The sequence below is a fragment of the Streptomyces sp. NPDC015127 genome (assembly GCF_043080095.1).
Classification (GTDB): domain Bacteria; phylum Actinomycetota; class Actinomycetes; order Streptomycetales; family Streptomycetaceae; genus Streptomyces.
Window position 1 is genome coordinate 113,532 of sequence record NZ_JBIBVE010000007.1, and the last position, 57,671, is coordinate 171,202.

At 72.5% G+C, this 57,671-nt stretch carries 41 protein-coding genes (2 of these 41 cut by a window edge); 22 read left to right on the top strand and 19 right to left on the bottom strand.

What is annotated here, in order from left to right; genetic code table 11:
* Positions 1-2,793: the 3' portion of a tetratricopeptide repeat protein gene (locus ACF08N_RS15675; RefSeq protein ID WP_392325151.1), read on the top strand. It extends 216 nt beyond the left edge of the window; the window shows 2,793 of its 3,009 coding nt (coding positions 217-3,009); the start codon falls outside the window, past its left edge; it ends in the stop codon at positions 2,791-2,793.
* A gap of 64 nt (positions 2,794-2,857) precedes the next feature.
* Here ACF08N_RS15675 and ACF08N_RS15680 read toward each other — a convergent pair whose 3' ends face one another.
* Positions 2,858-4,936 carry a neutral/alkaline ceramidase gene (locus ACF08N_RS15680; RefSeq protein ID WP_392325152.1) on the bottom strand — a complete coding sequence of 693 codons (2,079 nt, stop codon included), beginning with the start codon at positions 4,934-4,936 and terminating at the stop codon, positions 2,858-2,860.
* A gap of 45 nt (positions 4,937-4,981) precedes the next feature.
* Between ACF08N_RS15680 and ACF08N_RS15685 the strand changes: the two genes are divergently transcribed.
* The 6 genes from ACF08N_RS15685 to ACF08N_RS15710 all read left to right on the top strand — a co-directional run bounded on the left by ACF08N_RS15685 (position 4,982) and on the right by ACF08N_RS15710 (position 9,709).
* Positions 4,982-6,091, top strand: a complete 1,110-nt coding sequence (locus ACF08N_RS15685) for an AraC family transcriptional regulator (RefSeq protein ID WP_392325153.1) — start codon at positions 4,982-4,984, stop codon at positions 6,089-6,091.
* Positions 6,092-6,318: 227 nt separating this feature from the next.
* Positions 6,319-6,774, top strand: a complete 456-nt coding sequence (locus ACF08N_RS15690; protein ID WP_392325154.1) for a hypothetical protein — start codon at positions 6,319-6,321, stop codon at positions 6,772-6,774.
* A gap of 112 nt (positions 6,775-6,886) precedes the next feature.
* Positions 6,887-7,294 (top strand): phage holin family protein, encoded by a 408-nt coding sequence (locus ACF08N_RS15695; protein ID WP_392325155.1) that lies wholly within the window; start codon positions 6,887-6,889, stop codon positions 7,292-7,294.
* Positions 7,291-7,599, top strand: coding sequence for a DUF3618 domain-containing protein (locus tag ACF08N_RS15700; RefSeq protein WP_392325156.1), 309 nt, complete (start codon positions 7,291-7,293; stop codon positions 7,597-7,599). Before ACF08N_RS15695 ends, ACF08N_RS15700 begins: the two co-directional genes overlap by 4 nt.
* Positions 7,599-8,843, top strand: coding sequence for a YhjD/YihY/BrkB family envelope integrity protein (locus ACF08N_RS15705; protein WP_392325157.1), 1,245 nt, complete (start codon positions 7,599-7,601; stop codon positions 8,841-8,843). Before ACF08N_RS15700 ends, ACF08N_RS15705 begins: the two co-directional genes overlap by 1 nt.
* 56 nt (positions 8,844-8,899) lie before the next feature.
* Positions 8,900-9,709, top strand: a complete 810-nt coding sequence (locus ACF08N_RS15710; protein ID WP_392325158.1) for an SDR family oxidoreductase — start codon at positions 8,900-8,902, stop codon at positions 9,707-9,709.
* A 136-nt stretch (positions 9,710-9,845) separates the two neighbouring features.
* On the opposite strand, the gene ACF08N_RS15715 is transcribed toward ACF08N_RS15710, so the two are convergent.
* Positions 9,846-11,681 carry a SpoIIE family protein phosphatase gene (locus tag ACF08N_RS15715; protein ID WP_392325159.1) on the bottom strand — a complete coding sequence of 612 codons (1,836 nt, stop codon included), beginning with the start codon at positions 11,679-11,681 and terminating at the stop codon, positions 9,846-9,848.
* A 151-nt stretch (positions 11,682-11,832) separates the two neighbouring features.
* The gene (locus ACF08N_RS15720) at positions 11,833-13,785 is read right to left on the bottom strand and encodes an FUSC family protein (RefSeq protein WP_392325160.1); all 1,953 of its coding nucleotides are present in this window, start codon (positions 13,783-13,785) and stop codon (positions 11,833-11,835) included.
* 193 nt (positions 13,786-13,978) lie between these two features.
* Here ACF08N_RS15720 and ACF08N_RS15725 point away from each other — a divergent pair, with 193 nt between their 5' ends.
* A complete protein-coding gene (locus ACF08N_RS15725) occupies positions 13,979-14,806 on the top strand; it encodes a PP2C family protein-serine/threonine phosphatase (protein WP_392325161.1) in 828 nt (275 codons plus the stop codon).
* 22 nt (positions 14,807-14,828) lie between these two features.
* Here the strand turns inward: ACF08N_RS15725 and ACF08N_RS15730 are convergent, their stop codons facing one another.
* Complete coding sequence (locus ACF08N_RS15730; protein ID WP_392325162.1) at positions 14,829-15,830, bottom strand: DUF1206 domain-containing protein; 1,002 nt, start codon at positions 15,828-15,830, stop codon at positions 14,829-14,831.
* Positions 15,831-16,021: 191 nt separating this feature from the next.
* Here ACF08N_RS15730 and ACF08N_RS15735 point away from each other — a divergent pair, with 191 nt between their 5' ends.
* Positions 16,022-18,385, top strand: coding sequence for a SpoIIE family protein phosphatase (locus tag ACF08N_RS15735; RefSeq protein WP_392325163.1), 2,364 nt, complete (start codon positions 16,022-16,024; stop codon positions 18,383-18,385).
* A gap of 94 nt (positions 18,386-18,479) precedes the next feature.
* On the top strand, positions 18,480-20,543 hold the full coding sequence (locus ACF08N_RS15740; RefSeq protein ID WP_392325164.1) for a SpoIIE family protein phosphatase: 2,064 nt from the start codon (positions 18,480-18,482) through the stop codon (positions 20,541-20,543).
* Positions 20,544-20,583: 40 nt separating this feature from the next.
* Here ACF08N_RS15740 and ACF08N_RS15745 read toward each other — a convergent pair whose 3' ends face one another.
* The 5 genes from ACF08N_RS15745 to ACF08N_RS15765 form a co-directional block, all read right to left on the bottom strand.
* Positions 20,584-21,240 (bottom strand): pyridoxamine 5'-phosphate oxidase family protein, encoded by a 657-nt coding sequence (locus tag ACF08N_RS15745; protein WP_392325165.1) that lies wholly within the window; start codon positions 21,238-21,240, stop codon positions 20,584-20,586.
* Positions 21,241-21,443: 203 nt separating this feature from the next.
* On the bottom strand, positions 21,444-22,295 hold the full coding sequence (locus tag ACF08N_RS15750) for a GNAT family N-acetyltransferase (protein WP_392325166.1): 852 nt from the start codon (positions 22,293-22,295) through the stop codon (positions 21,444-21,446).
* Positions 22,296-22,446: 151 nt separating this feature from the next.
* Complete coding sequence (locus tag ACF08N_RS15755) at positions 22,447-23,790, bottom strand: amidohydrolase family protein (protein WP_392325167.1); 1,344 nt, start codon at positions 23,788-23,790, stop codon at positions 22,447-22,449.
* Between the two features lie 294 nt (positions 23,791-24,084).
* Entirely contained in the window at positions 24,085-25,368 is a 1,284-nt protein-coding gene (locus tag ACF08N_RS15760) for an amidohydrolase family protein (protein ID WP_392325168.1), read from the bottom strand.
* Between the two features lie 149 nt (positions 25,369-25,517).
* Positions 25,518-26,225, bottom strand: coding sequence for a GntR family transcriptional regulator (locus ACF08N_RS15765; RefSeq protein WP_392325169.1), 708 nt, complete (start codon positions 26,223-26,225; stop codon positions 25,518-25,520).
* Between the two features lie 711 nt (positions 26,226-26,936).
* Here ACF08N_RS15765 and ctaD point away from each other — a divergent pair.
* The 3 genes from ctaD (at position 26,937) to ACF08N_RS15780 (ending at position 33,049) form a co-directional block, all read left to right on the top strand.
* Positions 26,937-28,667: a cytochrome c oxidase subunit I gene (gene ctaD / locus ACF08N_RS15770; protein ID WP_392325170.1), complete on the top strand. Its 1,731-nt coding sequence runs from the start codon at positions 26,937-26,939 to the stop codon at positions 28,665-28,667.
* A gap of 129 nt (positions 28,668-28,796) precedes the next feature.
* Positions 28,797-30,626: a glycoside hydrolase family 15 protein gene (locus ACF08N_RS15775; RefSeq protein ID WP_392325171.1), complete on the top strand. Its 1,830-nt coding sequence runs from the start codon at positions 28,797-28,799 to the stop codon at positions 30,624-30,626.
* On the top strand, positions 30,626-33,049 hold the full coding sequence (locus ACF08N_RS15780; protein ID WP_392325172.1) for a SpoIIE family protein phosphatase: 2,424 nt from the start codon (positions 30,626-30,628) through the stop codon (positions 33,047-33,049). Before ACF08N_RS15775 ends, ACF08N_RS15780 begins: the two co-directional genes overlap by 1 nt.
* 20 nt (positions 33,050-33,069) lie before the next feature.
* Here the strand turns inward: ACF08N_RS15780 and lpdA are convergent, their stop codons facing one another.
* Entirely contained in the window at positions 33,070-34,470 is a 1,401-nt protein-coding gene (gene lpdA, locus ACF08N_RS15785) for a dihydrolipoyl dehydrogenase (RefSeq protein ID WP_392325173.1), read from the bottom strand.
* Between the two features lie 159 nt (positions 34,471-34,629).
* A complete protein-coding gene (locus ACF08N_RS15790) occupies positions 34,630-35,151 on the bottom strand; it encodes a hypothetical protein (protein WP_392325174.1) in 522 nt (173 codons plus the stop codon).
* A gap of 239 nt (positions 35,152-35,390) precedes the next feature.
* Here ACF08N_RS15790 and ACF08N_RS15795 point away from each other — a divergent pair, with 239 nt between their 5' ends.
* Together ACF08N_RS15795 and ACF08N_RS15800 are read left to right on the top strand one after the other, a co-directional pair.
* Positions 35,391-36,629: a S8 family serine peptidase gene (locus tag ACF08N_RS15795; RefSeq protein WP_392325175.1), complete on the top strand. Its 1,239-nt coding sequence runs from the start codon at positions 35,391-35,393 to the stop codon at positions 36,627-36,629.
* Positions 36,630-36,842: 213 nt separating this feature from the next.
* Positions 36,843-38,324, top strand: a complete 1,482-nt coding sequence (locus ACF08N_RS15800; protein WP_392325176.1) for a short-chain fatty acid transporter — start codon at positions 36,843-36,845, stop codon at positions 38,322-38,324.
* Between the two features lie 101 nt (positions 38,325-38,425).
* Here the strand turns inward: ACF08N_RS15800 and ACF08N_RS15805 are convergent, their stop codons facing one another.
* Positions 38,426-39,922 (bottom strand): SulP family inorganic anion transporter, encoded by a 1,497-nt coding sequence (locus ACF08N_RS15805; protein WP_392325177.1) that lies wholly within the window; start codon positions 39,920-39,922, stop codon positions 38,426-38,428.
* Positions 39,923-40,132: 210 nt separating this feature from the next.
* On the bottom strand, positions 40,133-40,729 hold the full coding sequence (locus ACF08N_RS15810) for a carbonic anhydrase (protein WP_392325178.1): 597 nt from the start codon (positions 40,727-40,729) through the stop codon (positions 40,133-40,135).
* A 449-nt stretch (positions 40,730-41,178) separates the two neighbouring features.
* Here ACF08N_RS15810 and ACF08N_RS15815 point away from each other — a divergent pair, with 449 nt between their 5' ends.
* From ACF08N_RS15815 to ACF08N_RS15825, 3 genes are all read left to right on the top strand, one after another.
* Positions 41,179-42,639, top strand: a complete 1,461-nt coding sequence (locus ACF08N_RS15815; protein ID WP_392325179.1) for an amino acid permease — start codon at positions 41,179-41,181, stop codon at positions 42,637-42,639.
* 197 nt (positions 42,640-42,836) lie between these two features.
* The gene (locus ACF08N_RS15820) at positions 42,837-43,637 is read left to right on the top strand and encodes a hypothetical protein (RefSeq protein WP_392325180.1); all 801 of its coding nucleotides are present in this window, start codon (positions 42,837-42,839) and stop codon (positions 43,635-43,637) included.
* 103 nt (positions 43,638-43,740) lie between these two features.
* A complete protein-coding gene (locus ACF08N_RS15825; RefSeq protein WP_392325181.1) occupies positions 43,741-46,230 on the top strand; it encodes a SpoIIE family protein phosphatase in 2,490 nt (829 codons plus the stop codon).
* Positions 46,231-46,242: 12 nt separating this feature from the next.
* Here ACF08N_RS15825 and ACF08N_RS15830 read toward each other — a convergent pair whose 3' ends face one another.
* Positions 46,243-47,319 (bottom strand): cation diffusion facilitator family transporter, encoded by a 1,077-nt coding sequence (locus ACF08N_RS15830; RefSeq protein WP_392325182.1) that lies wholly within the window; start codon positions 47,317-47,319, stop codon positions 46,243-46,245.
* Between the two features lie 124 nt (positions 47,320-47,443).
* On the bottom strand, positions 47,444-48,367 hold the full coding sequence (locus tag ACF08N_RS15835; RefSeq protein ID WP_392325183.1) for a LysR family transcriptional regulator: 924 nt from the start codon (positions 48,365-48,367) through the stop codon (positions 47,444-47,446).
* Between the two features lie 182 nt (positions 48,368-48,549).
* Between ACF08N_RS15835 and ACF08N_RS15840 the strand changes: the two genes are divergently transcribed.
* The 4 genes from ACF08N_RS15840 (at position 48,550) to ACF08N_RS15855 (ending at position 52,930) form a co-directional block, all read left to right on the top strand.
* The gene (locus tag ACF08N_RS15840; RefSeq protein WP_392325184.1) at positions 48,550-49,347 is read left to right on the top strand and encodes an enoyl-CoA hydratase/isomerase family protein; all 798 of its coding nucleotides are present in this window, start codon (positions 48,550-48,552) and stop codon (positions 49,345-49,347) included.
* A 50-nt stretch (positions 49,348-49,397) separates the two neighbouring features.
* Positions 49,398-51,038 (top strand): acyl-CoA synthetase, encoded by a 1,641-nt coding sequence (locus ACF08N_RS15845; protein WP_392325185.1) that lies wholly within the window; start codon positions 49,398-49,400, stop codon positions 51,036-51,038.
* Positions 51,035-52,378, top strand: a complete 1,344-nt coding sequence (locus ACF08N_RS15850; RefSeq protein ID WP_392325186.1) for an MFS transporter — start codon at positions 51,035-51,037, stop codon at positions 52,376-52,378. Before ACF08N_RS15845 ends, ACF08N_RS15850 begins: the two co-directional genes overlap by 4 nt.
* 189 nt (positions 52,379-52,567) lie before the next feature.
* Positions 52,568-52,930, top strand: a complete 363-nt coding sequence (locus ACF08N_RS15855; protein WP_392325187.1) for a transglycosylase family protein — start codon at positions 52,568-52,570, stop codon at positions 52,928-52,930.
* 67 nt (positions 52,931-52,997) lie between these two features.
* On the opposite strand, the gene ACF08N_RS15860 is transcribed toward ACF08N_RS15855, so the two are convergent.
* From ACF08N_RS15860 to aspA, 4 genes are all read right to left on the bottom strand, one after another.
* Positions 52,998-53,495 carry a peptidylprolyl isomerase gene (locus ACF08N_RS15860; protein WP_392325188.1) on the bottom strand — a complete coding sequence of 166 codons (498 nt, stop codon included), beginning with the start codon at positions 53,493-53,495 and terminating at the stop codon, positions 52,998-53,000.
* Positions 53,496-53,567: 72 nt separating this feature from the next.
* Positions 53,568-56,285, bottom strand: a complete 2,718-nt coding sequence (locus ACF08N_RS15865; protein ID WP_392325189.1) for a SpoIIE family protein phosphatase — start codon at positions 56,283-56,285, stop codon at positions 53,568-53,570.
* A gap of 236 nt (positions 56,286-56,521) precedes the next feature.
* Positions 56,522-57,418: an arginase family protein gene (locus tag ACF08N_RS15870; RefSeq protein ID WP_392325190.1), complete on the bottom strand. Its 897-nt coding sequence runs from the start codon at positions 57,416-57,418 to the stop codon at positions 56,522-56,524.
* 172 nt (positions 57,419-57,590) lie between these two features.
* A protein-coding gene (gene aspA / locus ACF08N_RS15875) for an aspartate ammonia-lyase (protein WP_392325191.1) crosses the window boundary here: on the bottom strand, positions 57,591-57,671 show its final stretch. 1,371 nt of this gene lie beyond the right edge of the window; only the last 81 of its 1,452 coding nucleotides appear in the window; its start codon lies beyond the right edge, outside the window; it ends in the stop codon at positions 57,591-57,593.

Here is a 57,671-nt window from a genome sequence, read left to right on the forward strand (position 1 = left end):
CTCCTCCAGGAGTGGGACAGCGACCCCGCCGCCTTCGGCTCGCACGACACGTACACCTTCCACTGGATGTTCAAGTGGGTCAGCTCCGGCATGCTGACGCTGCCCGAGATGCCCCTCGCGACCATGGAGCAGTGGCTCGCCGAGATGGAGCGCCGCCACCGCATCGCGGGATACAGCGAACGAGCCGTCCGCCAGGCCGAGTTCGAGCTGGCTGTCGACACGGGCGACACGGACCGCGCCGCCCGCGCGTTCGCCGCCTGGACCGCGGCCGACCGCGACCGGATGGCCAACTGCCACGCCTGCGAGCTCAACGACCAGGGCCAGTACTGGCTCGACGAGGGCCGGGACGACAAGGCCCTGCACACCTGGGAGCCCGTGCTCGCCGGACACTCCACCTGCATGGAGGAGCCGCACCGCGTCCTGGCCAAGTCGCTGCTGCCCCTGGTGCGCACCGGCCGCCTCGACGAGGCCCGCGCCCACCACCTGCGCGGATACCGCATGGCCCGGGGCAACGAGAGCCTCCTGCCGACGATCGGCCAGCACATCGAGTTCTGCGCCCTCACCGGCAACGAGGGCCGCGGCCTCGAACTGCTCGCCGAGCACGCGGCCCATCTCGCCTCCGACGGCAACCCGTGGGCGCGGCTGCAGCTGTTCACCGGTGTGCTCGTCCTGCTGCGCCGGCTGCGCCACCTCGGCCTCGCGGACGAACCGGCCGTCGCGTACGCGGGAGTCCAGCGCACCGTCGGAGAGCTGCACGACCTCCTGGACGCGGAAGCCGCGGCCGTCGCGGCCCGCTTCGATGCACGCAACGGCAGCGACGTCGTCTCCGGCCGCCTCACCAGGCGGCTGGAGCGCGAGCCGCTCACCGACCGCCTGCCGCTGGGCGTACGGGCCGCGCATCCGGCACCGGCAGCGCCCGCGTCGCCCGCTCCCGCCGGAACACAGCGGTCCGCCGCCGGGCCCGAGCGGACCGTGGCCGAACTGGCCGCCGAGGCACGGAAGCTGAGGGCCCACGGCCACCCCCGGGCGGCGGCCCTCTGGGACCGCGTCGAGACGCTGCTCTCCGGCAGCGAGGAGACCCCCGATCCGCTGCTCGCCGCCGATCTGCGGGAGCAGCGGGCCCTCCGCGCGGCCCGTGCCGGCGACGGAAGCACGGCCCGCGGGTTGTTCGAGGAGGTCGTCGCGGCGTACCGCGCGGCCGGCGACCCCGGCCGCGCGGCCCTCAACGACCTGCGTGTCCTCTACGCGGCGGTGCAGGGCGAGGCACAGCCGACCGAGGTGTGGCAGCTGCTGGCGGACGCCGAGGAAGCGGCGCACGCCCTGGACCCGGCCGACCCCACGCGCCGGCGGCGCATCGCGTCGGCCGCGCTGACCAGGGTGAAGCTGGAGGCCGCCCTCACCCGGGACGAGACCGGCCCCGACCACCACGACCACCACCACGACAACGACCACCGCGCGCACGAGCGGTTCGACGCCGCTCTGGCCGCCTTCGTGGCGGAGTTCGGGGACGGCGACGACGTGGGCGACGTGGTGGCCGAGGCCGAGCAGGCCCGGGCCGAACAGGCGTGGCGCGGCGGCGAAGGGGAGAAGGCCGATGCCCTCTTCGCCTCGGCGGCACAGCGGTGCGTCGACGCGGAGCGTCCCTGGGAGGCGGCGGAGCCGCTGGCCCGCCGCGCCTCGCTCCTGCACGTCCTCGGCCGCCCGCAGGAGGCGGAGGAGGCGGCCCGCGCCGCCCTGGCGCACAGCGCCGAGCTCGTCGAGCCCGACGAGCTGGGCAGGATACGGCTCACCCTCGCCGAAGTCCTCCAGCACGTCCACGGCAAGGCGGACGAGACGGCCGCCCACGCGCTCGAGGCGTCGCACTGGTTCGACGCGGCGGGCGACACCGTCGCGGGGGCGTACGCCCGGCACGTCCTCGCCCAGGCCTACGCCGCCACCGGCCGTGACGCCGAGGCGGCCGAGGTGCTGGAGTCCGCCCTGCCGGACCTGCTGCGGCTCGGCGACGACCAGGCCGTGCAGTCCCGCCAACTGCTCGCGCGCAGTCTGCGCGCGCTCGGCGACCAGCGGGCCGCCGCCGAGCAGTATCTGCTCGCCGCCGACGTGGCGAAGGGCTGGGACGACGACCGTCCGCACGCCCAACTGGCCACGCTGGCAGCCGAGTGCCTGGCGGCGGCGGGACTGCTCGACGAGGCGGCGGCCGCCTACCACCGCGCCGTCGCCCTGTGGCGGGCGGTGGGCGAACAGGGCGCCTGCGCACGGGTGTTGCGGTCGCTGGCCTGGCTGGAGGCCCGGCAGGGCAGGACGGACGCCGCGAAGGAGCTGATGGCCCGCGCTCTGGAGGCCGTCGAAGGCGACGACCCGGGCGACGGTCTCCACGTCGAGCGTGCGCGCACGTGTGCCCAGACGGCCGCACTGCTCCTCGACGCGCTCGACGACGTCGAGTACGAGTACGAGGACGAGGAAGAGGACGCGGACGACGGCGGCGAGGAGCAGGAGCACCCACGGGCGGTCGCGGACGGCCCGTCCGACGACGACCGGGTCCGCGACGAGGCCGTAGGGCTGCTGGACAGGGCGGCCGCCATCTACGCGTCTCTCGGCCCCGCCCTCCTGGACGAGCGCGTCGGCTGCCTGGTCCGCGCGGCCTGGACCGAGCGGGAACGCCACCGCACCGACGAGGCCGCGTCCCGGATACGCGCCCTGATCGCCGAGGTGTCGTCCCTGGACACGGACGAGGCCAGGGACGCGCTGCCGGACCTGGAGCGCACCCTCGAGCAGATCACCTCGGAGGACTGACGCACGAAGGGGCACCGGCCGGTCCGGCCGGTGCCCCTTCGGCCCGCGGGTGAGCCGTCCCGCGTCAACCGACTCTGAACGGCCTCGACGCCCCGGTGAACGCCGTGACCTTGCCGAACAGGCTCTTCCAGTCGCCGTGGTGCACGATCCGGTAGGTCCCGGCCGCTGTGCCGGCGGCCGGCTTCCAGGTGATCACGGCCTTCGACGTGCCGGTCACCCCGTTCATCCGCACCCAGCGGTACGTGGTGTCCCAGTCGCCGTCGTCCCGCATGCGCACCCACTGCCCGTCCACCAGCCGCTGCACCTCCAGGAACGTCCCGCCCCGGCGCAGATTGTTCTTCGGATGCCCCGTCACGAACTCCGCCGTCACCGTCGACCCCGGCGCGTACGACTCCGCGGGCTGGCTCAGCACGTCCCCGAACGCCGTGCCCGACGGCGGGTTGTCCATCACCACACCGGTCTGCAGCGTCACCTGACGGTCCGACAGGTCGGGCGGTGTCGGCCCCTGGTCCGTACCGGTCCCGGCCCGCAGCGACGCCGCGAGTCTGCCGAACTCCTGCTGGTAGGCGGGCAGCGTGTACCGTCCGTACAGCGTCGAACCGCCCTCGTACTGCTGGAGGTCGTACTCCTCCGGCGTCGTCACGTACTGGCTGTAGGCGTTCGCGTAGCCCTGCATCAGGACGTTCTCCACCGGTACGCCGAGCTCCTCGGCGACCGACCGGCGGATGCGCAGGCCGGAGACGATCGTGTACTCCGCCGGGCCGGCCACCAGGTAGAACTGTCCGATCTTGACGATCTGGACCGGCAGCACCTTCGGAGTCGCCGGCACCACCGAGGAGATCAGCCCGGTGGGCACCAGGTTCGCCTTCGGATACTGGCAGCCCACCAGCCACTCGGGCGGGTCGATGCGGAACGGCTCCAGCAGCTTGGCGACGGGACTGTTCATTCCCTCGGTGAACCCGGGGATCGCGGGCCCGTCCTCCACGCTTCCGGCCAGCGTCGAGGCACCGACCATCGCCGGGCAGGTGCGGTGCTCCTTGCCGTCCGGGGTGTACCTGCCGGAGACGGTCACCTCCTCCATGTTCACGTACCGCATCCGCGCGTCCACGCTGCCGGTCAGCGGAGTGCGCGCCGCGTCGTATATCTGCCGTGCCCGGGTGAACTGGCGGTCGCCGATGATCCGGGTGTTCTCGAACTCGTCCTCCGTGGGCCCCGAGCCGGGCTTCAGATTCAGATTCGGCGACATGTCACCGGCGTTGGTGTTGGGGAACGCGGCGACGAACCCCTTCGCGTCCTCCAGGTAGCGCACGCCCTTCTCGTCGTGCTCCCACTCATAGGAGGCGTAGCCCTTGTTGTCCGGGCTGAGCAGGGTGTTCTTGTTCGTCAGCGACGTGTTGTGGGTGGCGAACCAGCTGATCGCGCCGATGTCGGTGCCGCCCTGCCGGAACCGCAGGACCGTCATCGCCGGGTCGATCGCGCCGGGGAACGCCGCCCTGTCGGCCGCGGGGTTCTTGTCGAAGGCGACCTTGGAGCGGTTGACGCTCGCGTTCGTCAGCTCGCCCCGGCCGAGCGTGATCGTCCCCGGCTTCAGATCCTCGTGGGCCTCGGCCACCGACTCGACGATGCCGTCCACGATCGCCTGGTAGGTGTCCTTCTGGAAGCCGAGCGACGCCAGGTTGTAGGCGACATGGTGGGAGTGCCCGCCGGAGCCGGCGTGGGTGTGGGTGGCAGACAGGAGCACATTGCGCTCGGTGTACAGGGAGCCGTACCGCTCCTTCAGCCGGGCGAGCACCCCTTGGTGCACCGACTGGAAGATCATGCCGAGATCGGCGTTGACGTAGACGATCCGGCTGCCGCTCGCCCGGTCGGCGACGACGAACGCCCGCGAGCGCTGCCGCTGATGGATCCCGCTCGCCTTCTGCTCGAAGCTGGAGTAGCCCATCATGCCGACCTCGGCGGCCTCGCCGGTCACATCGGCGATACCGCGGCCGACGAGATACGACCCGCCGTCCTCGGCCGCGCTGTCCGCCGCCGGGGCCGCACCGGCGGGCACGGCCCCCGGCACGGCCGCCAGGGTCAGGGCGCCGAGCGATCCGGCGAGCAGCAGGGAGATTGCCCTCGAGCGCGTTGTGGGGAACCGCATGCCTTCTCCCTCGCAGATGTGCAACAGGTGCCGCCGGTCACGGGTGTGACTGACGGTAAGGGGCGCGGCGGGCCGGGGGACAGGACCCGACCGGCGCGTCCGGCACCGCAGGCCCGGCTCCTGACCGACCCCCGGTACGGATCGGCGACGATCACCCCGCACCTCCTGCGCTACCTCACCCTCGTCGCCGCCGAACGCGGCCACGACCTCGGCCCGGCCCTGCGCCGCGCCGGGCTCAGCGAGGCCGCCCTCAGCGCCGTCGGCCAGCGCATCTCCTACCGACAGGGAAGCTCGGTCATACGGGAAGCCCTGCGCGACCTCGACGACCCGGCCCTCGGGCTCGCCGTCGGCCGGCGCCAGCGCGCCACCGCCTGGGGCCTCGTCGGCTTCGGACTGCTCGCCAGCCCCACCCTCCACGACGCCCTCGACCTCGGCGTCCGCTACCACGGCGTCACCGGGTCCATGCTCGACTACCGCACCCAGGCCGTTCCCGGCGGCGCCGCGATCCTGGCCACCGCCCGCTACACCGACTCCGAACTGCGGGCGTTCCTGCTGGAGGAGGCGTTCGGCAGCATCGTCGCCCTCGTCCGGGACTCCCTGCACGAGAGCTTCGCTCCGCACACCGTCGCCGTAAGCCACCCCCGCCCGCCGTACGGCGACGCGTACGAGGACTACTTCCGCTGCCCCGTCGCCTTCGGCGCCCCCGACGACCGGATCGTCTTCGGCAGCGACTGGCTGCGCACGCCGCTGCCGGGCGCCGACGCCTACACCCTCGCGCAGGTCCTGGCCCTCCTCGACGCGGCCCGCGCGCAGGGCCGGGACCGGCAGGACCTGGTGCAGGGCCTCGAGGTCTCCGTGGCCCGCGGCCTGCCCCACGTGCCGCCGCTCGCACAGCAGGCGCTCGCCCGGGGCATGAGCGAGCGGACCCTGCGCCGCCGCCTCGCCGAGCACGGCACGTCGTACGAGGCGCTGGTCGACTCCGTACGCCTCGTCCGCGCCGAGGAGCTGATCACGGCGAGCGACCTCCCGCTGCACAACATCGCGGGCCTGCTCGGCTTCAGCGACGCCCGGACACTGCGCCGTGCGGTGGCCCGCTGGTTCGGCACGAGTCCCTCCGCGCTGCGCGGCGCCCGCAGCCGGCACCGCCCCTCGTGACGGCCGCGGCCGGGTGCACGCGCAGGTACGCGACCGCCCAGTACGGTGCGTCGCTGCTCACGCGGGTCCCCTCACGGAGCCTTGACCACGAACAGAGGTCCCATGCCGGCAGGACACGCGAGGACACCGCACTCCACCCTCATGCGTCGCATACCGTAGGAAACGCCTCAGATCACTACACGGAGTACATCGCCGGAGACAGCAGCGAGCGTGGGGAGCGGGCGAACATGAGCACAGGCCGAGGCGGCGCCGACCACGACGGCCCGGACCCGCAGCACCGGCGCCCGCCCGGCGTCGGCGACACGACGGTGGACGCGCTCGGGGCCCTGTCGAAGTCGCTGGAGACCACGGAACGGGCACGGGGCCACCTCTACACGTTCCACCAGCTGACCGGCCGGGCCGACCTGGGCCTCGACGACGCCGTACGGCTGCTCCGCGAGGCCGGGCACCACCGCGAGGCCGACCTGGTCGAGCACGAGATCCTTGGCCGCAACGTGATCCCCGGCCACTGGACTTTTCAGATCGTCGAGGCCTACAACGCCACCTACTACCGCCCCTTCGCCGAGGTCGAGCTCGAGGTGCGCAACCGGCTCGCGGCAGGCCGTGACCATCTCTACGAGGCGGAGATGAAGGAACGCCGCAGGACCCCTCATCACCCTGATCACACCGCCCTGCCTGACTGACCGCGGCGGCATCCCGGCCGGTCCGGCACGTGTGCGTGGCGGCATCCGTCCTGGGTACCCGAGGTGTGCCCATGCAGCGGACGGGCCGTGACCCGGAAGGCGGTGAGGACCCGTGAGCCAGATTCATCGGACCAGGGCCGACGAGCCGATAGGTGCTCTGGTCTCCGACGCGTCCCAGCAGATCTCGCAGCTGGTGCGCGCAGAGATGCGCCTCGCACAGGCGGAGATGACCCAGAAGGGCAAACGCCTCGGGCTGGGCGGCGGGCTGTTCGGCGGCGCCGGACTCGTCGCCGTCCTGGGCCTCCAGGCGCTGGTCGCGGCAGCGATCATCGCTCTGGCACTGGTTCTGCCCTGGTGGGCGTCCGCCCTGATCGTCGCCGGTGGCCTCTTCCTCGTCGCAGCGGTCCTCGCGGTCGCGGGCAGGAAGAACGTCAAGCAGGCGACCCCACCGGCGCCGCGGCAGACGATCGCCAGCGTCCGGGCCGACATGGACGAGATCAAGGGAAGGGCACACCGATGACCGGCGCACGCGCCTCCCACGACGGGGGCAGGCCGGGGCTCCAGGAACTGCGCGCCCAGGTCGAACAGTCCCGTGAGGAACTCGGCCGGACCGTGGAGGAACTGGCCGCCAGGACGGACGTGAAGGCGCGGGCCCGCAGGTCCGCGACCGAGGCGAAGGAACACATGGCGGCCAGGACGGGGCATGCCAAGGAGCAGATGGCCGCGACGGTCGGATCGCCGCGCGGCAAGGCGGCGTCGCTCGCCCTGGGGGCGGCGGCGCTCCTGGTCCTGGTGATGCTGGCACGGCGCAGGTGGCACGGGTGATGTCGCGCCTGATCCACCGCCGCCGTGGGTCGCACGGAAGGCACGCGCCGCCCGCGGAGGCACCGCGCGGCGGTGCGTACCCGGTCGACGACCCGCGCCCGGCCCAGGACACCGCCTCCGACCGGGCGACGGGCTCGGACCGGGACATCGCTTCCGATCGCGCGACGGGCTCGGACCGGGACATCGCTTCCGACCGGGCGACGGGCTCCGACCGGTCCGCCGCGCCGCCCTCGGAGCAGTCGCGGCCCGGCCGCGGGCCGCGCCCTGGCACCGACCGGGCGCGGGAGACCGCGCCGAGCGCCCCGGACAAGCCCACCCAGCTGCCGAAGCGTTCCTGGGGACAGGTGCTGCGCCGCACGCTGAAGGAGTTCAAGGACGACGAGCTCGCGGACCGCGCGGCGGCGCTGACCTACTACGGGGTGCTCGCCCTCTTCCCCGCCCTTCTCGTCCTGGTCTCCCTGCTCGGTATCGCCGGGGCGAGCGCCGCCCAGAGGGTCCTGGACAATCTGCAGCAGCTGGCCCCCGGAGCGGCCCGGGACGTGATCAGCAACGCGGTGACCCAGCTCCAGGGCAGCGGCGGCACCGGATCGGTCCTCGCCGTCGTCGGCCTGCTGGGAGCCGTCTGGTCGGCCTCCGGTTACGTGGCCGCCTTCATCCGCTCCTCCAACGCGGTCTACGACATGCCCGAAGGCCGCCCGGCCTGGAAGATCCTGCCCGTGCGCCTAGGGACGACAATCGCGCTGATGATCCTCGCGTGCGCCAGCGCGCTGATCGTGATCCTCAGCGGAGGCATCGCACGCCAGGTGGGGACGGCGTTCGGTATCGGTGACACCCCCATGACGGTCTGGTCGTTCGCGAAGTGGCCGGTCCTCGTCGTGCTGGTCAGCCTGATGATCGCCCTGCTGTACTGGGCCGCGCCGAACGCGAGGGGCCGCGGCTTCTCCTGGGTCACCCCCGGGAGCTTTCTCGCCGTGGTGATCTGGCTGCTCGCCTCGGCGGGCTTCGCCCTCTACGTCGCGAACTTCGGCTCGTACAACAAGACCTACGGCACCCTCGCCGGCGTGATCGTCTTCCTGGTGTGGCTGTGGATCACCAACCTCGCGATTCTGCTGGGCCTGGAGTTCGACGCGGAGATGAGCAGGCAACGGGCCATCGTCGGCGGGCATCCACCGGCCGACGAGCCCTACGTCGAGCCGCGCGACACCCGCAAGTGGAGCGAGGAGGACCGGCGGCGCGGGACCTGACCGCCCGACCCGTACGCCCGCCCCACGCCGGCCGGCAATCAGCAATGAGGAGTGTCATGAGCACCGACCAGGAACACCCTGCGCCTGTCGCCATCGTGACGGGCGCCGACTCCGGCATCGGCCGTGCCACCGCCGTCCGTCTCGCCGCGGCGGGCATGGACATCGGCATCACCTTCCACACCGACCGGGAAGGCGGCAGGGAGACCGCGGACGAGGTGCGCGCGCACGGCCGCAAGGCGGCCGTGGCCCCCATGGACCTGACGCGACTGCCGGGCGCCGCAGGGGTCGTGGACGACCTGGCCGACGAACTCGGCCGCGTGGACGTGCTCGTCAACAACGCGGGAACCGGCACGGCCACCCCCTTTCTGGAGCTCGATCTGGAGACCGTGCGCCAGGTCGTGGACGTCGACCTCGTCGGACCGTTCCTGTGCAGTCAGCGGGCCGCACGCCGGATGATCGCGCAGGGCGGCGGCGGCCGGATCGTGAACGTCACCTCCGTCCACGAGCACCAACCGCGCGTCGGAGCGGCCCCGTACTGCGCGGCCAAGGGTGGCCTCGGTCTGCTCACGCAGGTCATGGCGCTCGAACTGGCCGAGCACGGCATCACGGTGAATGCCGTGGCCCCCGGCGAGATCGCCACGCCCATGACCGGCCAGGAGGACGCGGACGTCCACCGCGCCGAGCGCCCGGGCATCCCCCTCCGCCGCCCGGGCGACGCCCGCGAAGTGGCGGCGGTCATCGCGTTCCTCGCCGGCGCGGACGCGTCGTACGTCACCGGGGCGTCGTGGGCGGTCGACGGCGGGATGCTGCGGATGGGCCCCATGGCCGGCTCCCACCTGCGCGAGGACGACTGGCGACGACCCTAGAACGCCTCGCCGGGACCGGGACCGGGAGCGGGACGGGCGGGACCGGGACTGGGACGAGGTCGTGCCCGGGACCGAGGCCGGACCTCGTACCGAGGCCCCGCCCGGGACCCGAGGCCGTGACCGGCGCGCCGGAGGGTCAGGTGTCCCGCACCTCGTCCTCGGCGTTGCGCACCGGCGTGTGCTCGACCCGGGAACCCGGCGCCGCCCGGTCGTCGGCGGCGGGGCTGTGCGCGGGGTACGGGGGCGGCGGCTCCTCGTCGTCCGCCCCCTCGCCCTCGGCCGGCAGGCGCAGGGCGAGCAGGGCGACGTCGTCGCCGCTCGGCTCGATACGGTCGAGCAACGCGTCGCAGAAGTCCTCGACATCGCGGCGTGCCAGCGCGGAGGCGTGCCGCCGCAGCAGCGCGAGCCCGGAGTCGATGGGCCGCGAGCGGCTCTCGACCAGCCCGTCGGTGTAGAGCAACAGGGTGGAGCGTGCCGGGAGTTCCACGCGTGCGTCGGGCCAGGTGAGGCCGAGGTGCAGCGCGGAACTCATCCCCAGCAGCGGCCCGTGACCCTCCTCCAGGAAACGCGCCTGACCGTCGGCGGTCACCAGCAGCGGCGGCGGATGACCCGCGTTGACCCAGTGCATCTGCCACGGCCCGCCCGGCGGCCCCTCGATGCGGGCGAAGACCGCCGTGGCCATCGGGGCGTCACTCGTGTGGGTCATGGCCTCGTCCAGACGGCGCATGATGAGGCTGGGCGGCTCCTGCCGGTCCCAGGCCAGCGCGCGCAGCATGTTGCGGACCTCGGCCATGTGCGCGGCCGCCTTGAGGTCGTGTCCGGCGACGTCGCCGATGACCATCGTGGTGACGCCGTCCTCGAGGAGGAACGAGTCGTACCAGTCGCCGCCGATCTCCGCGGCGCTCTGCGCCGGCCAGTAGCGGGCCGCCATCCGCAGGCGGTTGATCTGCGGCAGCGGAGTGAGCAGCTGACGCTGCATGGTCTCGGCGACATGGCGCTGCTGGTCGAAGAGCAGGGCGTTGTCCATGACCAGCCCCGCCCGGCGGCCGATGTCGGCCAGTACCAGCAGATCTGCTTCCGTGTACGCCGGGGAGCCGGCGGTGCGGGCGACGGTGAGCGCCCCGTAGACCGTGCGGCGCGAGTACAGCGGCACGACGGCGGCCGAGTGCCCGCCGAGGCGGTGGAACAGTTCACGGTGCTCCCGTGCGAAGGGCGAGTCCGGTTCGGCGCTCAGGTCGGAGGCGTCGAGGAGAACCTGCTCCGCATGGCGCAGGACCCGGGTCAGCGCCCCGGCCGACGTCTCGGGCAGTGGCGGCAGCGGGCCTTCCAGGGAACGCGCGGTCTCCTGGTTGTCCCAGCTGTGGACGGCGAGGCGCCGCACCTCCTGGGACTCGTCGCCGGTGATCAGGTCGGCCGCGGCCCAGTCGCCGAGTTCGGGCACCAGCAGCCGTACCAGCCGGTGCAGCATCTCGTCGATGTCCAGGGTGGAGATGAGCACGGTGGAGATGCCCGCCACGGTGCTCAGCCGGCCGGTCAGCTCCTCCAGGGCGGCCAGATGCGCCGCCGTCCGTTCGGCGGCCTCCCGGTGGAGGGTGAAGTCGTGGAAGACGATCACCGCGCCGTCCACCCGGTCCTCGCGCATCATGGCCGTCGCCGCCCAGATGATGGGTGTCACCGTGCCGTCCGCGCGCAGGTAGTACTCGTTGCTCCCCTCGGCCGGGCGGCCGTCGGCGAGTACCTGGAGGATCCGGCAACTGTCCCGGGGGATCGGTCTGCCGTCGGCGTCGCGGTGGAGCAGGTCGTGCAGGTCGCGCCCGACCGTTTCGCTCTCCCTGCGTCCGACGATCCGCTGCGCCCATGGATTGGCCGCCGTGATGCGGCCGTCGGCGTCCGTGACGTAGATCCCCGCGCCCAGGGCGTCGAACACCGCCTTGAGGAACGAGGGCGCCGGAAGCCGGTCCGGGCTGCTCATTGCCCTGCCGGTGCCGTCGGCGGGTGTGATTGCACGCTTCACCGCTTTCCGGGCCGCCCGTGGCCCCGGGCGGCTTGCAGGCTGACGTCTCCATGCTTCACCGGGGCCTCTGGTTGTGCATGTCCAATGCCTGCGTACGGACCCCGGTCCCTCAGAGCGCCCGGACGGGCGTGCGGCGGCGCGGCTCGCCGGGATCCGTGCCCGTTCCGGCAGCGTCGTCGTGCGCGAGCGTCTCCAGCCCGCTGTGCCGCAGGTGCTCCCGCAGCGCGTGCGCCGCCCGCCCGACGTCCCCTTCCGGGGCCCGCCCGTGGTCCAGGGCGTCGGCGGCGGCTGACAGGGCGCGCGCCAGCCGGTGGACGGCGGCGACGGGCGGGCGGGATCCGTGGGCGAGGTGGACCGCGTACGCGGTCGTCGCGTCCGCGATGCGTTCCGTGGTCGTGAGCAGCGGCTCCCAGTCGCAGCCGGGGACGTTCCGGGGGAGGAGTTCGGCGGACGCCGTCCCCGCGGCGGAGCGGGCCTCGGCCAGCGCCGCGTAGGCGGCGCGCCGGAGCGCGAGACGCTGTTCGGCCGGCTGCCCGGCGGCGGTGGTCAGGACATGGTGCAGGTACCGCTCGGTGCGGCGCACGGCCGTCGCGGCACGGTGGCGTACGCGTCGGCGGGGATCCCCCACGCGCGGCAGATGGCCGACCAGGAGCACGAGGCCGCAGGCGATCGACGTGTCGAGCAGCCGCAGGCCCGCGACCTCCGTGTCGCCGCCGACGTGCACGAACGACAGGACCATCACGGTCACGACCGTCGTCTGGAAGGCGAAGTGCCGCGTGGCCACGGGCAGGAGAGCGCCGGCGAGCGCCGCGGTGACGACGGGCCACCACACTCCCGCGAACAGCGCCGAGGCGGCGCCGAAGGCCGCCACCCCGGCGACCGTCCCGGCGAAACGGTTAACCGTACGGGAGAACAGAGGACCGAGATCCGGCTTGACCAGGAACGCGGCGGTCGCGGGCAGCCAGTACCAGTGATCGGCACGCAGGGCCAGAGCCACGGCGGCGCTCGCGGTGACACACAGGGCGACACGCAGCCCGTAGTCCCGCCCGGCGGGGCCGAACACACGGTGCCGGTACCCGCGCTCCGCCCGTATCGGCGTGCGGGCGGTGCGCCCTCGCATGGGCCCGCTGCCGGTGACGGCGACGGCCGTGTCCAGGAGCGCCCGGTGGAAGGCGGAGCGGGCCGGAGTGACGGAGGCGGGCGCGGACAGGACTCCCGGCCGCCCGCCCGTGCGCAGGACCAGCGCGAGGCACCGAGGGCCCTCGCAGATCCGGACGGGCAGCGGCCGGCGCTCCCACAGCAGGGCCACGGCGGCCTCGCACAGCGCGGTGGCCGCCGCGAATTGTTCGAGCAGCTCCACCTCGTCGCGGCGGCGGCCCAGGCGCAGCCGCCGCCGCAGGAGCAGGGCCTCGTCGGCGCGGTCGAGCGCGGCGGTGAGCCGCCGCCGGGCCGCCTCCGCCCCGGGCCGTCCCACCTCGGCGAGCGCGTCGGCGAGCGCGTCGAGGACACCTGCCACCGCCTCCCGCTCGCCGCTCAGCGGCCCAGCGGCCGAACGCCCGCGCGACGACAGCAGGAGACGCAGGAACAGCAGCCAGCCCGCACCGCCGAGGAAGCACAGGGCCTTGGCCCACGGAGTTCCCGGCAGCGGCATCCCCAGACCGACGATCGCCGTCACGAGCATCTGCATCCCCGCCGCCGAGCTGACCGGCCCGGCCGCGCTGACCGCCCCCGAGACCAGCGAGACCGCGCACACCACGGCCACGGCCCACCAGCCGGAACCGCGCTGCGCGAGCCCCGCGCCGAGCAGCATGCCGAACGCCCCGGCGAGCGCGGGCAGACCGATGTGGACCACGCCCCTGCGCCGGGTACCGGGCCGGTCGTTGACCCCCGCGAGCATCGCGCCGAGGGCGGCGGGGACGGCCAGGTGCGCGCGTCCCGCGGCAAGCCCCGCGGCGAGCAGCGGCCCGCAGGCGATCGCGCCGCGCACGACGGCGGCCCAGGGTATGGGCAGCCGCTGGCGCTGGAAGAGATGAGCGAACCAGGGAGGAGTGTCGAGCAGCATGGGCCTCGTTCAACGGTGCGGGAGGGGGCCCGTGGGGCGGCGTCGGCCGACGGTGTTCCTGTGAGCGTAGGCCCGGCGCCGCACCGTGCGGCTACAGGGGTGTTGCCGCCGTGTGAACCCTCTGCCCGATTTGTACCCACAGGGCCGTGCCCGCGGAGCCTTCCCGCATGCGGCGTGACACGATGCCGGTCCGATGACGGACACGGCGCACTGTGTGCGATGCGGCGGAACGGTCGCTCCGGACGGCTGGTGCTGGGACTGCGGCGCGGAGCAGCCCGCTTTCCGCGCCCATGTGGAGATCACGGTCGCGGGCACCGCGGCCGGTGTCAGCGACCGGGGCAACCGCCGAGCCGTCAACGCGGACGCGATGGCGCTGGAGACGATGGGCGCCTGGACGGCGGCCACCGTGTGCGACGGCGTCTCCCTGTCGCCGCGCGCGGAACGCGCCGCCCAGGTGGCTGCCGAAGCGGGCGTGGCCGCACTGACCCGGCTGCTGCGGGCGGGCGCCCTGCCGGAAACCGCCCTCGCGGACGCCGCCCGCCGCGCCTTCCACGCCGTCAGCGCACTCGCCGAACCGCCGGACACGGCAGCCGAGCTGCCGGACACCGCGCCCGCGTGCACGTTCGTCGCCGGCGTCGCCGGTCCCGAGGGCATCTGGAGCGCCGGGGTCGGCGACAGCCGTGCCTACTGGCTGCCCGACGAGGGGCCGGGCATGGCGCTGACGCAGGACGACACGGGCGAGCACGAGGCACTCGCAGCCTGGCTGGGAGCCGGTGCCGACGAACCGTCACCGTACGTCCGCGGGTACCGGCCCCAGGGACCCGGCCGTCTGCTGCTGTGCACCGACGGCCTGTGGCGCTGCCTGCCCGGTGCGGAGGACCTGCGGGCGGCGCTCGCCCGGCGCCCGCCGGCGGCGGGCAGCGGCGACGAACTCCTCGACGAGGCACGCTCCTTGGTCGCGTACGCCCTGGACGCGGGCGGCCACGACAACATCACGGCGCTGCTCGTCCGTCACCGCTGAGCGCGCCGACCCCCGACGCCGTTCAGACCTCGCGCCAGCGCGCCATCGCGAAGCAGAACAGGCCGAACAGCACCAGGCCCGCGGCGGTGACCGCCAGCAGCCACGGTCCCGCCGGCGTGTCCGCGAGGGAGCGCAGGGCGTCGTCGACGCCTTTGGCCTCGCCGGATTCGTACTCCACGGCGGCCCGAACCACGAACACCCCGATCACCCCGAACACCACACCGCGCGCCACACCACCGACGACCCCCGCGGTATCGACGCAACGCAGCATCCGTCCCGACAGGGCACCCGGCCGGAGGGACGCGCGGTAGCTGCGCCGTACGGCCTGGACCGCCATGCACAGCCCGGCGATCGCGATGCCCAGACCGACGGCACCGGCGATCCACCGCCCGCCCGGCAGCCCTAGGGGGTGTCTCGCCGATCTTGCCGGGCTCCCGGCGTCTGGTGCCGCGCCTCGCCGCGTTGTCGTCGGTCGCCGACGCTCCGCGTCGCCTCCCTCCTCCGCCTTGCGATGCACGGCACCAGACGCCGCTCGCTGATCCGGCCTGATCGACAAGACACCCCCTAGCACCTGGGCGGTCACGTCCCGGGACTGCTCGTCGCCCGCCGCGCCACCGCTCGCCCGGTCGCCCGCGGCGAACGCGAGGACCGACCAGGCGACGACACCGTAGAAGAGGAACCGGCCCGCTGACAGCAGCCGCTTGCCCGCCTTGCCGCCGTCCGGCTCCGCCGCGCCGAACAGCGCCTCCGACAGCCGCCACAGCGCCATGCCCGCCAGCCCGATGCCGAGCACCCACAACAGCACCGAGCCCATCGGCCGCGCCGAGACCTCCGCGAGCGCGCCGCCCCGATCGGCCTGCCGCCCACCGGAACCGAAGGCGATCTGCAGGGCGAGAACCCCGACGAGCACGTAGATCGCCCCGCGGGCCACGAACCCCCAGCGTGCCGCCGCCTCGACGAAGGTGCTGTCCGCGGCTCTGCGGGCGCCCGAGCGGGCCCGGGACGTCATCGTGCGTGCGTTCATCGGGAGCAACCTCCGGTACGCAGGTGCCCGGCGGCCGTGCGGGAAAACGGGAACGCGCACGTGGCGGGCCTGACGGTGCTCCTTGGTCGATGTTGAGTGTCGGGGGGCGCGGGAGCATGCTGGGACCAGAGCCGCTTGTCGGGTCCGCGGGGTCAGCGGGACCGAGCGGCGCCAGACGAAGTGGTGGCCCCATGGGCATCCGCACAAGCAGCCGGCCGGGCGGCGCGGAGGACGGCGCGCCCCGGCCGCCGACGGTGACCGGAACCCCTCCGGAACCCGCCGCATCCGCCGCATCCGGCCTGTCGGCATCCGCACCTGCCCACGAACCGGCCGCCCCGCCCCCGGACCCCGCGCCGACGCTGCGACACGACGGCACCGCGCGCCCGCACGACGGAACCGCGCCCCCACGTGACCGCACCGCGCTCCGCGAGGACGCCGTGCCCGGTCACGACCTCGGTGCCCACGACGGCAGCGCGCCCGGGGCGGTCGGCCGGGTGCCGGCCGAGCTCGCGCGCTGGATCCTGGAGCAGCTTCCCGTCCCGGTCGCGTTCTTCGACCGCGGCATGCGCCTCGTCTCGGCCAACACCGCGGCCGCCGCCGGGCTCGCCGGCGGGGTCGACCAGCTGCGCGGGCTGCTGCCCGGCGAAGTGGCGCCGGGCGTGATCCTGGAAGGAGGGGAGGGGCTCGCAGCGGCCGCCGCCGAGGTCCTGCGCACCGGGGAGCCCCGGGCGTACGACATGTACCTGCGCCCCGGCATCGGCGGCGAGCGCGCGTGGTCCGCCGTGCTCTCCCCCGTGAAGGACCGTACGGGCACCGTGCAGGGCGTCTCCGTGGTGACCCTCGACACCAGCGAGCAGTACTGGGCGCGCCGGCGCATGGCCGTGCTCAACGAGGCGAGCATGCGGATCGGCAGCACCCTCGACCTGCGCCGCACCGCCGAGGAACTGGTCGAACTGGCCACCGAGAACTTCGCAGACTTCGTCACCGTGGACCTGCTGGCGGGGGTCATGGAGGGAGACGAGGCCAAGCCGGCCACCCACGGGGACACCATCGTCTTCCGCCGCATGGCCCAGGGGTCGGTCCTGGACGGCTGTCCCGAGTCGGTGGTGCCGCTGGGGGAGCGGCACACCTACGCCCGCGCCTCGGTGCTCGGCCGTGTCCTGGTCGAGGGCGAGGCGGCACGGTGCGTGATCGACGAGGAAGCCCTGCTGGACTGGTCGGCCGTCGACCCGGCACGCGCCCGCAGCATGCGCACTCACGGGATCCACTCGATGGTCGTGGCCCCGCTCAAGGCGCGCGGCACCACCCTGGGCATCGCCATCTTCTGCCGGCACCGGACGGCCGAAACCTTCGACGACAGCGACCTCCTGCTGGCCGGGGAACTGGTGGCCCGGGCCGCCGTGTGCGTGGACAACGCCCGCCGCTACACGCGTGAACGCGCCACCGCCCTCGCACTGCAGCGCAGCCTGCTGCCGCGCCGCACGGCACGGCAGCACGCCGTGGAGGTCGCGTCGCGCTATCTGCCGAGCGCGACGGGCGCGGGCATCGGCGGCGACTGGTTCGACGTCGTGCCGCTGTCGGGCGCCAGAGTCGCCCTGGTCGTGGGCGATGTCGTCGGCCACGGAGTCCAGGCATCGGCCACCATGGGCCGCCTGCGCACCGCCGTACGCACCCTGGCCGACGTGGACCTGGCGCCGGACGAACTGCTGACCCAGCTGGACGACCTCGTCCTGAAACTGGACCGCGAGGAGGCGCAGGACGGCGTGAGCAGTTCGTCGGTCGTGGGGGCGACCTGTCTGTACGCCGTGTACGACCCGGTCTCGGGGCGCTGTGCGCTCGCGACGGCGGGTCACCCCGTACCGGTCCTCGTCCGCCCCGACGGGTCCGCCGTGCTCCTGGACGTGCCCACCGGCCCGCCGCTGGGCGTGGGCGGACTGCCGTTCGAGGCAGCCGAGTTCGAGCTGCCCGAGGGCAGCCTGCTCGCGCTGTACACCGACGGCCTGATCGAGTCCCCCGGGCGCGACATCGACACCGCCCTCGACGTGCTGCGCGACACGCTCGCCCAGCCGGTGTCGTCGTTGGAGGACACCTGCGACACCGTCGTGCGGGCCCTGGTGACCGACCGGCGACCCTCCGACGACGTCGCCCTCCTCCTCGCCCGCACCTGTCGGCTGGACGCGGGCCACTACGCCTGCTGGGACCTGCCCGCCGACCCGGCCGTGGTCGCCGAGGCCCGCAGACGCGCGGCCGCGCAGCTGGAGGAATGGGGCCTGGGCGAGGCCGTCTTCACCACCGAGCTCGTCGTCAGCGAACTCGTCACCAACGCCATCCGCTACGGCGGCGGCCCTATCCAGCTGCGCCTCATCCGGGACACGGCGCTCGTGTGCGAGGTCTCCGACGGCAGCAGCACCGCGCCTCACCTGCGCCGCGCCCGGGCCTTCGACGAGGGAGGCCGCGGGCTGCTGCTGGTCGCGAGCCTCACCGAGTGCTGGGGCACCCGCTACAGCCCGACGGGCAAGACGATCTGGGCCGAGCAGACCCTGCCGGAAGCATGACGTCCCCGGTGCCGGACATCCGGCGCGACAACATGCCCCCCGTCCGCCCAGTGCGCAGAATGGGCCTGCGGGCTGCCGTCGGAAAGGTTGTGGCATGCGCATAGCCGAACCCTCAGAGTTCGTGCGCCACGTGCTGCGTGTCCTGCGCTGCCGTGAACCACAGGCCATGCTGGACGCCTTGACCGCCACGGGCGGGGGACTCTGGGGCCTCCCGGCCGGACACACCCGGCTGTACGTCGGACGGGGGGACACCCTCGACGTGTTCCCCAAGGGCCTCGCCGGCCGCGACGAGGGCGTCGACGAGGCCGCTCGGGAGGTCGTGCGCACCGGGCGGCACAGGGCCGTGCGCGGCACCGCCGGCCGCACGACGGTGCTCCCTCTGGCGACCGACGGTCAGGTGTTCGGCGCGCTCGCCGTCGGCCTGGGCGACGACGACTCCGGGCAGGACGGCGACCGGCCGGACCCGGACACCTGGGCCCTGCTCGCCGAGGGATGCGCCCTGGGGCTGCGCGCCCGCGCCGAGTCCGGGCTTCTCGCCACGGCCATGGACGCGGCGGAGGCCGGCGTCTTCGCCTGGGACTTCTCCGCGGACGACGTCTACTGGGACGACCGCGCCTGCGCGATCTACGGCGTCGACCCGTCCGTGTTCGACGGCAGGGGCGAGACGTTCTTCGCCCTGCTGCATCCCGACGACGTGCCGGTGCTGCAGGCCGCGATCGCGCAGGTCACCGAGTCCGCCGTCGCCGCGGCCGAGTCCGGTGACCCGGCCGGCCCCGACCGGTACCACCTGGACTACCGCGTCGTCCATCCCGACGGCAGTGTGCACCACCTGGCCGAGTGCGGGCGCGTCCTGCTGAACGACGCGGGCCGCCCGTCCCGAGCGCTCGGGGTCGTCTACGAGACCGGGGCCGGCGCGGCCCCATCCCGTCGCGCCCGCGTCTCGCCCGACAGCTCCCGCGACGCCTTCCTGTTCACGCTCACCCGTGCTCTGTCCAAGGCGGTCACGGTGCGCGACGTCACCCAGGTCATGACCGATCTGGCGCGCCCCGCCCTCGGCGCCGAGAACCTGGTCCTCGGGATCGTGGACGGCGGCCGTCTCGAGATCCTGGGCGAGACCCGTATCGCTCCCGACCTGGAACCCCTGCGCGCCCCTGCCCGCGAGACGATGGCTTTCGCGGCCACCCAGGAGGAGCCGCTGTTCATCGAGGACCTCAGCCGGCACTCGCTGCCGAACCTCCCCGGCCTCGCCGCCGCCCCGCTGCCGCCGAGGTCCTGGGTGGTGCTGTCCCTCGGGTCCGGCGACCATGTCACCGGGGCCTGCCTGATCGCCTTCGCCGGCCCCCGGCACTTCGACGCCGGCCAGCGCACCTTCTACACGGCGGTCGCCGTCATCCTCACCCAGAGCCTGGAGCGCGCGCTGCTGTTCGACGCCGAGCACCAGCGCGCCACCGACCTCCAGGAGGCCATGCTCCCGCGCCACCTGCCTGTGCTCTCCGCGCTCAGCGCGCAGTCCCGCTACCTGCCCGGCACGCGCGGCATGCACATCGGCGGGGACTGGTACGACGTCCTGCCCCTCAGCGACGGAACGGCGGCCCTGGTCATCGGCGACGTCCAGGGCCACGACGCCCATGCCTCCGCCGTCATGGGGCAGTTGCGGGTCGCGCTGCGCACCTGCGCCGAGGCGGGCCTGGCACCCGGAACGATCCTGGCCCGGGTCAACCGCGTGCTGTGCGACCTGGAGACCGACCGCTTCGCGACCTGCGCGTATCTCGTCCTGGATCCGGTCGACGGCTCGCTGAACGGTGCGCGGGCCGGGCACCCCCACCCGCTCCGTGTGCACCCCGCAGACGTCGGTGAGGTCCGTCTCGCGGGCGGCCCGCCGCTCGGCGTGGACCCGCAGGCGCACTACCCCACGACAGCGGCGACGCTCGGCGCGGGCGAGGCGCTTCTGCTCTTCACCGACGGGCTGGTCGAGCGGCGGGACGCCGACATCGACACGTGTGTGCGCCGCATGGCGGACGACGTCAGGGACTGGCTGCGGACAGCGCCGGGCGGCGGCGACGTCGATCTCGCGGCTCTCGCGGAGTTCCTCACAGGCCAGGACGACGAGGGCCGCATCGACGACGTCGCCCTGCTCGCGGTCCGCCGTACGCCCTGACGGCCCTTGCCCCTGGGTGCCGCCGGATGCGCAACAGGCCCTAACCGCCGTGGCCGTGGTGGCGGGCCGGGACCGGGACGGGCGCGGGGGACGGCGGAGCGGTGGGGCGAGGGGCGACGAAGTACTCGGCGTCCTTGGGGCGGTGGTCCGGGGAGAGCCGCGGGCGCTGGGCGGGCTCCAGGTGCGGGATGTGCTTCGAGCAGTGCACGTACGCCTCTTCCACGACGAGGTGGACCCACAGTTCGGGGCGGCGTCCGGGAGCCGTCTCGACAGGCAGGTGCGGATACGTCCGCCGCTGCTCCTCGTCGGTGCGCAGCAGGGCCGTTCCGTTGACGTGCAGCCCGATGTGGTGGTGGGTGAAGTCGATGAACAGCAGGCCCATATGCGGATTTTCCGTGATGTTCCCGGCACTGGCGAGCACTCCGTTGCCGCGGTACTCGGGATACGTCAGGGTTCTCTGGTCCAGATCGACGACGAAGCCCGGCGGGCCGGCCCGGAAGCTGGCGTCGCACTCTCCGCGGGCGTCGGCCGTCGAGATGAAGACCATGTTCTGATGGCGTATGAAGTCGCGCATCTGGGGCGTGAGCTGGGGTTGGACCTGGCGGCCGTAGAATCCGGCGGCCCGCTCCGCGCTGCCGAGGTGGTTCTGCAGCAGACGCTCGCCGGCGGATCCGAAGGTGCCGCTGTGAGGTGTCACGGGGGGTCGTCCTCTTTCTGTGGGCCTGGTGGAACGGTGGTGCACATAGTCTCGTTCCGCGTCGGGTGGATGACCGACGCGATGGGGTCACTATCGTGCCCGGCCCGGGCTGTGGGAAGGCGTCGAAGCCGTCGCACAGTTGTGAAGATCCACTGATCGCTCGCGGTGATGAACCGCGCCCGCGTCCGCGAACAGGGCGGCGGTCAGCCGAGTTCGAGGCTGGTGATGCCGAACAGTCCCGACCGGTCCGTCTCGGGGCCCGGACCGGTGTACATGCGGGCGGCCTCGAAGCCGGGCGCGAGCCCGAGCTGCCCCATCAGGTCCAGGGCCGCCGTGTTGTGGTCGGGGACGTCGACGGCCACGGCCGCCCCGGGAGTTGTCGCCGCGAGCGCGTGGACCAGCGCGGCTGCCAGGTCCGCGTCGGCCGCGTAGAGAGGCCCGATGCGCGAGGCTCCGCTGCAGGGGCGGATGACGCCGAGCCCCTGCAGCTCGCCCCCGCGCAGCGCGGCGACGGCGGTGCGACCGGGCAGGCCGACCCAGGCCGCGAGGAAGGCGTGCCGTGCCTCGGGGAAGAACCGGCGGTCGTACGCGGCGAGCCGGCCGAACGGAAGGGAACGGGCATCGACCAGTTCCACACCCGCCGGCGGCGCTGCGGCGCCGTGCGGCGGCACCCCCTCGAAGCGGACGTTGTTCCAGGCGTGGCGGAACCCGGACCGGCGATAGTTGTCCTGCTGGTCGACGACGCCGTCGAGCCCGACGACGCGGCCGGCAAGACGCGCGGTACCGGCGTGCCAGAGCTGGATGCCGTAGCCCTGTCCGCGCACCGAGGGGCGGGTCATGTAGAAGCCGATGAACCCGAACCCGGAGCCGTAGCGCACGGCCGAGATGCAGCCCACCGGCTCACCGTCCAGGTGCCCGACCAGGAAGCCGTGCGGATCGGTGACGGTGAAGGCGCTCGGATCCGAGTCGCCCGGATTCCAGCCCTCCTCGTCGGCCCAGTCCCTCATGAGCGCGATGTCGTGGGCGCTCGCGTTCCGGATCTCGAATTCCGCCACGGTCCGATCCCTCCGCCGGGCGGAAGAGCAGCTGCCGCCCGTGTGCCTCGTCCTACGTGTCCGACGAGGCGTTTCTAACAGCCGCGTCGCGCACGGCCGATCAGGACCGGCCAATACGCGCCGCCGCCCGGCGGAGCCGCAAGCCGGGGACTCAGCCCACCAGTTCCCCGTCCCGCGCCACGACCCGTCCGCCGTGGACGACCATGTCGCGCTGCGGTGTGTCGACGACCACCTGCGGCAGGCACTCACCGCGTACGAGGACGAAGTCGGCCGGAGCCCCGGGGGTGAGGTCCGCGCGGGCGAGGCCCAGGATGTCCGCGCCGCCGTGCGCGGCCACGCGGTAACAGTCCGCCAGCTCCTCGTCGAGGCGTACGTCCGTGACCCAGCCCAGCAGATGCGTGCGGTGCAGCATGTCGGCGTTGCCGAACGGACTCCACGAGTCGCGCACCCCGTCGGAGCCCAGCCCGACGTCCACGCCGTGCTCCCGCAGCCGCGCGATCGGCAGGACCAGCGAGTCGGAGGGCGCCACCGTGGTCAGCGACATGCCCAGGTCGCCCATGTCCGAGGCCACCGCGCCCAGTTCGCGGTCGTCCAGCCCCGGCAGGCAGAACACATGGCTGACGGTGACCTTGCCCCGCAGGGACAGCGCCCGCGTGCGGTCGATGATGCCGCGCAGCGCCGTGAGCCCCTTCTCGCCGCGGTCGTGCAGGTGGATGTCGACGCCGATCCCGTGCCGGTCCGCGATGCCGAAGACCAGGTCGAGCTGCTCGTCGAGCGCCTGGTCGAAGCCGATCGGGTCGATGCCGCCGATCAGGTCGACGGCCCCTGTGCGCGCCGCCTCCTCGAGCAGCTCCGCCGTACCGGGAGTGCGGATCACGCCGTGCTGGGGGAAGGCGACGATCTGGACGTCGAGCGCGTGCCGCAGCCGCTCCCGGGCCGTGCCGACGCCTTCCACACCGGCCAGGTCGTACGCCGGTGCCACGTCCGCGTGGGCACGCATCGCCCGGGTGCCGCGGGTGACGGCGTGTGCCATCAGGCCGTACGCGCGCTCCGCCACGGGCCGGCGCTGACTGCGGAACAGTTCGACGTCCTGGGCCACGTAGTCGGCGAGGCCGTTCGCCGGCTTGCGCGTCACCCATGGGCCGCCCCACGTCGTCTTGTCGGGGTGGATGTGCGCGTCCACGAGCGCGGGGAGCGCGATACGGCCGCCGCCGTCGACGACCTCGGCACCGGGCGGCGCGGGCCGGTCCGAGATCCGGCCGTCGACGACCGTCAGGTCCACAGGGGTCCGCGCACCGAACGGGCGCACGTCCCGGAACACCACGGCCCTGGAGCGGCGGCCGCCGTGCGGCTGCGCATCGGTGGCGGGGGCGGCCTGGGCCGGGGACAGGGAGGCCGCGGCCGAGAGCGCCGCGGTGGTGCCGGCCATGGCGGCCGCACCGGCGATCACGCTGCGCCGGGACGGGCCGTCGGCGGTGTGCGAGGACGGTGTCATGGAGACTCCTTCGACAGTGGCTGGATCACGGCGGTGGAGGTGGGGGCGGCGGTGCGCGCGGCGGCTCGGGCGAGAGGCGGGCAGGGGCCCAACGGCGCTGCCCGCCCCGGCAGTCGGCGCCTCGGGTGCGGCTAGGGTCTTTCGTTTGGATCAGGCCGGATCAGTGAGCGGGGTCTGGTGCGTGCGATCGCAAGGCGGAGGAGGGAGACAATGGCGGAGCCATGGCGACCGACGACAACGCGGCGAGCGTGCGTGCCAGGGCCCGCGAGCCCGGCATGATCCAAACGAGAGGCCCTAGAGCACGACGCCCGCGCGGACGACCCGTACAGGCCTCTTCAACACCGACACGTCAGCGAGCGGGTCGCCGTCCACCACGACGACGTCGCCCGCGAAGCCCCGCGCGAGCCGGCCGGCCGTGCGCTCCAGGCCCAGCAGCCGGGCGGCGCCGGTCGTGGCCGTACGGATCGCGTCGAGCGCCGGCAGTCCGGCCTCGCGCATCAGCTCGACCTCCCGGCCCACGGGCTCGACGGTCCCGCCCGACGAGTCCGTGCCCGCCGCCAGCGGCACACCGAGCTCGTGCGCCGCGAGGACGGCCCGCTTCAGCACCGGCAGGTAGGTGCGACCGCGTTCGGCGAGCACCGGGTCCGGCGACGAGGCCAGTCCGGCGATGGCGGTGAGCGTGGGGGTGAAGTAGGTACCTCGGCGGCGCATCTCGTGCAGCGTGCGTTCGCCGACGAACGCGCCGTGCTCCAGGGAGCGGATGCCCGCCGTGACCGCGTCGTGGCAGCCCTTCTCGCTGTAGCTGTGGCACAGGACGCCCTTGCCGCCGCGCCGGGCCGCGGCCACGATCTCGGACAGCTGCTCGTGCGAGTACACCTGCGTCAGCGGGTCCTGCTCGGGCAGCCCCGCACGCTCGTTGACGCGTGTCTTGATGACGTCGGCGCCGCGCGCGAGGTTCACCTCGACGACCCGGCGCAGGGCCTCGGCCGAGCGGACGCCGTCTTTGAGGCCGGCGAGCGGTGTGAGGTCGGGGTCGGCCAGCACCGTGTCGCCGAGATGCGGCGTGACGAAGACGCCGGCGGCCCGCAGACGAGGTGCCAGTGCGGGGGTGTGGCGGGCCAGTTCCCGTACGGCGATGTCCTGGTAGAAGTTCGTCGAACCGCTGCGCGCGCTGGTCGCGCCCAGGCGGACTGCGTCGCGGGCCTCGGCGGCCGTGCTCAGGTGAATGTGCGCATCCACCAGGCCGGGCAGGATCCAGCGGCCGTGGGCGTCGAGGACCTCCGCGCCCTCGGGCGTCTCCGTGTCCGCCTGTGCCCCGGCGGCCCGCACGACCCCGTCCCGTATGACGACGACGGCGTCCTCGGTGACCTCGCCGGTCTCCGGGTCCAGCAGCGTGCCGCCCCGGACGACGAGGTCGCCGCCCGCCGGCCTGTCGCCTCGTACGGAGCTGTGCCGGTCCGCGGCGGTGGCGGGGGAGGGGGAGGCGATCGCGACGGTGCCGGCGAGCGCTGCGGCGCCCGCGAGGATCCCGCGGCGGGTCAGACGGGGGGAGGGCGGCGGTGCGGAGTCGACACACATAGGGGGCTCCCTGGGGGAGTAGGTACGGCGGGTCCGTAGTTTGTATACCAACCTGATCGCGACGAGCAAGGGTGATGCCGTGGAGGCAAGAAAGAGCAGGAACTCCGGACATCACATGGTGCGGTTCCATGACTTGGTATACAAACAGCTCAGAGTGCGGTGTCGCCGAAGAGGGAGCGCAGCGCCACGGTCCTGCTGTCGCGCACATGGAGCAGCGTGCTCGCCGCGGCGGCCTCCGCGTCGCCCAGCGCGATGTGGCGGAACATGTCCGCGTGCTGGGCACGCATGTGCGCGGGCTCCTCGCGCATGCCGAACAGGAGCTGGAGCTGCCAGCTCAACTGCTCCATCGTGCGGGCGAGGAGCGGGTTGCCCGACAGAGCCACGACGCCCTCGTGGAACGCCGTGTGGGCCGCCACCTCGCGTGCCCCGGCGTCCTCCGCGGCCGCCTGCTCGGCCTGCCGGAGCGTCGACTCCAGGGCGGCGAGGCCCTCGGGGTCGCCGGCCGCCGCCCGCGCGGCGAGCCGCGACGCCTGGACGGCGAGCGGCTCCCACACCTCGTACAGGTGCTCCACGTCGGTCCGCTCCAGGCGGCGCACCCGCACTCCGCTGTGCGGCAGCAGTTCCAGCAGGCCCTCGGCGACCAGGGCCCGTAGGGCCTCGCGGACGGGGACGCGCGACATGCCGAGCTCCTCGGCGACCTCGCGCTCGACCAGGCGGGCGCCCTGGGCGTACCGCCGGTCGACGATGCGCTGCCGGACGGCCTCGCGCGCCCGCGCGCTGAGCGAGGCGGAGGGACGCGCGCCGCCTTCCGCGCCGCCTTCCGTGCCGACCGAATCGGTCTTCCTGCTCTCCGCCACCTCTACGGCCCTTCACTCGGCGTGCCTCGGCCGAGGATATGTCCCGGAGGCCGCCGCTCCGCCGGAGCGGTCGGTCAGGGTCGCGTCACCATCCGCCGGCGCTTCCCAGCCGCCGGTAGATCGCCGCCGCCGGCGGCTCGGGAGGCCGGCCTCGGAGAGGAAGGCCATCAGCTGTGCCGAGCTGGTGCGCATCATCGTCTTGCGGTGTTCGTTGGACTGGACCTCGTCCAGGGCGCGCGCGGTGTCGAGGCCCGCCGCCGCGTAGACCCCTCAACGCGCGGACGAGTCCCTTCGGAAGCGTTCCGCTCACCTCAACCGGCTTTCCCAGCCGGGAAGTTGCTGCGCGCTGAAGGTGAGCTGCGGCCGCGCGTGGCCGGAGGCCGACGCGGAGTCGCGCAGGCTCGCCGTCCGAGGTGATCCATCGGCTGACGGCCGGTCATATCGTGCAGCCCGGCGCGGCCCTGGAGGAATCGCAAGGTGCACCGCCGGGATCACGGTGCGCACCGCCCGGTACACCCGCCCGGGCGACGACCGGGACCGAGCGCGCCACCAGGTCCCGGCCGGTCCGCGGCCCGTACGGTCACTCTTACGCGCCGCCGTTTCGGCAGGCGTCATGCCGTGGGCACGGGGTAGTCAGGAGACCGGCACACCGGCACTCGACCACCTGTCCTGTGCGCCGTGTTCCGCCCAGCCCGACATGGAAGGGTTTACATGGCGACGCCGACCGAGCAGCCCGTCACGCCGGTTCCGGTTCCCCACCGGGGACGAGGCCAGGTGGTGATCTCCTGGATCACCACCACCGACCACAAGAAGATCGGACACCTGTACCTGGTCGCGTCGTTCCTCTTCTTCGTCCTCGGCGGTGTGATGGCCCTGCTGCTCCGCGCGGAGCTGGCGCGCCCTGGCCTGCAGATCATCAGCAGCGAGCAGTACAACCAGATGTTCACGTTGCACGGAACGATCATGCTGCTGCTGTTCGCCACCCCTACGTTCGCGGGGTTCGCCAACGCCGTCATGCCGCTGCAGATCGGCTCGCCCGACGTCGCCTTCCCCCGGCTGAACATGCTCTCCTTCTGGCTGTTCCTCTTCGGCGGTCTGATCGTGGTCGGCGCTCTGCTGACGCCCCAGGGGGCCGCGGACTTCGGCTGGACCGCCTACACGCCGCTCAGCGGAGCCGAGCGCGCCCCCTTCGTCGGCGGCGACCTGTGGATCATGGGGCTCGCGCTGGCCGGGTTCGGCACGATCCTCGGCGCGGTCAACTTCGTCACCACGATCATCTGCCTGCGCGGCCCGGGCATGACCATGTTCCGGATGCCGATCTTCACCTGGAACGTGCTGTTCACCTCGGTGCTGGTCCTGATGGCGTTCCCGGTCCTCGCGGCCGCCCTGCTGGTCCTGGAGGCGGACCGCCGTTTCGGGGCCCAGGTCTACAACCCGGAGAACGGCGGGGCGCTGCTGTGGCAGCACCTCTTCTGGTTCTTCGGCCATCCCGAGGTCTACATCATCGCGCTGCCGTTCTTCGGCATCATCACCGAGATCATCCCGGTGTTCTCGCGTAAACCGATCTTCGGTTACGTCGGCCTCGTCGGCGCCACCATCGCCATCACCGGTCTGTCCGTGGTGGTGTGGGCGCACCACATGTTCGCGACGGGTGCCGTCCTGCTGCCGTTCTTCTCGTTCATGACGTTCCTCATCGCCGTGCCGACCGGGGTGAAGTTCTTCAACTGGATCGGCACGATGTGGACCGGGTCCCTGTCGTTCGAGACGCCGATGCTGTGGTCGGTCGGCTTTCTCGTGACCTTCCTCTTCGGCGGCCTGACGGGCATCGTCCTCGCGTCGCCCCCGATGGATTTCCATGTCACCGACACCTATTTCGTGGTGGCCCACTTCCACTATGTCGTCTTCGGCACGGTCGTCTTCGCGATGTTCGCCGGCTTCTACTTCTGGTGGCCCAAGATGACCGGCACCATGCTCGACGAGCGCCTCGGGAAGATCCATTTCTGGACGCTGTTCGTCGGATTCCACACCACCTTCCTCGTGCAGCACTGGCTCGGTGCCGAGGGCATGCCCCGCCGCTACGCCGACTACCTCGCCGCCGACGGCTTCACCGCGCTCAACACCGTCTCCTCCATCGGCGCCTTCCTGCTCGGGATCTCGACACTGCCGTTCTTCTACAACGTGTGGAAGACCGCGAAGACGGCCCGGCGCGTCGACGTCGACGACCCCTGGGGCTACGGGCGCTCACTCGAATGGGCCACCTCCTGCCCGCCACCTCGCCACAACTTCACCGCCCTGCCCAAGATCCGCTCCGAATCGCCCGCCTTCGACCTGCACCACCCCGGCCCCGCACGGCTCGACGAAGCGCGTTCACTCGGCCGCCGCGACGCGGTGGAACCGGGCCAGGGCGTCGCGAGGCCGACGGACGAGGAGGGCCTGGGCTGACGGGGGGAGGGGGACCTGGGCCGACGGGGGGCCGCCGCCTGCCCGGACCCGGACCGGTGCGGGTCGCCGCCGCCCGGGGTGGGTCCTAGACTGAATCGCGGGTGTCCTGCGACGTCATGGGAGGCTCGTGTGACTGCCGGAGCCACGAGTTCGCGCCCCAGCAAGGCGGACGCGCCGCGGTACCTCCCCATCGCCGAGCACGGGCTCATCGGCGACCTGCGCAGCGCCGCGCTCATCGGCACGAACGGCACCATCGACTGGTACTGCTGCGGGCGTTTCGACGCCCCCAGTGTCTTCGCGTCCATCCTGGACGCCGACCGCGGCGGCTCGTTCGCGCTCGCCCCCGACGTGCCGGTCCGCACGAAGCAGTTCTACTTCCCCGACACCAACATCCTGATCACCCGCTTCTACGCGGACGACGGCGTCGGCGAGGTCCAGGACTTCATGCCCGTCGTCGACGATTCGCGCGAGGCCGACCGGCACCGACTGATCCGGCGCGTGCTGTGCGTCCGCGGATCGCTGCCGTTCACCGCGCGGGTGGCGCCCCGGTTCGACTACGGCCGACAGGACCACACGGTCGGCACCCGGCAGGGCCAGACGGTCTTCGAGTCGCCGGACCTCTCCCTCGCCCTGACGTCCAGCGTGCCGGTCGAGACCGACGGCCCCGACGTCCGCGCCTCGTTCAAACTGCTCGAAGGCGAGTCCGCGGTCTTCGCGCTCGACCGGATCGGCGGCACAGTAGAGCCGCGGTCCTGCGCCCTGACAGAGGCGGAGGACCTGTTCGACGCCACCGTCCGGTACTGGCGCCGCTGGCTGTCCCGGTCCCGCTACCGCGGCCGCTGGCGGGAGATGGTGCACCGCTCCGCGCTCACCCTCAAACTCCTCACCTACGCACCGACCGGCGCCCTCGTGGCCGCACCGACGACCAGCCTGCCGGAACAGATCGGCGGCGAGCGCAACTGGGACTACCGGTACGTCTGGGTCCGCGACGCCGCGTTCTGTATCTACGCACTCCTCAGGCTGGGCTTCACCGACGAGGCCGAAGCCTTCGTCAACTTCCTCTCCGAGAAGGCCCTGGGCCCCGACTGCCGACTGCAGATCATGTACGGCGTCGACGGCCGCCGCGAACTCCCCGAGGAGGAACTCCCGCACCTGGAGGGGCATGCGGGCTCGGCTCCGGTCCGCATCGGCAACGACGCCGTCGGCCAGCTCCAACTGGACATCTACGGCGCCCTCATCGACTGCCTGTACCTCTACGACAAGTGGGGACAGCCGCTGTCCAGCGGACACTGGGACACCGTCGTGGAGCTCGTCGACTGGGTCTGCGAGAACTGGGACCAGCCCGACGAGGGCGTGTGGGAGACCCGCGGCGGGCGCAAGAAGTTCCTGTACTCGCAGCTGATGTGCTGGGTGGCCATCGAGCGCGCCATGAGGATCGCGCGACGCCGCGGCCTGCCGGCGGACATGACCCGCTGGGGCGGCGCGCGGGACACGATCTACCGGCGGATCATGCGCCGCGGCTGGTCCGCCGAGCGCAACGCGTTCGTCCAGCACGAGGGCGAGGACGTGCTCGACGCGGCCGTCCTGATGATGCCGCTGGCCAAGTTCGTCTCCCCGACGGACCCCAAATGGCTGTCCACCCTCGACGCGCTCGGCGAGGACCTGGTGTCCGACTCCCTGGTCTACCGCTACGACCCGCAGGCGAGCCCGGACGGACTGCGCGGAGAGGAGGGCACGTTCTCCATCTGCTCCTTCTGGTACGTCGAGGCTCTGGCCCGCGCCGGTCGCCTGGACGAGGCCCGGCTCGCCTTCGAGAAGATGCTCACCTACGCCAACCACCTCGGTCTGTACGCCGAGGAGATCGGCCGGACCGGCGAACAGACCGGCAACTTCCCGCAGGCGTTCACCCATCTGGCACTGATCAGTGCCGCGTTCAACCTCGACCGGGCCCTGGGCTGATGCGCGCGGCCCGCAGCAACGACGATCCACTCGACGCGGCGCACACGGCCGGACTCCTGGTGGACGCCATCGGAACCGTCCTCGGCTGCACACCGGCGGCGGAAACCCTCCTGAACCGCCCGGCCGAGGACCTGTCGGGCCGGCGGATCCACGAGCTGCTGGCCGACCCCTCCCTCTGGCCGGACGTGCTGGCCGGGCGGAACGGACCCGTGTGGGAGGGCAGAGCCGTGGTGCGCAAGGGAGAGGGAGAGGGAGAGGAGGCGGAGGTGCTGTTCCGTGTGCTTTCCCTCGACCCTCGGCCGACCGGCGAGCGCGCCACCCGCTTCCTCGTGCTGGGCGCCCCCCGACCCCTGCTGGCGAAATGGCGCCAGGCCCACGCCTTTCTGGAGGAACTGTTCCTCCAGGACCGCGTGGGGCTTGCGGTGTTCGACACGGACCTGCGGCTGGAGAGGACGAACACGCACCTTCTCCCGTACACCGGTGTGCCCGCAGACCTGAGCGGCCTGCGGCTCGCCGACTTCCTCCAGGACGAGGACGCGCGGAGCGTCGACGACCGGCTGCGGGACGTGCTCACCACCGGGATCCCCCTCGTCGGGACGGACATCCTCGTGCGGACCCGGGTGGACCCGGGTGCGGGGCGCATCGTGGCCCTGTCCGCGTTCCGCCTCCAGGACGCGGAGGGCCGCGTCATGGGAGTCACCGCCCTGTTCGTCGACGTGACGGAGCAGCGGCGGGCGCGCGAGCGGCTCGACCTGCTGCACCGGGCCACCGCTGCCCTCGGCAACTCCCTGTCGCTCGCGGAGACCACGGGGGACCTCGTGGACGTGCTCGTTCCCGCCCTGGCCGATGCGGCGGTCATCGACATCGCCGAGTCCGTGTTCGCCCACGAGGAGCCGGACACACACGAGCACCGGCAGCATCTGCTGCGTCGTGCGGCCGCGGCCGGAGCGGACGAAACGCCGCCGGTCGGCGCACCCGTGGCCGTGGACGTCACCGGCCGGTCCGGCGACCGGATCTGGTCCGCCGACCGGTCGCCGGCGGACGGTGCGGCGCCCGCTGCCGAGGAGACCGGGACCCCGGTCGACGGCCTTCCGCCCGGCCCAGCGGCCGCCCACTCCGGGATGAGCGCCCTGCTCAGGGCCAGGGGACGGCTCCTCGGCCAGGTCACGGTGTGGCGCACCGGCCCGCGCCCCCCGTTCGAGGAGGACGACGTCGCCCTGCTGGAGGAGATCGCCTCCCGCGCCGCGCTCGTCGTGGACAACGCACGCCGCTACGCGCGCGAGCGCCACGCGGCCCTCAGCCTGCAGCGCAGCCTGCTCCCGCCGACCACGACCGACACGGTCGCCGTGCAGAGTGCCAGCGTCTACCTGCCCACGGACACCGCGACCGGCGTGAGCGGCGACTGGTTCGACGTCATCCCGCTGTCCTCGGCACGTGTCGCCCTCGTCGTGGGCGATGTGGTCGGCCACGGTCTGCAGGCCACGGCGACGATGGGACGCCTGCGCACCGCCGTACGCACGCTGGCCGACCTCGATCTCGAACCCGACGAACTGCTCGCGCACCTCGACGACTTGGTATCCCAGCTCACGCACGAGACCGCCGGCGCGGAGAATCACGGCCCGCGCGTCGCGTACCACTCGTACGGCGCGACCTGCCTGTACATGACGTACAACCCGGTGACCCGGCACTGCGTCGCGGCCAGCGCCGGGCACCCCCCGCCCGCCCTGCTGCGTCCCGACGGGAGCGTCGAGTATCTGGAGGTCAGCCCCGGCCCGCCCCTGGGAGTCGGCGGTCTGCCCTTCGAACCGCTGGAGACAGTGGTCGAGGAGAACAGCGTGCTCGCCCTGTACACCGACGGCCTGGTCGAGCGGGGCCGGTCCGACCTGGACGAGGGGATGGCCTCACTCGCCTCCCTGCTGACGCGCGAGACCGCCCCCGACCGCCCCCTCCAGGACGCCGGCCGGCGGATCGTGTCCGACCTCGCCCCGCGCCCCCTGTCGGACGACGTGACCCTGCTGCTGGCCCGCACACGCGTGATCGCCGCGGACGACAGCGCGACGTGGCACCTGGAGGCCGACCCGGCGGTTGTCGCGCACGCACGCACCCTGGTCGTGCGGCAGCTGTCCCACTGGGGTCTTGACGAACTCTCCTTCACCACCGAACTGGTGGCGAGCGAGCTGGTCACCAACGCCATCCGCTACGCGGGCGGCGGCTCCGTCGAGCTCCGGCTCATCCGGGCGGGGGTGCTCATCTGCGAGGTCTCCGACGCGAGCAGCACACAGCCCAGGATGCGGCGGGCGGGGGCCACCGAGGAAGGCGGACGCGGCCTCTTCCTGATCGCCCAGCTCACCGAGCGCTGGGGGAGCCGGTACACCCGCCGCGGGAAGACCATCTGGACCCAGCAGCCGCTGCCCGGCCCGTGACGGGTGCCGTTCGCGCCCCGCTACATGTTGATCATGTGGCCGGCCAGGCCGTGGACCGCTTCCTTCACCGCCTCGCCGAGGGTGGGGTGCGCGTGCACGTTGCGGGCCACCTCGTGCACCGTCAGGTCCCACTGCTGCGCCAGCGTCAGTTCCGGCAGCAGTTCGGTGACCTCCGGGCCGATGAGGTGGGCTCCGAGCAGTTCACCGTGCCGGCCGTCGCTGAGGATCTTCACGAAGCCGGCGGGGTCGCCGAGCCCGTGGGCCTTGCCGTTGGCGGTGAAGGGGAACTTCTGCACCTGTACGTCGAAGCCCCGCTCGCGCGCCTGCGCCTCGGTCCAGCCGAAGCTGGCGATCTGCGGCTGGCAGTAGGTGGCGCGGGGGATCATCGTGTAGTCGAGTTCCATGGTCTCGGCGTCCGCGATGGTCTCGGCGGCGACGATGCCCATCGCCTCGGCGGCGTGCGCCAGCATCAGCTTCGCCGTGACATCGCCGATCGCGAAGATGTGAGGGACGCTCGTGCGGCAGCGGCCGTCGATGTCGACCGCCCCGCGGTCGGTCAGCCGCACGCCGGTGTTCTCCAGGCCGTAGCCCGTCACCCGCGGCTGGAACCCGATGGCCTGGAGCACCTTGTCGGCCTCGAGCACCTGCCGCTGCCCGCCCGTGGTCACATGCACCCGCACCTGCGGGCCCGAGTCGTCGATCGCCTCGACCCGCGTCGACGTCAGGACGTTGACACCCAGCTTGCGGTACCGGCGGGCCAGTTCCGCCGAGACCTCCTCGTCCTCCAGCGGTACCACCCGGTCCAGGAACTCCACGAGCGTGACCTGCACGCCGTAGTTGTGCAGGACGTACGCGAATTCGACGCCGATGGCGCCGGCACCCGCGATGATCACACTTCCGGGCAGCCGGTCGCTGAGGATCTGCTCCTCGTACGTCACGACGCGTTCGCTCAGGCTCGTTCCCGGCAGCAGGCGGGTCGCGGCTCCGGTGGCGAGGATGCAGTGATCGAAGTCGACGCTCTGCTCCGTGCCGTCGGCGGCCCGGACCCGCAGGGTGTTCGCGTCGGTGAAGACCCCTGTGCCGTCGTACTCGGTGATGCCGTTCTTCTTCATCAGGTAGTGCACGCCTCGGACGCGTCCCTCGGCCACCTTCCGGCTGCGCCCGTACGCCTCCTGGTAGTCGAAGTCGACCCGGCCCTCGACTCGGATGCCGAAGGTTTTCGCCTCGTGCGTGAACAGGTGGGCCAACTCGGCATTGCGCAGCAGTGCCTTCGAGGGGATGCACCCCACGTTCAGGCACACGCCGCCCCAGTACCGCTCCTCGACCACCGCCACCGACATGCCGAGCTGGGCGCATCGGACCGCCGCCGTGTAGCCGCCGGGACCGGCCCCGAGGACCACGACATCGAAGTGTGCACTCATGCGAGCACGATAGGGGCGCGGTCGCCGCGAGTGGCGCAATCCCCGTGCGACATCGGCGGAATGCACCGGGCGGACCACAGGTGCGGCCCGCGCGGCGGGGGAGCGGACGCGTCGTCGGCCTCTCGGGGTCCCGGCCCGAAGGACCGGAACCCCGGGGTGTCACCGGCCGCAGGCCGGCGGTGTGTGCCGGATGTCGATCACGAAGCGCTCCGGCGAGTGCAGGACGCGGGTCGTGTAGGCGGGCTTGGTGTTGAAGGCGGCTCCGAAGGTGACCACTCCTTCGAAGTCGCCGGTGAGCGCGAGGCCCTTCAGGGAAGGCAGCCAGATCTTGGTGAGCTTCGGGCCCTTGTAGACGGACCTGCCGTTGTCGTCGTGCGCGGCGGCCGGCGAGAGCCTGATCTCCAGGAAGTGCTTTCCGGCGAGCGGGACCTTGGTTCCCAGGCCGTCGTAGTGCAGTTCCTTCATCGCATTCACGGTGACCGGCGGCACCTTCCCGCGGATATCGATGACGATCCGGTCGAAGGAGCTGTGGCCGCCCCAGCGTGCGTTGGTGACGAGGGCGGTCGCCGGAGCGTGCGACGGTGCCGCGGACTGCGAGGCGGATGCGGGGAACGTCGCTCCGACCCCGGCGGTGAGGACGATGGCTGCGGCGGCGGCCGCGAGCCGTGACTGATGGTGCATGGTGTCCCCCATTTCTTCCTGTGCGGGGACTGTGGTGTCACTGATGGAGACACGCCGCGAAAAGGAATGGTTGCAGCATTATCGCCCCATTCCTTGATATGTCCGCCCGCTCTCGGGCGCTCCCGCGGCGGCCGGACGGACTCGTCCCCCGCCCTCTGTCGCGAGCTGGCATGGGCATGTAATCTCCGCGCTCGGTCGGTGGAGATCCCACCTCCCATCCGCCTCCGACAAGGAGTCCCATGCGCCGCCTTGCCAGCTCGGACAGATCCCGCCTCTCCGTTCCCGGCATCCTCGCCGTCGCCACCGCGGCCGCCGCGTCGACGCTGTTGTCGCTTCCAGGCGCGGCCGTCGCGGACGGCAGCCCGTCCGGGTCGAACGCAGCCCCAGCCGGGGCCACGGTGCCGGTCACCACGACGCGGGCCGACGACGACGTCCGCCCGATCAGCGGTGCCTACATCGTGCGGCTCAAGCCGGGCACCGACCCGCGCGGCCTCGCCAGGGCCCTGTCCGTGAGCCCGCGCTTCGTCTACGACACCGCGGTCAACGGCTTCGCCGCCGACCTCACCCAGGGCCAGCTGCGCGCCCTGCAGCGCGAGAAGTCCGTCGCCGGCATCGAGCAGGACGCGTGGGTCGACGAGGCACACGACGCCACCCAGACGAACCCGCCCTCCTGGGGCATCGACCGTGTCGACCAGCGGAACCTGCCGTTGTCCGCGAGCTACACCTCCACCGCGACCGGTGCGGGGGTCCACGCGTACGTCATCGACACCGGCATCGACGTCTCCCACCCCGACTTCGGGGGACGCGCCCGGTTCGACCTCAATGCGATCGACACGAAGGACACCGACTGCGACGGCCACGGCACCCACGTCGCCGGAACCGTCGGCTCCAAGACCTACGGCGTCGCCAAAGGCGTCAACCTGCACGCCGTGAAGATCCTCAACTGCCGTGGCTCGGGCCGCACATCGGCGACGATCGAGGCGATCGACTGGGTCACCGCCAACGCGCAGAAGCCGGCGGTCGCCAACACGTCGTGGAACTGGACGTGGTCGGACACCCTCGCGGCCTCGCTCAACGGCATGATGAACTCCGGCGTGTTCCTGGCGACCTCCGGCGGCAACACCGGCGCCGACTCCTGCGACCGGCTGCCCCGCGGCCTGACACAGGCGACGGTGGTCGGCGCGACGACCAGCACGGACAGCAGGGCGTCGTACTCCTCGACCGGCGCGTGCATCGACCTCTACGCACCGGGCTCGGCGATCCTGTCGACCCAGCCGGGCAACACGACCGCCACGTTCAACGGCACCTCCATGGCGACTCCGCACGTCGCCGGGACAGCGGCCCTCTACAAGAGCGCCCACGGCGACACCGGCCAGGCGACGCTGAGCACCTGGCTGACCGCCAACGCAACGCCCGGCGTCGTCCAGGGCGACCTCGTGGGCACGCCCAACCTGCTCGCGTACACCAACGGGCTCTAGGGCCACGGTGAGCCGTCCGGGCCGCGGCACGCACCCGGCCCGGACGGCCACGCGGACCGCGTCCCGTCACCCGGGGCACCAAAGGGGGTCGTCCACCATGACTGCCCTGCGGTCCATGGGCTCCCGACCCATAGTGATCGTCGCCGCGCGGCTCTACCTTCCTGGTCCGCGGTGCACGTGAGGCCCCTGGTGTGTGGTGTGAGGAGATGCCGGATGACAGTCACGAGGACCGGGCGGACCACGGACGACACGCGCGAGAACGTCCTCGCCCGGATCGCCCTGCGGTTCACCGCCGCCACGGAGCGCTGGCTGCCGGACGCCTTCGGGTTCGTCCTCGTCGGCACCTTCGTCGTCCTGGCCCTCGGCCTCCTCACGGGCGCACCGGTCACCGGCGCACCCGACGATCCCACCGCCACCACCGGATACGGTCTGGTGGACGCCTGGGGCAAGGGCTTCTGGTCGCTCATCCAGTTCACGCTCCAGATGGCGATGATCATCATCGGCGGCTACGCGGTCGCGGTGTCCCGGCCCGTCGCACGGCTGATCTCCCGCCTCGCCACCGTGCCCCGCACCCCGCGCGCCGCCGTCGCGTTCACGGCCGCCGTGTCCATGGTCTCGTCGTACCTGAACTGGGCGTTCAGCCTGATCTTCACCGCCATCCTGGCGAAGGAGATCTCCCGGCTGGTGCGCGGCGTCGACTACCGGGCGATCGGCGCGATGGCGTTCCTCGGTCTCGGCACCGTCTGGGCACAGGGACTGTCCGGCTCGGCCGCCCTCCAGGTGGCCAGCGCCGGGGCGAGCCCCGAGGCGGTGCAGAAGGTCATCGAGGAAGGACGCGGTTCGGGACTGATCCCGCTGACCGAGACCATCTTCCTGTGGCAGGGCATGGCCGCCACGGCCGTCGTGTTCGTCGTCGCGGTGGTCCTCGCCTGGTTCCTCGCCCCCTCGCCCGAGGCCGCGAAGACGGCCGAGGACCTGGGCATCCGCCTGCGGCCGCTGCTGGAGGAGACGCGCGAGGACACCGGCACCACCGAGTCACGCCGCCCCGGTGACTGGCTGGAGCACAGCCCGGCATTCGCCGTGCTGATCTTCCTGCTGGGCGTGTGGTACCTGTACCGCTACTTCGCCTCCGCGACGGGCAATCCCCTCAATGCCCTGGATCTGAACACGGTCAACCTGATCCTCATCCTGCTGGCCCTGATCCTGCACTGGAGGCCGGCGCGGCTCGTCGCGGCCGTACGGGAGGGTGTGTCGGCCGCGTCCGGTGTGCTGATCCAGTTCCCGCTGTACGGCGGCATCTTCGGCATGATCGCGTTCACCGGCCTGTCCTCCACCATCGCGGGCTGGCTGACCGACATCTCCAACGCCTTCTTCTATCCGGCCCTCATCGCGGTCTACTCCTGCGTCCTCGGTGTGTTCGTGCCGAGCGGCGGCAGCAAGTGGGTGATCGAGGCGCCGTACGTGATGGACGCGGCGAACCAACTCGAGGTCCACCAGGGCTGGATGGTCGTGGTGTACGACCTGGGCGAGGCGAGCGCGAACCTGCTCCAGCCGTTCTGGATGCTCCCGACCCTGGCGATCCTGGGGCTGAAGGCCCGCGACATCATGGGCTACACCTTCGCGATGTTCCTGGTCTGCTTCCCCGTCGTCCTGATCGTGGTCACACTGTTCGCGCAGACACTCACCTTCCCCTGACGCACGACCCGGAGCGGCGGAGCGGGTGCACGGACCGCACCGCCGCTTCCGGATCTGCGGCCCGGCTCCGACGAGCCGGGCCCCATGGTGCAACGGGCCCGTCAGGGCAGCAGCGCACCGGTGGGTTCGCCGTGGCGGATCCGTACGGGCTCGGTCTCCGCGTTGTTGTGCCGGTGCGCCCAGTTCTCCAGGGCCACGCGGCACGCGTGGTCCAGGTGGCGCAGGCGCGCGAGGTCGAGCTCGATCGGCTGGTCCTGCGGGAGCTCCTCCAACTGCTCGAGGATGCGCGGCAGTCGCAGGAAGGTCGCGTTGCCCGTCAGTGTGACCACGATGCGGCCCCCGGTCAGCCGGCGGGTGCTCAGATGGACGTGCGAGGTCTCCCAGGCGGACTTCACCACCGCGAGCAGCAGGCCGAGGATCACTCCCTCGAAGAGATTCGTGACGACGACGGCCAGGGCGGTGACGGCCAGCAGGACCGCCTCGCTGCGGTGCGTGCGCCACAGCGGAGCGAGGTCCTTGACGGGAACGAGCTTGCATCCGGCATGGACCAGGACACCGGCGAGCGCGGCCAGCGGGATGATCCCGATGACCGCCGGCAACAGGGCCGCGAACAGCAGCAGCCACAGGCCGTGCGCGATACGGGACAGGGAAGTACGGGCACCGGCCTGCACGTTGGCAGCGCTGCGCACGATCACCGCCGTCATCGGCAGGGCACCGAGCGCTCCGCACAGTGTGTTGCCCACGCCCTGTGCCACGAGCTCCTTGTCGTAGTCGGTGCGCGGGCCGTCGTGCATGCGGTCGACCGCCGCGGCGCTGAACAGGCTCTCGGCCGAGGCGATGAGGGCGAACGCAAGCACCGTGCCGATGACCGCCGTGCTGCCGAGCTGTCCGAAGTCCTCCAGGCCCGGGGGCCGGACGGCCTGGAGCAGCCCGCTGACCTCGACCGTCGCCGGAGAGAGACCGGTGAGGGCGGTGACGGCGGTGGCCAGTGCCACGGCGGCCAGCGGGGCCGGGACGACACGTACCTTCGCCGGCAGCCGGGGCCACAGGGCGAGGACCGCGACGGTGCCCGCGCCGACCGAGAAGGCCGACAGGGCGGCGGTGCCGGTGGCGATCTCGGCGGCGAGACCGGGCAGGCCGGCCAGCTTGTCGAGGCCGCTGCCCGGCTGAGGGGTGTCGGCCATGGCGTACAGCTGGCCGAGCACGATCACCAGGCCGATGCCGGCGAGCATGCCCTGGACGACGGAGACCGAGATCGCGCGGAACCAGCGGCCGAATCGCGCGGCGCCCAGACCGACTTGAATCAGTCCGGCGGCCAGGACGACGGGGCCCAGCACGCCGGGACCGAATTCCTGGACCGTTTCGTAGACGAGGACGGTCAGACCGGCGGCGGGGCCGCTGACCTGGAGGCTGCTGCCGGGCAGCGCACCGACGACGAGACCGCCGACGATGCCGGTGATCAGACCGAGTTCGGCGGGCACGCCCGAGGCGACGGCCACGCCGACACAGAGCGGCAGCGCGACGAGGAAGACGACGAGGGAGGCGAGCAGATCGCGTCGTACGACGCGGGGGTTGCTGAAGAGAGACGAACGTGTCACCACGGGCGAGGGTCCTCAGGGTACGGTCCGGGCCGGCCGTGGCGGGCCGGTGCGCGGAGAGAGGTCGGTGGGAAGGGCACGGCGCAGCGAAGGGGCGTGCCCCGTCGGGGCACGGCGGACCGTGCCCGGACAGTGGTGGAGAGTCTGGTCTGCGCCGTCGGCGCGGGCTCGATCCGGCGTCTTTGCCGGCCGGTTGCGCGGCGCCTGCCGTCAGAGCCGGTCGAACACGGCCTCGGTGCCGGGCCGGTGGACGCTGACGGTGCCGGTGTGCACCTCGTAGTACCAGCCGTGCAGGGTCAAAGAGCCGTCGCGGAGGCCCTCCTGGACGGCGGGGTAGCCGCGCAACGTGTCCAGTTGCGCGAGCACATGGCGCTGGACGGCCCGGGCCAGATCGGGGGTCTCGTCGGCGGAGGGCTCGACGCGGGTCGTGTGCTCCAGCCACTCCCGCACGGCGGGCACCGAGGACAGGTCCTCTCCGCGGACCACGGCGCCCACCGCGCCGCAGTGCGAGTGCCCGCAGACGACGATGTCGCGGACGGACAGCACGCGCAGCGCGTACTCGATGGTGGCCGCCTCGCCGGCGGGCCGGCCCTGTGGGGGGTAGGGGGGAACGATGTTCCCGGCGGTGCGGAGCTCGAACAGCTCGCCCGGGCGGGCGCCGGTGATCCAGGCGGGGACGACGCGTGAGTCCGAGCAGGTGATGAAGAGGGTTTCCGGCGCCTGGCCGTCCGCGAGGTGGGTGAACTCCTGTGCGTTGGCGGCGACATGGTCCGCGAAGGACCGGGCGTTGTCGATGAGCGACTGCATGATGGCCTGCCTCCTGCACCGCGGCGGGCGCCGGGGTGCGGTGTGGTCGGGTCAGATGGACAGATGTTCGGAAACGGTGACAGGGCGTCGGGGTGGGCGCCTGGCCTCGCGTCCCGATGCCCTGCGTGGCGACCGCTCGGGGTGGGGCAGCCGCCGGTCCGCGGTCGATTCTTCTCGACCGCCACTACCAGGACTTTACCGTCACATTACCTTGTGATGACAGATCACAAATGCGCCAACCCGCCGGTCGGGCGACTCATTCTTTGCGCCGGCCAACGCGGCGAATCCGCGTTCGCCGCCGTCGGCGCGTATGTCACCGCCGCCGCGGGAAGAGCGTCCGGACGATCGCCTCCGCGAAGGCGACACCAGCGCGGCCCCTTCCGAAGCGGGGGTGCCTCGGCCATCATGATCGGGCATCAGCGAATGCCGTCAGCGAAGAGGTGACGCCCATGGGCGGATTCCGGATGGGACACGGCGTTCTGCGCCGCAAACCCATCGAGCAGATCGAAGAGGCCGACGTCCACCAGCGGCTGACCCGCACCCTGGGGCTCTGGCAGCTCACAGCCATCGGTGTCGGCGGCATCATCGGAGCGGGCATCTTCAGCCTCGCCGGTGCTGTCGCCAACGGCACCGCGGGTCCGGCCGTGCTCGTCTCGTTCCTCGTCGCGGGCATCGCCAGCGCGGCGGCCGCCTTCTCGTACGCCGAGTTCGCGGGAATGATCCCGAAGGCCGGGTCGGCCTACACCTACGGGTACGCCGTCCTCGGCGAACTGGCGGGCTGGTTCATCGGCTGGGACCTCCTGCTGGAGTACACGGCGATCGTGGCCGTCGTGGCGATCGGGATCTCCGGCTACTTCAACTTCCTCGTCGAGTCGATGGGCGCCGAGCTGCCGGCCTGGATGCTGGGCGCGCCCGGCACCGGGGACGGACACAGGGTCGACTTGTTCGCCGTGCTGCTCTGCCTGCTCATCGCCTACCTCCTCACCCTCGGCATCAAGAACGCGGCCCGCTTCGAGACGGGCGTCGTGATCCTGAAGGTGCTCGTCGTCCTCCTCGTCATCGCCGTCGGCGTGGTGCACATCGACACCGCCAACTACGACCCGTTCTTCCCCTACGGCGTGGGCGGGGCGTTCACGGGAGCGGCGACGGTGTTCTTCGCGGTCTTCGGCTACGACGCGATGTCGACGGCCGCCGAGGAGTCCAAGGACGCCCAGCGCCACATGCCGAAGGCGATTGTGTACTCGCTGGCCATCTCGATGGTGCTCTACGTGCTCGCCTGCCTCGTTCTGACGGGTATGCAGAACTTCCGCGACATCGACAGGGAGAGCGGCTTCTCCACGGCCTTCCAGTCGGTTGGCCTGTCCGGGCTCGCCGACGTGATCGCGGTCGGCGCCATCATCGGCATCCTCACCGTCATGTTCACGTTCATGCTGGGCGTGACGCGGGTCTGGTTCTCGATGAGTCGCGACGGGCTGCTGCCCAAATGGTTCGCGAAGACCCACGAGACCCGGCACGTGCCCACCCGCGTGACATGGATCGTCGGCTTCGCCTCGGCCGCCATCGCCGGATTCCTGCCGATCGGCGAGGCGGCCGAACTGACCAACATCGGCATCCTGCTGGCCTTCGTCGTGGTGTGCATCGCCGTGATCGTGCTGCGCTACCGGCGGCCCGAGCTGCCGCGCACCTTCCGGTGCCCGGGCATGCCCGTGGTGCCCGCGATCGGTGTGGTCTTCTCGATCTGGCTGATCACGTTCCTCCAGTGGGAGACGTGGGCGCGGTTCGCCGTCTGGTTCCTGATCGGACTGATCGTCTACTTCGGCTACTCGTACCGGAAATCGGAGCTGGCCACGGCGGAGGCCGCGGAGCGGGAGGCGGGTTCCGGCACGCCGCCGCAGACGCCCGGAAGCTGACTCGGCGCGGGCCCGGCCGTCACCCGGCCGGGCCCGCGTGCCTGCACCCGACGGCATGGAGAACGGCCCGCGCTGCCGCGGCGGATGCCATACGGACGTGCACCGGTTGAGTGAGTGCGCGAGCCGGGTGACAGAGACGGGAGAGTACGGGGTACCCATGGCCGCGTTGTTCCCCGAGCGCCGGAGGATGCCGCCCCATGCCCCGCAGTCCCAGCAACGGCGCCGCAAGGTGGCTGATCGGTGCCCTGTGCGCCGCGCCGCTGCTCGCCGCCTGTACACAGCCGCCTTCCGCACCCGCCGAGCCGCCCTCCGTCTCGGCACCCGCGCCTGCTCCCGGGCCGCCCGGCCGGCACGGCGTCGGCTGGCAGGACGCCCGCCCCGGCCACCCCTCCCGTCCGCCGTCCGCCGGACACCTCCCCGGGCTCGGGCCGGTCACCCACTCGGAAGTCCCGGAGGACACGCGCCAGGCCCTGGTGGTCGTCGGCGAGTCGATCGACACCAGCAAGGCCACCGCGGTGCTCCATGAACGGGACGCGGCAGGGCGGTGGCGGCGTACCGCCGGACCGTGGCCGGCCCACAACGCCCTGCGGGGCTGGACGTTCGACCACCGCGAGGGTGATCTGCGCACACCGATCGGAGTCTTCGGCCTCGGCGACGCCGGCGGGCGGCTGCCGGACCCCGGAGCCCTGCTGCCCTACGACCAGGACGAGGAATTCGTCGCCTCGGGCACGGGCTTCCTCGGCGAACCCCTGGAGGGCTCCTTCGACTACGTGGTCGCCATCGACTACAACCGAGTCCCGGGCACGACTCCGCTCGACCAGGAGCGGCCGCTCGGTTCGGACAAGGGCGGCGGCGTATGGGTCCACGTCGACCATGCCGGACCCACCCAGGCATGCATCTCGCTCCCACGGGCCTCGATGCGGGAGCTGGTGCGCGCCCTGGACCCCGGCAAGCAGCCCGTGATCGTCATGGGCCCGGCCGCCGAACTCGCACAGTGACCGCTCGGCGGGTACGGCTCCTGCGGTGGCGTGACGGCGCGGCTTGTGCGCCCATGGGCCGGGGTGGATTCTGGGAATGATGAACGGTGCCGGTTCAGCCGCCATGAGTCCGTGGAACGCGGCGAACGCATGGACCGCATGGAGCGTGCCGGAGAGCGCTGATCCGCGTGGCCCTTTCGACCTCGCCTCGGCGGCCACGGTGGTTCTCGATGCCCGGAACGCGGTCATCGGGTGGAGCCCCGCGGCCCAGGCCCTGTTCGGCCACTCGGACGCAGAGATCATCGGGCAGCCCGTCGACGTGCTCCTCGGCTCCCACCCGGCCGACTCCGCACGGCGCACGGTGCACGACCTCCTGCCCAGCGACAGCGACACGCGCATGGCACGGCACCGCGACGGCCACGCTCTGCAGGTGGTCGTCGTCGTGTGCCCGCTCACGGGCGGCGGCCCGGCGGCGCGCATCCTGCTGATCACCGAGTTGGAGGGCCTGCGTCTGTCGGAGACCCGGCGGGCCATGCTCCACGGGCTGACCACCCAGTCGGCGATCGGACTCGCCGTCTACGACGCCGACCTGAGACTCACCTGGGCCAACACCGCGCACGACCACGAGATGGGCCGCCCCCTCTCCGAGTACCGCGGCAGGAAGGCCGCCGACCTGTATCCCGACGGCGTCCTGTTGACCATGGACGGCCGGCGCACGCTCGAAGAGGTGATGCACCGGGTCATCGACACGGGCGAGCCCGTGATCGACCTGCACTTCCGCGGAAAGCTCCCCAGCGACCCGGAGAAGGACCACGTCTGGTCGTGTTCGTACTACCGGCTCCTGGACGCCGACGGGCGCGTGCTGGGGGTGTGCGAGGACGCGTTCGACATCACGGACCGTTACGAGGCCCAGGACCGTCTCGCCCTGCTCGTGGAGGCGGGACGACGGATCGGCTCCACGCTGGACATGTTCGTCACGGCGCAGGAGATCGCGGACGTCGCCGTCCCGGACTTCGCCACCGCGGTCACCGTCGACCTGGAGCGCGCCGTACTGGAGGGCGGCGAGCCGGGCACCGAGATGACGGCGGGCTCGACGTACGTCCGTGTCGCCGCCCGGTACGACCCGCGGGCCGGAGCCGAGATCGTGCTGCCCGCGCCGTACGCCGACGAGAGCGAGCCGCTCCCGGGCCGCGAGGGCGAGCCGGTCCGCCGTGTGTACTACCCGCGCGGCTCGCCCCAGCTGCGCAGCCTGTCGTCCGGCGGGCGGGTGCTCGACGAGAGCACGCTGGTCGTGCCGTTGCGGACCGGTGGCGGCACGATGGGCCTGGTCACCTTCGTGCGCACCGGCCGCCCCGCCGTCTTCGACAACGGCGAGGTCGCGCTCGCGGACGAGCTGACCGCACGCGCCGCCGTGTCCATCGACAACGCCCGCCGCTTCACCCGCGAACGCGTCGCGTCCCTCACCCTTCAGCGCCAGCTGCTGCCGCAGGAGCTTCCGCAACAGCCCGCGGTGGACGTCGCGCACCGCTACCTCCCCACCGACGGCGTGACCGGGGTCGGCGGCGACTGGGCGGACGTCATTCCGCTCTCCGGTGCACGCGTCGGCCTCGTCGTCGGCGACGTCGTCGGCCACGGACTCCAGGCGGCGGCGACCATGGGCCGGTTGCGCACGACCGTGGAGGCCCTCGCCAGGCTGGACATGCCCCCCGACGAACTGCTCACCCGCCTGGACGATTTGGTCGGCCGGTCGCCGGAACGACAGTCCGACCTCCAGGGGGACACCGCGGACGACCGGCCGGCCGGGGCCGGCGGCCCCCACCCCGATGTCGCCACCGGCGCGACCTGCCTCTACGCCGTCTATGACCCGGTCTCCCGCCGCTGCACGATGGCCCGTGCCGGGCATCTGCCGCCGGCGATCGTGACACCCGACGGCTCGTGCGTCGTCCCCGAGCTGCCGGCCGGGCCGCCGCTGGGGCTGGGCGGAATGCCGTTCGAGGCGGTGGAGACGGAGCTGCCCGAGGGCAGCCTGATCGCCCTGGTCACCGACGGCCTCGTCGAGGCGCGCGACCGCGACATCGACGAGGGGTTCGACACCCTCGGGCGCGTACTCACCGACGGCCACGGCAGGCCGCTGGAGGAACTGTGCGACCGGGCGGTGGCCGAACTGCGCCCCGGCGGCGCGGCGGCGGACGACGCCGCGCTGCTCCTCGTCCGTACGCGTCAGCTGGGCGCAGACCAGGTCGCCGTCTGGCAGCTGCCGGCCGAGGCGGTCGTCGTCGGACGCGCCCGCGAGCTGGCCACCGGGCAGCTGAGCGAATGGGGCCTGGAACAGCTGGCGTTCGCGACCGAACTCGTCGTCAGCGAGCTGGTCACGAACGCCGTCCGCTATGCCGGGGGACCGTTGCACCTGCGCCTCATCCGCGACCGGGCGCTGTTGTGCGAGGTCGCCGACGCCGGGCACACGTCACCGCACCTGCGCCACAGCACGGTGGAAGACGAAGGCGGCCGTGGACTGTTCATCGTCGCCCAGCTCGTACAGCGGTGGGGCACGCGGTACACGAGCTCCGGAAAGATCATCTGGACGGAACAGGAGTTCCCCCCGGACGGCTTCTGAGGCGGCCCCGGATCACGCCGTGTGGTGCATGAGGGGTGCGTGCGGATCGGCCGTACCCGGCATGGGTGCGGGGTCGGCGTGGACCATCGCCGCCGACAGCCGGGGAAGTGCGTGCAGCAGCGCGTGCTCGGCGTCGACGGCCACCCGGTGCGCCTCGACCACCGTCAGCCGGCCGTCGACGACGACGGCGACCTCCGCCCGCAGGCGGTGCCCGATCCAGCGCAGCCGCAGCTCGCCCACCGCCCGCACGCCCCGTACGCCGTGCAGCGACCGCTCCGCCGCGTCCATCAGGGCCGGGTCGACGGCGTCCATCACCCGGTGGAAGACCTCCCGGGCGGCGTCGCGCAGGACCAGCAGGATCGCCGCGGTGATGGCGAGGCCGACGATCGGGTCGGCCAGGCGCCAGCCCAGGGCCGCGCCGCCCGCGCTGAGCAGAACGGCCAGCGAGGTGAAGCCGTCGGTGCGGGCGTGCAGCCCGTCGGCGACCAGCGCCGCCGAGCCGATCTCGCGGCCGGTGCGGATGCGGTAGCGCGCGACCCACTCGTTGCCCGCGAAGCCGATCACGGCCGCGGCGGCGACCGCGGGGAGGTGGCTCATCTCCCGCGGGTTCAGCAGCCGGTCCACGGCCGACCACGCGGCGAAGGCGGCCGATGCGGCAATGGTCAGCACGATCACGATGCCGGCCAGGTCCTCTGCCCGCCCGTACCCGTAGGTGAACCGCCGGGTGGCCGCTCGCCGGCCGAGGAGAAACGCCACGCCCAGCGGGACGGCGGTGAGGGCGTCGGCCGCGTTGTGCACGGTGTCGCCCAGCAGCGCCACGGAGCCCGACAGCACCACCACGACCGCCTGGGCCACCGCCGTGGCGCCGAGGACGGCCAGGGAGATCCACAGCGCCCGCATACCCCGCGCGGATGTCTCCAGCGCCCGGTCGACCTTGGCGGCCGACTCGTGCGCGTGCGGGCGGACCAGGTGCGCCACCTGGTGACGCACGCGGGACCACCCGGTGTCCCGCCCGTGCCCGTGCCCGTGTGCGTGGGTGTGTTCGTGCCGGTGTGCGTGGCCGTCGTGTGTGTGCTCTGTCCCCGCCATACGGCCTACCGTCGCACGCGGAACCCATTGCGGCTACAGCTGTCATACAGCCTCTGACCAGGTGCGACACGTTCGCAGATGCGTCCGTGGGGCCCGCGGGGGAGCGCGAGCGCCGGGCTCCTGTTCAGCCGGGGTGAGGGGCCTCTCCGATGTGGTGGCCCGCCACCGCGAGCCCCTCCGACACGGCCTCGGTGAAGGCGGAGATCGCCTCGTTGTGACGGCTCGGCACCCAGACCACCGAGGTGATCCAGGCCAGCGCCGCTCCCTCGACAGGACGCCAGACCAGCCCGTCGGGCAAGGGCGTGGCGGGGGCCTCGTTGAGGTGGATCCCGCGGCCCGCCAGCACCAGGCCGTGCACGAAATGCGGGTTGCGGGCATGCCGGATGGAGCCGGGCAGGAAACCCTCGTCGCGGCAGATCGTGAGCATGTGGTCGTACAGCCGAGGCGCCATCGCGCGGGGGAAGATGACCAGCGGTGTGCCGTTGAGGTCGCGCAGCCGTACCGCGCCCTGCGCCCGGCCCGCCGGCTGATGGTCCGTCCGGAGGACCACGCCCAGCTCGCGGCGTGCCACCGGACCCGACTCCAGCCCCACCGTGTCCGAGGGATGGCGGACCACACCCGCGTCCAGTTCGCCCTCGCGCAGGCGGGCCAACTGCTCGTCCGTCGTCAGCTCGTGCAGGTCGATCAGCACATCCGGGACGCGGCGGGCGAAGCCCGCCGTGAGCGTCGGCAGGACCAGAGGGTTGGTGTCCGGTGGCACACCGACCCTCAGGACCCCCGCCTCGCCCGGCCGGATCCTGCGCATCGCCTCGCGGGCCGTGTCCACTCCTGCCAGCACCGGCCGCACATGCTCCAGGAGCAGCGCCCCCGCCTCGGTCAGCTGGACCCGGTGCCTGGTGCGGTCGAACAGGCGCACCCCCAACTCGCGCTCCAGGTCCCGGATGCGCTGGGACAGCGGCGGCTGGGCCATGTGCAGCCGTTCCGCCGCACGGCCGAAGTGCAGTTCCTCGGCGAGGACGGCGAAATAGCGCAGGTGGCGGAGCTCCATGAGCGGACCATATCGCTCCGGTATCACCGAGAGTCCCGATTGGTGTTGGCCGCCGTCCTGCTCCCCCTGTTTGCATGACTGCTCACGGGACGCCCGCTCAGGGACATCCGCCCGTCACCCCCTTCTCCCTGCCTCGGCGATCCCGCCGCCCTACCCCGCCTCCCGAGAAAGGCCCTCTCGCCATGACCGAGACCAGCACCGTCGTCGTCACCCGCCATCCGGCCACCGCGGCATCCCCCGACGCCTACGTCGCCGAGGTCACCCTCAACCGGCCTGCCAAGCTCAACGCCTGGACCGGGGACATGCGCGCCCGCCTCGTCGCCGCCCTCGACGCGCTCGGCGCCGACGAACAGTGCCGCGCCGTCGTCCTCACCGGGGCGGGCCGCGCCTTCTGCGCCGGCCAGGACCTGGCCGAGACCGCGGCCATCGACCCCGACGACCACGGTGCCGCCGAGGCGTGGATCGACGACTTCGGACGGCTCTTCCGCGCCGTACGCGGCCTCGACAAGCCGGTCGTCGCCGCCGTCAACGGTGTGGCGGCGGGCTCCGGATTCCAGTTCGCGCTACTGGCCGACCTCCGCATCGGCCACGCCGGCGTCAGGATGGGCCAGCCCGAGGTCCTCTCCGGCATCCCCAGCATCACCGGCATCTGGGCCATGTGGGGCATCCTCGGCCGGGCCAGGACCACCGAGTTCGCGCTCACCGGCCGCCTGGTCGACGGCACCGAGGCCCAGCGGCTCGGCCTGCTCACCAGCCTCGCCGCCGAGGACGAGGTCAAGGCGGCGGCGCTCTCGGAGGCCGCCCGGCTCGCCGAACTCCCGCCCGGCGCCGTCGCGCTGACCAAGGGACGCATCCGCGAACTCGACGACGCCGGACTCGACGAGGCGATCGCCGCGGCCAAGAAGGTGCACATCGCCGCCTACGCGACGGGCGAGCCGCAGCGCGAGATGGCCGCCTTCCTCGCCGGCCGGCGCCGCTGACAAGCCCGACCGGGCCACCCCCACCCGCCCCAGCCCGACGAGAGGACCCCATGACCACCAGCGTCACCCCGCACACCGGCGAGGCCGCGCCCGGCGACACCGCCTACCGCCGCCTCCTGGAAGAGCACCGGTGGAGCGTTCCCGAGCGGTACAACATGGCCGCCGACGTCGCCGACCGCCACCCCGGCGACCGCCTCGCCCTGATCTTCGAGGACCACACCGGTCACCACGAGGAGGTGTTCTGGCAGCAGATCCAGGACCGCTCCCGGCAGATCGCCGCCCACCTCCACCGGCTCGGCGTCCGCAAGGGCGACCGGGTGGCCGTGCTGCTGCCGCAGCGCACCGACACCCCCGCCACCTACCTCGGCGTCCTGCGCACCGGCGCCGTACTCGTGACCATGTCCCTGCTCTGGGCCGACGAACCCATCCGCTACCGGCTGGCCGACTCCGGCTCGACGGTCCTCGTCACCGAGACCGGCGCCCTCGACCGGGCGGGCGACTTCGGCGGCGTGGTCGTGAACGTCGACGACCCGGCCATCGACGCGCTGGCCCCCGAGTTCGCCACCGCCGACACCGCCGCCGACGACCCCGCGCTGATCTTCTACACCTCCGGTACGACGGGCGCCGCCAAGGGCATCGTCCACGCGCACCGCACACTGCTCGGACACAACGAGTTCCACTGCTGTCACGACCTGCGTCCCGGTGACGTCTTCTACGGAGCAGGCGACTGGGCCTGGTCCATGGCCAAGCTGATGGGGCCGCTGCGCGCCGGTGCCGTCCACCTCGTCCACCGGCCGGCCGCGGGCTTCGACCCCGAGGGACTGCTGGCGGCCATGTCCCGTAACAAGGTCACAACAGCCCTGGTCAACCCCACCTTCCTGCGTAAGATGATGCAGGATGTCCCGGATGCGGGCCGTCGTCATCCGCAGTCGCTGCGTGTGGTGTGCTGCTCCAACGAGCCGCTCACCCCCGATCTCATCGAATGGTTCCGTGCCCAGTTCGGCGTCACTCCGCTCGACTACTACGGGTCCACCGAGTCGTATCCGCTGCTCGGGAACTTCCCCGGCGTCCCGGTCAAGCCCGGGTCCATGGGCCGGCCGCTGCCGGGGTGGGACGTCGCCCTGCTCGACGACGACGGCCGCGAGGTGCCCGTCGGAGAGCCCGGTGAGATCTGCCTGCGGGCCGGATCGAACCCCCAGTTCCCGCTCGGCTACTGGAACCGCCCAGAGGCGACCGCCGAGACCTTCGGCGGCACCTGGTACCGGACCAAGGACCAGGCCGTCATGGACGAGGACGGATACTTCTGGTTCCTCGGCCGCACCGACGACGTCATCAAGACGTCCGGCTACCGCGTCGGACCCTACGAGGTGGAAGCCGCCCTGCGCAGACACCCGGCGGTCGCCGACGCCGGTGTGGTCGGTGTGCCCGACCCGGTGCGCGGCCAGGCCGTCAAGGCATGGATCGAGCTCAACGCCGGCTACGAGCCGGACGAGGCCCTGGCACAGGAGATCTCGCACTTCGCCCGCGCCGCGCACTCCCGGTTCGCGTACCCGCGGTTCATCGAGTTCGTCGGCGAACTGCCGCGCTCGGCGACCGGAAAGATCCAGCGGGCGGCCCTGCGTGCCCGCGACCTCACCCCCCGGGCCAGCGACGCCGCGCCGCGGACGACACGGAAGGACGGATCGAGATGACGACCGAGAGCCGGACCACGGCACCCCAGGTCCCGTCCACCGCGACACCGGACACGGCGAAGGTGCGCCGCAAGGTCGCCACCGCCACCGCCATCGGCAACTTCGTCGAATGGTTCGACTCCGGCGCGTACGCGATCATGTCCGCCACCATCGCCGGCCTGTTCTTCCCGCAGTACGACAAGACCGCGGCGCTCCTCGCGACCTGGGCCGTCTTCGCCGGAGGTTTCGTCGCCCGGCCGCTCGGGGCTGCCTTCTTCGGCCGCTACGGCGACCGGATCGGCCGCAACCGCATGCTCGCCCTGAGCGTGCTGTGCATGAGCGGCTCGACCCTCCTGATCGGGCTGCTGCCCACCTACGCCGTGCTCGGCATCGCCGCTCCGGTGCTGCTGTTCCTGCTCCGGGCGGTCCAGGGCTTCTCCACCGGCGGCGAGTACACGGGTGCCTCCGCCTTCATCATGGAGTACGCCCCCGAAGGCCGACGCGCCCGCTACGCCAGCGTCGTGCCGCTCACCGTCGGGCTGGCCTCCGTGGCCGGAGCGCTGACGGGCCTTCTGATCACCTCCACGCTGGACGAGGCGGCGCTCGACAGCTGGGGCTGGCGCATCCCGTTCCTGCTCGCCGGCCCGCTCGGACTGATCGGCCTCTACCTGCGCAGCAGGATCGACGACACGCCCGTCTTCCAGGCGATGGAGAAGCGCGACGCGGTCCAGGAGGCGCCGCTGCGCGAGGCCTGGCGGGTCTGCCGCAGGCAGGTGCTCACGCTGTTCGGCTACAGCATCACCAACGCCGTCGGCTACTACCTGATGAGCAGCTACATGATCGCCTACATGTCGGAGGAGGTCGGCTACGCGAAGTCCGAGGCGATGCTCACGAGCGTCATCGCGATGCTCGCCTACAGCGCCGCCTGCCCGCTGATGGCGGCGGCAAGTGACCGGTTCGGCCGCAAACCGATGCTGCTCGCCGCCTGCGGCGGCTTCGCGGTGGCCACCCTGCCCGCCTTCTGGCTGATAGGCCAGGGGCTTGCGGGAGCGATCACGGGGGCAGCGGTCCTCGCCGTGCTCGTCGCGGTGATCGGCACCTCGAACGTGCCGGCGATGGTCGAGATGTTCCCCGGACAACTGCGCGCCAGCGGCTCGGCGATCGGCTACACGGCGGCGTACGTCCTCTTCGGCGGCACGGCTCCGTTCGTCGCCACCGGACTGGTCTCCCTCGCCGGCACCCCGCTCGCCCCCGGCTTCTACCTGATGGGCCTGGCGGTCGTGTCCTCGCTCGTGGTGCTCTTCTCCTTCCGGGAGACCCTGCGTCTGCCGCTGGCCCGGACCACCGTGCTGGAGAAGTGACCCAGGGGCCGATGCGGCCCGTCCGACGAAGGCGGCACCCGGTGCGGGTGCCGCCTTCGTCACGCGGCACCGCCGGGCCCGCCGGCACCCGAAGGGTGCAACACCGGATGCCGTCTTCGTCACATGAACCTATGGTCGGGGGCAGCCTGCCCCACCGCTGTGGCGGGCCCGCCGAGAGAAAGGCGTCTGATGCATCGTCACCACAACCGCAGTGGCACGGGAATCCGCACCGGAGCGGGTCTGTGCGCCGCTGTTTCCGCCTCACTCGTCCTGCTGATCGCCGCCCCGGGAGCCCGGGCGGACTCCGCTCGGACGGGCCCACGCGTCGACTGGGACGCCATCGCCCAGTGCGAGTCCAGCGGGAACTGGCACGCCAACACGGGCAACGGGCACTACGGCGGCCTGCAGTTCACCCAGTCGAGCTGGCGGGCGGCAGGCGGCCTGAGATACGCGCCGCGGGCGGATCTGGCGACGAGGTCGGAGCAGATTGCCACGGCGAAGAGACTCGCCGCGATCCAGGGTATGAACGCCTGGACCTGCGCGAGCCGCTGACCGCTGCCGGAGAAGGCGAGCGCCCGTGGTCCGGGGCCGGACCACGGGCGCTCGGCGTCAGGGGCGATCAGCCCTCGAGAACGCCGGACTTCGCGATCGTGACCTTCGACTTGACCGCGCCGCTGCGCGAGCCCAGCGACTCGATCTGCTTCACCACGTCCATGCCTTCGACGACCTCGCCGAAGACGACGTGCTTGTTGTCCAGCCAGTCGGTGACGATGGTGGTGATGAAGAACTGCGAGCCGTTGGTGTTCGGGCCCGCGTTGGCCATGGAGAGCTGGCCCGGCTTGGTGTGCTTGATCTGGAAGTTCTCGTCGGGGAACTTCTCGCCGTAGATGCTCCGGCCGCCCGTGCCGTCGCCGCGGGTGAAGTCGCCGCCCTGCAGCATGAAGTCCGGGATGACACGGTGGAACGAGGAGCCCTCGTAGCCGAAGCCGTGCTCGCCCGTGGCGAGCTCGCGGAAGTTCTTGGCGGTCTTGGGGACCACGTCGTCGAACAGGGTGAAGACGATCCGGCCGGCGGGCCGGTCGTCGATCGTGATGTCGAAGTACACGTTGTTGCTCATGACTGCATCCTGACATCTGCGGTCACCGCAGCGCACACCGGGCACACCGTCGGCCCGACATCCGAGGGAGCGTCACATCTCGAGCAGCGCCTCCGCCGCGAGCTGACCATCCGTCAGGGACTGTTCGGTCCAGATCACCTTGCCCGTCGGTGTGTACCTCGTTCCCCACCGCGTGGCGAGCTGGGCCACGAGGAACAGGCCGCGGCCGCCCTCGTCGGTGGTGGCCGCACGGCGCACGTGGGGCGAGGTGCTGCTGCCGTCGGAGACCTCGCACACGAGGGTGCGCTCGTACAGGAGCCGTACGTGGATCGGCTCGGAGCCGTAGCGGATCGCGTTGGTGATCAGCTCGCTCAGCACGAGCTCCGTGGTGAATCCGACCTCTTCCAGTCCCCATTCCTCCAGCTGATGGCTGCAGGCGTTGCGGACCGGGGCGACGGCCGCGGGGTCGCGCGGGACGTCCCAGGTGGCGATCCGCGCCGGATCCAGCAGACGGGTACGGGCCACGAGCAGGGCGATGTCGTCGCGGCGCGTCGTGGGCAGCATCGTGTCCATCACCGCCTCGCAGATGTCCTCGGGCGCGCTGTCGGCATGGGCCGACAACACCCCGCGCAGCGCGTCCAGCCCGGCGTCGATGTCGCGGTGGCGGTGCTCGACGAGGCCGTCGGTGTACAGGACGAGCCGGCTGCCCTCGGGCAGGTGCACCTCCGCGGCCTCCATCGGCAGCACGCCCAGGCCCAGCGGAGGCGCGACGGGCATCTCGACGAACTCCACCGTCCCGTCCGGATGCACCAGCGCGGGCGACAGGTGGCCGGCCGTCGACATGCTGCACTGTCCGGAGACGGGGTCGTAGATCGCGTACAGGCAGGTGGCTCCGGTGGTGCCCTCCCCGTCACCGCCCGGCTCGTCCTGGTCGATCCGGCTGACCAGTTCGTCGAGCCGGGTCAGCAGTTCGTCCGGGGGCAGGTCGAGCGTGGAGAAGTTGTGGACCGCGGTGCGCAGGCGGCCCATGGTCGCGGCGGCGTGCAGTCCGTGGCCGACGACGTCGCCGACGACGAGCGCGACCCGCGCCCCGGGCAGCGGGATGACGTCGAACCAGTCGCCGCCCACCCGGGCCTGCGCGGGCAGGTAGCGGTACGCGATGTCGACGGCGCTCTGGCTCGGCAGGACATGGGGCAGCAGGCTGCGCTGGAGCGTCTCGGCCATCCGGTGCTCGCGCGTGAAGCGGCGGGCGTTGTCGATGGCGACGGCGGCGCGGGCCGCCAGCTCCTCGGCGAAGGTCAGGTCCTCCTCCTCGAACGGGTCGGGCCGCTCCGATCGCCAGAAGTTGACCATGCCCAGCAGCACCCCGCTGCCCTGGAGCGGTGCCGTGATGAGCGAGTGGACGCCGTAGGCCAGCGCATGGTCCGCACCCGCGCGGTCCTGGGACCTCCAGGCGTCCGCGACGGTCAGATCGGCCTCCAGGGCCGCGTGACCGCTGGCCATGGCCGCCGCCATCGGCGTGGCGTGCGCCACGAAGTGGATCACGTCCCCTACCGCCTGGAACGGATGGTCCGCCCGGATGCCGGTCAGCGCCGCGCGGCGCATCACCGTGGGCGCGGTCGAGGGCTCGTCGCCGTGCAGCACCGCGTCGGGCAGCTCGACCGTGACGAAGTCCGCGAAACGGGGGACCGCCACCCGCGACAGCTCCTCCGCGGTCCGCACCACGTCCAGCGTGGTCCCGATCCGCACGCCCGCCTCGTAGAGGATCTTCAGGCGCTCCCGGGCTACCTCCGCCGTGCCGGCCAGCGCCCGGAGCTCGGTGGTGTCGCGGAGCGTCGCCACATTGCCCGAACTCCCGCCGTAGGGCGCGGTCGGACGCATGCTGATGGCCAGCAGCCGGTCCCCTGCCAGGTGCACCTCGTCGGTCACCGCGCGGTCGGAGACCAGCAGACCGGCGATGTCGAGGTCCAGGCCCAGATCGGCGACGGGCCGGCCGTCGGCGTCCTGGGGCAGCTCCAGGAGGCGGCGTGCCTCGTCGTTGGCGAGCATCAGGCGGTCGTCGCCGCCGACGATCAGGACGCCTTCGCGCACCGCGTGCAGGACCGCGTCGTGGTGCTCGTACATCCGGGTCATCTCTTCGGGCCCGATGCCGTGTGTCTGCCGTCGCAGGCGCCGGCTCACCAGGGCGGCGCTGGCCGTGGCCAGGGCGAGCGCGGCGGCCGCGGAGGCAAGGAGCATGGGGAGCTGGCGGTCCACGGCGTTTCCGACGTTCTCGATCTGGACACCCGCGCCGACCAGGCCGATGACGGACCCGTCGGGCCCCCTGACCGGAACGATCGCGCGGGCCGCGTCGCTCGGGGCTCCTTCGAAGATCTCCGTGAACGCCTCCCCGGCCGCGGCCCGCTCGATCCCCGTGGTGACCGTGCCGATGAGGGCCGGATCGGTGTCGGCGTGGCGGGTGCCGTCCGGGGCTGTCACCGTCATGAAGTCGACTCCCGATTCGCGTCCGGCGTCGGCCATCCGCGGCTGGAGCGCGGCGGTGGGGTCGGGGGAGCGGAGAGCGGCCACGGTCCCCGGTGCGTGGGCGAAAGCGGCGGCGGTGGCCAGCGACCGGTTCTGCGCGTCCTGCTCGCTGTCGTGCCGCGCCTGCAGGACGAGGGCGACCACGGCGGCCACGATGAGCAGCACCGCGACCACGACCTGGAGGAAGAGGACCTGCCCGGCGACGCTGCGCGAACCCAGCACGGACCGCCGCCCGCCGCGCAGGGAGCGCCGCGCGGCGTCGAACCTGTCGAGCCTGTGCCGGTTCATTGAGTTCCCCTCCCGGGACTGGGCGTCCGTGGCGGGCGGACCTCCGGTGAGGCGGCGGGTGGCCTGAGGCCGGGGCCGTGGCGATGGCCCGATCATGACCCTTTCTAACATCAATGTACTTTTCGCCCCCCACTGGCGGCGCCCCCGGGCCGTCCTGCTCGGCGCCCCGGGGCCGCCACCGCTCGCGGAACCACCGGTCGGTGCCGCCGTTGCCCGCGTGCCGGCGGGTCACGGGCTCAGCGGCGTCGGTCCGTCCGCGCCGACAGCCCCTCGCGCAGGCACTCCACGAGACGCGCCGCCGCCGTACCTCCGGGATCGAGACGGGGGTTGAAAATCGTGACGTCCAGGCCACGGGCCCGCTCGTCGGCCAGTGCCGTCCGCAGCACCGTCTCCAACTCCTGCCAGCTCAGCCCGTCCGGGAGCCGGTAGTCGACGGCCGGCATGATCGCGTCGTCCAGGACGTCGACGTCGAGGTGCACCCAGAACCCGGCCGTCTCCCCCGCGGTCAGGTGGCCGACCGCTGTGCGCGCGGCCGCGGCGGCGCCCACCGCGCGGACATGGTCGAGCCCCATGGCGTGCAGGCGCGGCGGCAGCGGCTGCATCCCGTCCCGTGCCGACTGCTCCGCGTCGCGGAAGCCGAAGGCCACGACGTCCTCGTCGCGCAGCAGCGGCCCGCGGCCCTCCAGGTCGGTGAGGATCCCCGGGCCGCGCCCCGTCGCCAGGGCCAGTTCCATCGAGGCCGCCTCGCCGGCCGGCTCCGCCGACGGCTGGTAGAAGTCCGTGTGGCCGTCGAGGAAGAGCAGGCCGTGGCGTCCGCGGCGGCGCAGGGCGAGCATGTTGCCGAGCAGGATGCTGCAGTCGCCGCCGAGCACGACGGGGAAGTGGCCGCGGCGCAGGACGCCGCCGACCGTGTCGGCCAGGTCGACCGAGTAGCGCGCGATGGCCGCCGGGTTGAGGACCCCGGTCGCCTCGTCGCGCCGCGGGTCGTACGCAGGCGCTTCGACCCGGTCCGCCCGTACCGTCCCCGGAAGGCTCATCAGCCCGGCCTCCAGCAGGGCCTGCGGGAGGTCCTGGACACCGGTCGGCCGCAGCCCCAGCACGGACGGCGCCTCGATGATCTCCAGTACCTGCACGTGCGCACCCTTCGCCGGAGAGGCGGCCGCGGGAGCCGCGCGACGGGGGGCCGACAGCGCGGGGCCGCGGACCGGACCCTACGCCGCCGCCGCCGGGGGAGAAGCCGGGGACAGCGCCGCAGGGTCCGTTCTCGTGAACGACGGCCACCCGCCCGGGCCAGCCGTCGGCGGCTCAGCCGGTGGGCAGGGCCGTTGCCGCGGCGACGACGTGGGGACGCGCGAGGTTGTCGGGGTGCAGGATGAGCTGAAGCTC

Coding starts and splice junctions, on each gene's coding strand:
- ACF08N_RS15865 (WP_392325189.1), bottom strand. CDS start 56,285: ATGAACCGGCACAGGCTCGACAGGTTCGACGCCGCGCGGCGCTCCCTG.
- ACF08N_RS15850 (WP_392325186.1), top strand. CDS start 51,035: ATGACGACCGAGAGCCGGACCACGGCACCCCAGGTCCCGTCCACCGCG.
- ACF08N_RS15710 (WP_392325158.1), top strand. CDS start 8,900: ATGAGCACCGACCAGGAACACCCTGCGCCTGTCGCCATCGTGACGGGC.
- ACF08N_RS15820 (WP_392325180.1), top strand. CDS start 42,837: ATGCCCCGCAGTCCCAGCAACGGCGCCGCAAGGTGGCTGATCGGTGCC.
- ACF08N_RS15815 (WP_392325179.1), top strand. CDS start 41,179: ATGGGCGGATTCCGGATGGGACACGGCGTTCTGCGCCGCAAACCCATC.
- ACF08N_RS15835 (WP_392325183.1), bottom strand. CDS start 48,367: ATGGAGCTCCGCCACCTGCGCTATTTCGCCGTCCTCGCCGAGGAACTG.
- ACF08N_RS15735 (WP_392325163.1), top strand. CDS start 16,022: ATGGGCATCCGCACAAGCAGCCGGCCGGGCGGCGCGGAGGACGGCGCG.
- ACF08N_RS15725 (WP_392325161.1), top strand. CDS start 13,979: ATGACGGACACGGCGCACTGTGTGCGATGCGGCGGAACGGTCGCTCCG.
- ACF08N_RS15715 (WP_392325159.1), bottom strand. CDS start 11,681: ATGAGCAGCCCGGACCGGCTTCCGGCGCCCTCGTTCCTCAAGGCGGTG.
- ACF08N_RS15705 (WP_392325157.1), top strand. CDS start 7,599: ATGTCGCGCCTGATCCACCGCCGCCGTGGGTCGCACGGAAGGCACGCG.
- ACF08N_RS15730 (WP_392325162.1), bottom strand. CDS start 15,830: ATGAACGCACGCACGATGACGTCCCGGGCCCGCTCGGGCGCCCGCAGA.
- ACF08N_RS15700 (WP_392325156.1), top strand. CDS start 7,291: ATGACCGGCGCACGCGCCTCCCACGACGGGGGCAGGCCGGGGCTCCAG.
- ACF08N_RS15845 (WP_392325185.1), top strand. CDS start 49,398: ATGACCACCAGCGTCACCCCGCACACCGGCGAGGCCGCGCCCGGCGAC.
- ACF08N_RS15860 (WP_392325188.1), bottom strand. CDS start 53,495: ATGAGCAACAACGTGTACTTCGACATCACGATCGACGACCGGCCCGCC.
- ACF08N_RS15855 (WP_392325187.1), top strand. CDS start 52,568: ATGCATCGTCACCACAACCGCAGTGGCACGGGAATCCGCACCGGAGCG.
- ACF08N_RS15800 (WP_392325176.1), top strand. CDS start 36,843: ATGACAGTCACGAGGACCGGGCGGACCACGGACGACACGCGCGAGAAC.
- ACF08N_RS15830 (WP_392325182.1), bottom strand. CDS start 47,319: ATGGCGGGGACAGAGCACACACACGACGGCCACGCACACCGGCACGAA.
- ACF08N_RS15760 (WP_392325168.1), bottom strand. CDS start 25,368: ATGTGTGTCGACTCCGCACCGCCGCCCTCCCCCCGTCTGACCCGCCGC.
- ACF08N_RS15840 (WP_392325184.1), top strand. CDS start 48,550: ATGACCGAGACCAGCACCGTCGTCGTCACCCGCCATCCGGCCACCGCG.
- ACF08N_RS15810 (WP_392325178.1), bottom strand. CDS start 40,729: ATGCAGTCGCTCATCGACAACGCCCGGTCCTTCGCGGACCATGTCGCC.
- ACF08N_RS15740 (WP_392325164.1), top strand. CDS start 18,480: ATGCGCATAGCCGAACCCTCAGAGTTCGTGCGCCACGTGCTGCGTGTC.
- ACF08N_RS15780 (WP_392325172.1), top strand. CDS start 30,626: ATGCGCGCGGCCCGCAGCAACGACGATCCACTCGACGCGGCGCACACG.
- ACF08N_RS15825 (WP_392325181.1), top strand. CDS start 43,741: ATGAGTCCGTGGAACGCGGCGAACGCATGGACCGCATGGAGCGTGCCG.
- lpdA (WP_392325173.1), bottom strand. CDS start 34,470: ATGAGTGCACACTTCGATGTCGTGGTCCTCGGGGCCGGTCCCGGCGGC.
- ctaD (WP_392325170.1), top strand. CDS start 26,937: ATGGCGACGCCGACCGAGCAGCCCGTCACGCCGGTTCCGGTTCCCCAC.
- ACF08N_RS15795 (WP_392325175.1), top strand. CDS start 35,391: ATGCGCCGCCTTGCCAGCTCGGACAGATCCCGCCTCTCCGTTCCCGGC.
- ACF08N_RS15680 (WP_392325152.1), bottom strand. CDS start 4,936: ATGCGGTTCCCCACAACGCGCTCGAGGGCAATCTCCCTGCTGCTCGCC.
- ACF08N_RS15755 (WP_392325167.1), bottom strand. CDS start 23,790: ATGACACCGTCCTCGCACACCGCCGACGGCCCGTCCCGGCGCAGCGTG.
- ACF08N_RS15790 (WP_392325174.1), bottom strand. CDS start 35,151: ATGCACCATCAGTCACGGCTCGCGGCCGCCGCCGCAGCCATCGTCCTC.
- ACF08N_RS15690 (WP_392325154.1), top strand. CDS start 6,319: ATGAGCACAGGCCGAGGCGGCGCCGACCACGACGGCCCGGACCCGCAG.
- ACF08N_RS15720 (WP_392325160.1), bottom strand. CDS start 13,785: ATGCTGCTCGACACTCCTCCCTGGTTCGCTCATCTCTTCCAGCGCCAG.